Source organism: Streptomyces blastmyceticus (genome assembly GCF_039521185.1).
Lineage (GTDB): Bacteria > Actinomycetota > Actinomycetes > Streptomycetales > Streptomycetaceae > Streptomyces > Streptomyces blastmyceticus.
In genome coordinates, this window is sequence record NZ_BAAABW010000026.1 from 331,025 (window position 1) to 386,886 (window position 55,862).

The window sequence follows — 55,862 nt, forward strand, 5'->3', positions numbered from 1 at the left end:
GTCCAGGTGCACTGGCCGAAGGAGATGGCCCGCAAGCTCACGACCTACGCCGTTGTCGGCTCACCGGACGACGACAACCCCGGCCGGGGCGACGACCGTTCCGGCCTGCCGTCCCTGCTGTCGGCCGACGCGCTGCTCACCTACAGCTGGCGTTTCGCCGTGGGTGACCAGGAATTGACGCAGGCCGAACTGGACCGGCTCGCCGAAGCCAGCCGCCCGGCCGTGCGGCTGCGCGACCAATGGGTGCTCATCGACCCGGAATCCGTACGCCGCGCCCGGGACCGCCAGGACCGCAAGCTCTCTCCCGTGGAAGCGCTCGGAGCGGCCCTCACGGGGCATGCGCAGGCGGAGGGCCCCGGGGACGACGAGGAGACCGTCGACGTACGGGCGACCGGCCGGCTGGCGGCGCTGCGCGACCGTATCGCCGATCCGGAGCACACCGAGGAACCCCTCACAGAGCCTGCGGCGCTCGCCGCCACCCTGCACGACTACCAACTGCGGGGACTCGACTGGCTGCACCGCATGACCTCGCTCGGTCTCGGCGGCTGCCTCGCCGACGACATGGGTCTCGGCAAGACCATCACCCTCATCGCCCTGCATCTGCACCGCCGGACGCTGCGGGACACTGCAGGACCGACGCTGGTCGTCTGCCCGACCTCCCTCATGGGCAACTGGCAGTGCGAGATCGAGAAGTTCGCCCCCGGCACGCCCGTACGCCGGTTCCACGGCACCACGCGGAGTCTGGACGGCCTGGCGGACGGCGAGTTCGTCCTCACCACGTACGGAACGATGCGGCTGGACGCCCGGCGACTGGCCGGGACCGACTGGGGCCTGGTCGTCGCCGACGAGGCCCAGCACGTCAAGAACCCCTACTCCGACACCGCGAAGCAGCTGCGCTCCATCGGTGGCAAGGCCCGTGTCGCGCTGACCGGCACTCCGGTGGAGAACAACCTGTCCGAGCTGTGGGCGATCCTCGACTGGACGACACCGGGCCTCCTGGGTTCCCTGGGCGCCTTCCGCCGGCGTTACGCACAGGCGGTCGAGGGCGGCGCGGATCCGGGCGCGGCCGAACGCCTCGCCGCCCTCGTCCGCCCGTTCCTGCTGCGCAGGCGCAAGTCCGATCCGGGAATCGCCCCCGAGTTGCCGCCGAAGACGGAGACCGACCGCACGGTCGCGCTCACCAAGGAACAGACGGCTCTCTACGAGGCCGTGGTGCGGGAGGCCCTGGCCGAGGTGGAGGCCGCGGACGGCTTCGAGCGGCGCGGCCTGATCGTCAAGCTGCTCACCGGGCTGAAGCAGATCTGCAACCACCCGGCGCAGTTCCTGAAGGAGGACGGCCTCCAGGAGGGCGCCGCGAGGTTCCAGGGCCGGTCGGGCAAGGTCGAGCTGCTCGATGAACTGCTGGAGACGATCCTCGCCGAGGGCGCGAGCGTCCTGGTGTTCACACAGTACGTCCGGATGGCGCGGCTGCTGGAGCGGCACCTGGCGTCCCGGGGTGTCGCGGCGCAGCTGCTGCACGGCGGTACGCCGGTGCCACGGCGCGAGGAGATGGTCCGGCGCTTCCAGGACGGTGAAGTGCCGGTCTTCCTGCTGTCGTTGAAGGCTGCCGGTACGGGCCTCAATCTGACTCGGGCGGGCCATGTGGTGCACTTCGACCGCTGGTGGAACCCGGCCGTCGAGGCGCAGGCGACCGACCGCGCCTACCGCATCGGCCAGACCCAGCCCGTGCAGGTGCACCGGCTGATCGCCGAGGGGACGATCGAGGACCGGATCGCGGAGATGCTCACGCGCAAGCAGGCCCTCGCGGACTCCGTCCTCGGCTCCACGGAGACCGCCCTGACCGAACTGACGGATGCCGAACTCGCTGAACTCGTCGCACTGAGGGGGACCGGACGATGACCGGACACGACGCCACCGGTGGCACCGAGCGCATCTTCGCCGCCCTGCCGCCCGAGCGCGGACAGGCCGCCGCCCGGAGCTGGTGGGGCCGGGCCTGGCTCAAGGCGCTGGAGGACACCGCGCTGGACAGCCAACAGGTCAAGGCCGGACGCAGGCACGCGCGCGCGGGCGCGGTGGGCGCGGTGTCGGTCCGGCCGGGCCGGATCACGGCACTGGTCCGCGACCACGACGGCACGCCGTACCGCTCCGATGTGATGGTCCAGCAGCTCTCGGCGGCCGACTGGGACCGGCTGCTGGACCTGGTGGCCGACCGCGCCGGACACATCGCGGCACTGCTCGACCACGACATACCGTCGCACCTCGCGGAGGACGCGCTGGCCGCCGGTGTGGAGCTGCTGCCCGGCATCGGCGATCTGGAGCCCGAGTGCGGCTGCGGCGCCTGGGACCACTGCCCGCATACGGCGGCACTGTGCCATCAGATGGCGCGACTGCTCGACGAGGATCCGTTCGTCCTTCTGCTGATGCGCGGGCGCGGTGAACGGGAGCTGCTGGACGAGCTCCAGACCCGCAACGCCGCGCACAGCAAGGCTCATGTGCCGGAGCCGAGCGCCGGTACTTCTTCGGGCATACCTGCGCGCGAGGTGTTCGCGGCAGGCTTCCTCATACCTCCGCTGCCCGATCCGCCTCCCCCGGTGGAAGCCGCCGCCCGGCCGCTCGTGCTGTCGGGTGACACGGCCCCGGCGCCGGGGCTGGATGTCGAGGCACTGGAGTTCCTCGCGGCGGACGCGGCCGCGCGGGCACGGCGGCTGCTGGCCGAGGCGCTCGCTCCCGGCCATGAACGGTCGCCCATGGGGGATGAACTGAGCCTGTGGCAGGACACGGTGCGCCTCGCGGCCTCCGTGCCGCCGACTGGGGTCGCCGCACGGCTGACCGCGGGCTGCGGCGGTGACCGCGCCCGGCTCGCCCGAGCCGTACGGGCGTGGGGGTACGGCGGTCCCGCGGCGTTGTCGGTCCTGGAGGACGAATGGACGCCCGGGGCCGAGGCTCTCGCACGCGCCGGTGCACAACTTGCCGCCGCGTGGGAGGGCGACACGGCACCGGTCCTGCGGGCCTCGCGCAATCGCTGGACGGCGGATGGCTCGGACGCGCAGCTGCGTTACGGGCGCGACGGCCGCTGGTGGCCGTACCGCAAGGAGGGCGGCCGGTGGCAGCCCGCCGGGCCCTGCGAGCACGACCCCGCGGCTGCCCTCGCGGCGCTCCTGACGGAAGGTTCACAGGAGAGCTGAAAGGAGGTCACGGCGCGGGAAGCTCCCTCCACCTCGGCGATAAATCGAAGGCAAGCACGGGCGGCAATTCACATTTTCTTAGGCAGTAAGCAAAATTTTGCCTTTCAGTAGAGGAATGTGGTGATCTACAGGTTCATCACCTTCTGATCACGGAAAGGCCCTTCAGGATGGTTTTCGCCCTGCTGCGCCGTCGTAAGCGTTCCCTCCGTCAGGAGGTCGCTCCGATTCCGTACGGCGCGGGGGCTCTCGACTGTGTCGTCCTGGATCCGGTCCAGTTGCCGATGCACAGAGCGGAAGTATCCGTACGGGACCTCAACGGGCAGGAAGTGGTTCACGGGCAGACCGATCCGCACGGCAGGTTCGCGACGACCGTGGCACCCGGCGCGTACAGCGTCGCGGTGACGGCCGAAGGCTTCCAGCCCGTGCGGCGTGCCTTCACGTCCACGGAGGGCGTACGGACCTCTCTCGAACCGGTGGGCATGGAACCGGCGCCCGTCCCGTCCATGCCGGCACCCGGCGCGTGGCGCATCGACCCGGACCACACGGCCGTGCGCTTCATCTCCCGGCACATCGGGCTCGCCGAGGTGCACGGCCGGTTCAACCGGTTCGAGGGCACTCTGTGGATCGCCGAGAACATGGAGCACTCCCGCATCGATGTGGTGATCGAGACGGCGAGCATCGACACGGGGGTCAAGCAGCGCGACGAGCACCTGTGCTCCCGGGAGTTCCTGAACGTCGCCACGTTCCCGTACATGCAGTTCACCAGCGAGCGCTTCGTGCACCGCGGCGGGTCCCGGTGGACCGTCCAGGGGGTGCTCAATCTGCACGGCGTCAGCCGCAACGTCTCCCTCGGCACCCGTTACCTGGGCATCGGCACCGGCATCATGGGCGAGACCCGCACCGCCTGCTCGGCCTCGACCGAGTTGCACCGCGAGGACTTCACCCTGGACTGGCGCTCGATGCTCCAGCGCGGCATCGCCATGATCGGTGCGACCATCAGGATCGAGCTGGATATCCAGGCCGTACCGGCCCAGTGACCGCGACGGCCCGCTCGGCGGCCGGGTCCCGCAGGCCGTCGACGGGCACCGGCAGCAGCCCCGTGGGGAATCCGCTGGGCAGGCTCGTGGGCAGACCGGACGGCAGGCCCGTCGGGAGGCCACTGGGCCAGCCGGACGGCAGACTCGTCGGCAGCCGGCTGGGAAAGTGCGTCGGGAGCTCCGAAGGCAGCCCGCTGGGGACGGTGAACGAGGGCGAGGAGTCGCTGGGCGAGGTTCCCTTGCCGGGCTCGTCCCCCTTCTTGCCCTTGTCCGCGATGATGAGCACCGCCCCGAGCGCGACTGCCGCGACGGCCATCAGCACGGTCACGGCGATCGCCGTCCGCCGCCCGGAGCCGCCGCCCGACGGCGGCTCGGGGTTCCACGGCGGCTGCCCCGGGCCGAAGCCGCCCGGGGGTGGAGCGGAGGGCGGCGGCGGGCTCGCGGGCGGGCCGTACGGCGGTCCGGGTGGAGTGGCCATACGCTCCAGCGTTCCCGGTCACGGACCGTCGACACCGCGCGGTGACGGTACCGGCACACGCTCCGCTCAGGACCGCGACATTCCACCGTGAGAAAACCCGCTGCCGGTCCCGCGTGGCGATCTCGCCAAAAAGACCCATAATCGTACGATTTGCCGGTGCTTGCCGAACCGTACCCGGAGCGCTCAGCGGTGCGCGCGCAGGAACGCCTCGAGGCCCGCGAGGTCATCCGTGTTGAGGTAGTCCACGCCCGCGGCGAGGAGTTCGCGCCAGAGGGCGTCACGCGCCGGGCCGGGCTGGTCGGGTGTGGCCCAGAACCGCACCTGCCGGTGTTCGGCGTGCGCGGTGGAGACGATCCGCCGCAGCTCCGCGCGTTCCCGCTCGGGCATCGGACCCGCGCCCTGCCATGTGAAGTTGAGGGACCAGTTGTCGCTGACGAGCGGGGCGAAGGACGCGGGGGCGCCGCCGCCGAGGTCCGTGAGACGGCCGTCGTAGAAGGCGCGCCGCACACGCTCCCCCTCCATGGGCCCGCGGGCTCCCCGGTCGCCGGATATGACGGCGGTGATCGCGCCGCGCCGGACCCGGCCGTTGTCGCAGACGCTCAGCATCGAGCGGTAGCGGTGCAGGTGGCGGGAGAGCTCCCGGTAGGTGGAATCGCCCGCCGTCTTGATGTCGATGAGCAGTTGCAGCGAGAAGTCGTACCCCGGATAGACCCGGCCGTGCCCGGATCTGACCCGGCGCAGCAACGGGTCGAGGTAGAGCGACTCCAGCGTGCGCGTGGGGTCGAGCCCGGAGGCGTCGTGCGCGACCAGGAGCTTGTCGCCGACGAGCCAGATGTCGGCTTCGACGCTGCCGAACCCGTGGGAGAGCGCGTCGGTGAGCGGATGAGGGTGCTCGTAGTCGTTGTGCGCATGGGCGCGGCGCAGCGGAGGCTTGCCCGGCGCGGCGACGCCCGGACCCGCCTCCGCCCGCTCCGCGAAGGCGGGTCCCGCGACGGAGCCCGCGAGGGCGGCTCCCAGAGTGATGACGGCTGCGCGGCGCGTACGAGGGGTCATGGCGACTCTCCCGGATCGGGGTGCGTCCGCGGGCGGTGTCGGCGGCCCGCACGAGCTGTCTCCTGCGAGTATCCGGGCACACAGGGCCAAAGGGCAGGGATGTGGCAAGAGTTGCCCGTGTCGACTTCGGCGCGTTCCCTGTCGTTCTTTCGGGGCATGGTGAACTCTCTTGCATCGTGCCAGAGTTGACGGGACCTCTGGGGAGACTGTGATCGGATGCGGAAACCGCGTGCGCGCGGTGCTGACGGTTCTGGTGGCATGGACGTCGCTGGTAGGAGGAGGTACCGCTTGGGCCGACCCGGCGGACGCGAGCGCACGGCAGGCGCTGCAGTTGGGCGTGCTCGCCCCTGTGGCGCCCGGGGTGGAGTACCGGGACTTCGCCCTGACGGCTTCGCACGGGCCGGCGCACGGACATCTGCTGACCGTCGACCTGCGTGAACCGGGCGTCTCCCTCGACCTGCTGTATCCGGGGTCGGTCGCCGCGCGGGCCACGGTGTCCCGCATGGTCGACCGCAGCGGTGCGGTCGGCGGGATCAACGGCGACTTCTTCAACATCACCGAGTCCCAGCACCCGGGGGTCGAGGCCACCGGCGCCCCGGTGGGACCGTCCATCGCAAGGGGCGTCCGGCTGGGCGCGGCGGTGCCCAACGGCCAGCGCTTCGGGCCGTCGATGCCGCCGGGCGTGACGACCCGGGACGTCATCGGCGTCGGGACGGACGGCGCGGCCAGGCTGGATCGCCTCACCCTGACGGGAACGGTGAGGGCCAAAGGCAGAAAGCTGGCGTTGCGCGGCCTGAACCAGTACGCCCTGCCGGCGGGCGGCATCGGGGCGTTCACCCACGAGTGGGGGACGGCCTCGCGACGTCGGGCGACGTGCGGGACGGACACCAACCGGGCCGCTCCGTGCAGCGCCGACACCTATGAACTGACCGTGCGGCGCGAGCGGGTGACGGAGGTGGCCAAGACCCCTGGGCGCGGTGCGATCCCGTCCGGTTCGACGGTCCTGGTGGGGCGTGACGCGGGCGCGAAGGAACTGCGCAAGCTGCGGGTCGGTGACACGGTGAAGGTCGAGGAGCGGCTGAATCCTGCGGAGCGCGGAGCGCTCCGCTTCGCCATCGGTGGCTTCCCGGTGCTGCGTGACGGCAGACCGCTGGCGGGGCTGAACCGTTCGACGTCGGCGGTGCGGACCTCCGCGGGCATGGGCGAGGACGGGCAGCGCTTCTTCCTCCTGGCCCTGGACGGCGGCAGCGAGTACCGATCGGGCATGACCGTCGCCGAACTGGCCGATCTCATGCGGGACCTCGGAGCGGACGACGCGGTGAACCTGGACGGCGGGGGGTCGAGCACCCTGGTCACCCGCGACCCGGACGCGAAGCGCACGACGGTGCGCAATCACCCTTCGGGCGGGGGTGAGCGGGCCGTCGCCAACGGCATCGGAATTTTTATCCGAACTTAACATCGTCGATCAATCCACCCATGTGAGTGACTGCGTCGCCCGATTCCCACTGCTAACTTCGAAGGTGCACGAGCGAAAAAGCAGCGGAAAAGCAATCGTCGGGTCCGCAATGGGCATTTCGCAATGGATGGGTGGGCATTCGCATTATGACGACATCAGTGGAGACCGATACCGCAGGCAATAACGGTAGCGGCCCCCTGAGCCTGGGCACCGCGGCCGCGCGCAATCTGGCGACCACGACGAAGACCGTGCCGCAGATGCAGGGCATCACCTCGCGGTGGCTGCTGCGCCTGCTGCCGTGGGTCCATGTCCCCGGCGGTTCCTACCGGGTCAACCGCCGACTGACACACACGCTGGGCGACGGCCGGGTGGAGTTCGTCTCCACCGGCGCGGAGGTCCGGGTCATCCCCGCCGAGCTGGGCGAGCTGCCGCTGTTGCGGGGCTTCACGGACCCGGCGACCCTCGAAGCCCTGGCGGGCCGCTTCACCCAGCGTGAGTTCCAGCCCGGCGAGGTGCTGGTGGAGGCTGGGCAGCCGGCCGACCAGGTGGTCCTGATCGCCCACGGCAAGATCGACAAGGTGCGCGAGGGAGAGTACGGCGACCCGGCCATGCTGGGAGTGCTGGCCGACGGCGGATATTTCGGCGACCAGGCGGTCGCCGCTGACGAGGAACAGACCTGGGACTTCACCGCCAGGGCCGTCACCGCCTGCACGGTACTGACCCTGCCCCGCCAGGCGTTCCAGGAGCTGCTCGGCACCTCCGACGAACTGCGCACCCACGTCGCAGCCTTCCACGCCGCCGCCGACCTCCCGCACAACGAGCACGGTGAATCGGCCATCGACGTCGCCTCGGGACACACCGGCGAGCCGTCGCTGCCGGGCGTCTTCGCCGACTACGAGCTCACACCACGCGAGTACGAGCTGAGTGTCGCCCAGACGGTCCTGCGGGTGCACACCCGCGTCGCGGACCTCTACAACGAGCCGATGAACCAGGTCGAGCAGCAGCTGCGCCTGACCATCGAAGCCCTGCGCGAGCGCCAGGAACACGAACTGGTGAACAACCGCGCCTTCGGGCTGCTCCACAACGCCGACCTCAAGCAGCGCATCCACACCCGCACCGGCCCGCCCACCCCCGACGACCTCGACGAGCTCCTGGCCACCGTGTGGAAGGACCCCGCGTTCCTCCTGGCGCACCCGCGCACGATCGCTGCGATCGCCCGCGAGTTCAACAGCAGGGGCATCTATCCAGACAGCGTGGATGTGAACGGGCACTCGCTGCCCGCCTGGCGCGGCGTCCCGATTTTCCCGTGCAACAAGATCCCGGTCACCGACTCGGGCACCAGCTCCATTCTGGTGATGCGCACCGGAGAGCAATCCCAGGGAGTCGTCGGTCTCCACCGGACGGGAATTCCCGACGAGTATCGCCCGAGCCTCTCGGTGCGGTTCATGGGAATCAGCGAGCAGGCCATCATCTCCTATCTCGTGAGCGCCTACTACTCCGCCGCCGTCCTCGTTCCCGACGCCCTGGGAATTCTCGAGAACGTCGAAATCGGGCACTGAATCCGGACCGGGGCCGGATTCGGATGCCCCGGCACCGCAGCACACGCTTCGCGCCGGACAGCGCAACCACGCCAGATATCGCAACAGATGGGTGATGACCAACCATGACCACGTCAGTGGAGCCCGTACCTGGTGAGCAGCCGGGCCAGTCACAGCTGAGCCTCGGCACTCCCGCGGCACGGCAGCTCGCCACCACGACGAAGTCCGTACCGCAGATGCAGGGGATCTCCTCCCGCTGGCTTCTGCGCGTGCTGCCATGGGTCCAGGTGTCCGCGGGCACCTACCGAGTGAACAGGCGGCTGAGCTACACCGTCGGAGACGGCAGGGTCGAGTTCATCTCGACCGGCGCGGAAGTCCGGGTCATCCCACCGGAGCTGGGCGAACTTCCCCTGCTCCGGGGCTTCGAGGACAGCGCCGTGCTGGAGGCGCTGGCGGACGGGTTCGTCCAGCGGCAGTACGCGGCGGGCGACACCCTCGTTCAGGCGGGCAGCCCGGCCGATCAGGTCTTCCTGATCGCGCACGGCAAGCTCAACAAGACGGGCCCCGGCAAATACGGGGACGAGACGGTGCTCGGGGTGCTGGCCGACGGAGACTACTTCGGCGAGCGCGTTCCGCTGGAGCCGGACGGCACCTGGCCGTTCACCGTCACGGCCGTCACGCGCTGCACGGTCCTGGCACTCCCCCTCCAGGCCTTCCAGGAGCTGGCCGACCGCTCGGAGTCACTGCGCGACCACGTCGCGGGCTTCGCCTCCCGCCCCCAGCCGGCGCAGAACAAGCGCGGTGAGGCCGATATCTCCGTCGCCTCGGGCCACATCGGGGAGCCGCTCATCCCGGGCACCTTCGTCGACTATGAACTCTCGCCTCGTGAGTACGAACTGAGCGTGGCCCAGACGGTCCTGCGAGTGCACACCCGCGTCGCGGACCTCTACAACGACCCGATGAACCAGGTCGAGCAGCAGCTGCGCCTGACCATCGAAGCCCTGCGCGAGCGCCAGGAACACGAGATCGTCAACAACAGCGAGTTCGGGCTGCTCCACAACGCCGACCTCGGCCAGCGTCTGCACACCCGCAGTGGACCGCCCACCCCCGACGACCTCGACGAGCTGCTGTCGCGGCGCCGGAAGACGCAGTATCTGCTGGCGCACCCGCGCACCATCGCGGCCTTCGGCAGGGAGTGCAGCAGCCGTGGCCTCTACCCGAAGAACATCGAGGTCCTGGGATCGGCGGTGCGCTCCTGGCGTGGCGTGCCGCTGCTGCCGTGCAACAAGATCCCGGTGAGCGAATCGGGGACCAGCTCGATCCTCGCGATGCGCACCGGCGAGGACAACGAAGGCGTGGTGGGCCTCCACCAGACCGGCATCCCGGACGAGTATCAGCCCAGCCTCAATGTGCGGTTCATGGGCATCAGCGAACAGGCGGTCTCGTCCTATCTGGTGAGCGCCTATTTCTCGGCGGCCATCCTGGTGCCGGACGCGCTCGGTGTGCTGGAGGACGTCGAGATCGGGCGCGTGTAGCAACGCCCGGCCGCAAGAACGGAATCACGGAGAACGGCATCACCGGCCCCATGACGTACGGCTACGGAAGAGACCAGTGAGGAGGTGCGGCCCCGATGCCCCGAGCCATGGCCGGTCGGACCGGCGCGAGTGTCGGCCAGGGCGTCAGGGCCGTACGCCGCTGACGAACGTCGTGGTGGCCGACAGCCCGTGGGCAAGAGTGGGCGCGATGCTCGTGCTGGAGAGGAGGAATCCGAGCAGAACACAGACCATCGCGTGGGAGACCCGCAGCGCGCCGCTGCGGAGAAACACCACCGCCATGATCAGAAGCAGTACGACCACGGAGATCGAAATAGCCATGGTGAGCCTCCTCGGCGGAGTGGATTGTCCGCCAGTCTGGCTCATCGCCCGTTGTCGACCTGCGAAAAGCGTGTACTCCAATCGGGTATGAGTCAGCCTGGCCGGGGGCGCGGGTGCCATCGCGGGGACAGGCTCGGCGCAAGCGAAAGTGACCACCGGCAGACCGTCGTCCGGGTGCCGGGGAGGGCGGCCGGAGATGAACGGGGCGGGCTGGGGTCCCTTCACCCGGAGGCCCGGTGGGCAGGCGCTCGGCGGGCAGGTGGGCCGTGCCTTGCCTAGGCTGACGGAATGAGCCGTACAGCCCCGGACAGCGAGCACGCGGTGGCGCCGCCCGCCACTGCGGGGGCCGGAGGCCGGGACAGCAGCGAGGGGCGGGGCTCCGCCCGGCAGCGGCTGCTGCACCGGGTGCCCAATGGGTTCGCGGTGTTCTTCGGTCTGCTCGGGGTCTTCTGCGCGGTCACGTCGCTGGTCGTTCCGCTGCGGCGTGCGGCGCGCCCGCTGACGGACGCCCTGGACACGCTGACCGTGCCCACCGCACCGAACCTGGCCTACGCCGTCTTCCTGCTGCTGCTCGCCACGGCGATGGCGGCCCGCAAGCGCGTCACTCTCTGGTTCGTCCTCGGCTATCTCTCGCTGCTGCTGATCGCGGACGCGCTGTTGCTGGCGGTGGGCTACTGGGACACGATCCCGTCCCTGGTGCTGTGTGTCGCGGCGATGGCCTTGCTGATCCTGGCCAGGCGGGAGTTCTACGCGGCGTCGCGGCGCGGGGCGTTCCTGCGGGCCTTGCTGGTGCTGGTGGCGGGGCTGGCCACGGCCATTGTGGTGGGCTGGGGCCTGGTGTCGGCGTTCCCTGGCTCGCTGGAGCGCGGCGGCGGCAACCGGCTGCTGTTCGTGGCCAACAAGGTGTGCGGTGGTCTGGTCAGCGGCCGGCACTTCACCGGGCATCCACCGCACTGGCTGTATTTCCTGCTCGGTCTGCTCGGCGCGCTGGCGCTGCTCAACGCGGCCATGACGCTCTTCCGTTCGCAGCGGCTGGAGGCCGCGCTGCACAGCGACGAGGAGCCGCGCATCCGGGCGCTCCTCGGCCGTTACGGCGGACTGGACTCCCTGGGGTATTTCGCGACCCGCCGCGACAAGGCCGTCGTCTTCTCGCCCAGCGGCAAGTCCGCGGTGACCTACCGGGTGGAGGCGGGCGTCTGTCTGGCCTCGGCCGACCCACTCGGGGACCCCGAGGCATGGGCCCCGGCGATCGATGCCTGGCTGGAGCTCGCGGGGCGGTACGGCTGGCAGCCGGCCGTGATGGGGGCCAGTGAGGCGGGGGCCAAGGCGTATGCCCGGTCGGGGCTCGGGGCGCTCCAGCTGGGTGACGAGGCGATCCTTCAGGTGGCCGGGTTCGATCTCGACGGCCGGGAGATGCGGGTGACCCGGCAGGCCGTCAACCGGGTGGAGCGCACGGGCGCGACCACGCGGATCCGGCGGCACTCGGCGCTCTCCGACGAGGAGATGGGCGAGGTCATCGGGCGTGCGGACGCGTGGCGGGACACCGAGACCGAGCGGGGCTTCTCGATGGCGCTGGGGCGCCTGGGCGATCCGGCCGACGGTGACTGCCTGTTGGTCGAGGCGTTCGACAGCGAGGGGAAGATGATCGCGCTGCTGTCGTTCGTGCCCTGGGGCCGGGACGGTGTCTCGCTGGATGTGATGCGCCGCGACCGGGCGGCACCCAACGGGGTCATGGAGTTCATGGTCGCCCAGTTGTGCGCGCAGGCGGGGCGGTTCGGCGTCAAGCGCATCTCGTTGAACTTCGCGGTCTTCCGTTCCGCCTTCGAGGAAGGTGCGCGGATCGGTGCGGGACCGGTGCTGCGGTTGTGGCGCAAGTTGTTGCTGTTTTTCTCCAAGTGGTGGCAGTTGGAGGCGCTCTACCGGTCGAACGTCAAGTACAACCCCGAGTGGCATCCGCGGTTCCTGTGTTACGCGGACGCCGGGGCCCTCGCCCGGATCGGACTGGCCTCCGGCATCGCCGAGGGCTTCGTGGCCGTGCCCAGTCTGGGCAAGCTGTGGGGCCGGGGACGGGCCCGGGGCATCGCCAGTCCCGCGTCCACCGCGGGGCTGCCCTCGCTCTCGGAGCTCGGCTTCGACGGCGGCGTAGGCGGTGAAGGCGGCGGCACGGAGCAGCGGGACGAGCTCGCGGGCCTTCCCGAGCAGGTGCGGGTCCGGCGGCAGAAGCTGAAGCGGCTGCGGGAGGCGGGCGTCGACCCGTATCCGGTCGACGCCCGGCGCACCCACACCCTCGCCGCCCTGCGAGCGGCGCACGCGGGGCTCGCGCCCTCGTCCCGTACGGGCGAGCGGGTGATCGTGGCGGGGCGGGTGCTGCTCGTCCGCAATCACGGTGGCATCGCGTTCGCCGTCCTCCGCGACTGGTCCGGCGATCTTCAACTGGCCTTCACGCGCGACGACTCGGGGGCCGAGTGCCTGCGGCGCTTCGTCACCCATGTCGACCTCGGCGACCACATCGAGGCGGAGGGCGAGGTGGGCACGACCACCCGAGGTGAGCCGACCGTGTTCGTGACCCGGAGCCGGATGATCGCCAAGTGTCTGCGCCCGCTGCCCGACAAGCGTCACGGCCTGAGCGACCCGGAGGCGAGGGTGCGGATGCGCTATGTGGACCTGGCGGTCTCGCCGGAGGCCCGGCAGACCGTACGGGCCCGCAGCGCCACGGTGCAGGCGCTCCGCCAGGGGCTGCTCGACCGCGGCTATCTTGAGGTCGAGACGCCGATGCTCCAGCAGGTCCACGGCGGCGCCAACGCCCGGCCCTTCACCACCCACATCAACGCCTACGACCTCGATCTCTATCTGCGGATCGCGCCCGAGCTCTATCTGAAGCGGCTGTGCGTGGGCGGCATGGAGAAGGTCTTCGAAATGGGCCGTACTTTCCGCAACGAGGGCGTCTCGTACAAGCACAATCCCGAATTCACGATGCTGGAGGCGTATCAGGCGTTCGCCGACTACGACGTGATGCTGGACCTGACGCGCGAGCTGATCCAGGGCGCCGCCGTCGCCGCCCACGGCAGGGCGGTCATTCTGCGCGCGGACGGCGAGGGGAAGCTCGTCGAGCACGACATCTCGGGCCTGTGGCCGGTGAAGACCGTCCACGGCGCGGTGGCGGAGGCCCTCGGCGAGGAGATCGACGCCGATACGCCCGTGGCGGTGCTGCGACGGCACTGCGACGCCGCGGGGGTGCCGCACAAGCCGGACGACCGGCGGGGGGACATCCTGCTGGAGATGTACGAGCGGCTGGTCGAGGAGCGGACCGGGCTGCCCGTGTTCTACAAGGACTTCCCCACCGACGTCTCGCCCCTGACCCGCCCGCACCGCACCGATCCGCGGCTGGCCGAGCGCTGGGACCTGGTGGCGTTCGGCACCGAGCTGGGGACGGCGTATTCGGAGCTGATCGACCCCATCGAGCAGCGCCGCAGGCTGACGGCGCAGTCGCTGCTGGCCGCAGGCGGCGACCCTGAGGCGATGGAGCTGGACGAGGACTTCCTGCGGGCCCTGGAGTACGCGATGCCGCCGACGGGCGGGCTGGGGATCGGTGTGGACCGGCTGGTGATGTTCCTGACCGGGCTCTCCATTCGCGAGACCCTGCCGTTCCCGCTGGTCCGGAGGCGCTGAATCCCCACCCATCAAAGGATATCTTTGAGATTCGGATAGAATTCGTTATTTGCCTTATAGATCCGCCGTTGTTAATTTGACAGCTCAGTCCCTTTCAGTCCCTGACCGAGCTGGTGGTGTTTTCCATGACGGCGGCACAGCGTGCGGCGACCCCGTGGCTTCCGATGGCGGCCACGGCGGTGCTGTGGGGATCTGCGTTCACCGCGATCCGTATCGCGCTGCCGGATTATTCGCCCACCTCGATCGCGCTCATGCGCATCGCCATCACCGTGGTGCTGCTCCTGCCATGCCTGGCGCTCAAGCGCATCGGCCCGCTCAAGCGCGGGGACGCCCTGCGCATGGCGGCCTTCGGGCTCACCGGCATGACCGCGTACCAAGTGCTGCTGTGCGCAGGCGAGGAGAGCGTGGAAGCGGGCACCGCGGCCATGCTGATAGCCGCTTCCCCGGTCTTCACGACCATCCTGGGCATGGCGTTCCTCGGCGACCGTCCCGGTCGGCGGGGGCTGGCCGGTCTGGGCCTGGCCCTGTGCGGTGCGCTGCTGGTCGCGGTCACGTCGGGCAGCGGGAGCGGCTCCCTCAAGGGGGCACTGATGGTCCTCCTCGCGGCCGCCACCCAGGCGACGTCGTTCGCGCTTCAGAAGCCGCTGCTCAAGAAGTACTCGGGCGCGGAATGCGTCTTCTACGGCAGCCTCTTCGGCCTCGTTCCGCTGCTGGCGACGGCCCCCGACGCCGTCGGCCAGATCGCCGCCGCCGACACCCATCGCACGCTGGCGGTCCTGTGGCTGGGGCTGGGCTGTACGGCCATGGCCTTCTGGACCTGGTCGCGCACGCTGCGTGCGACGACCGCGTCCACCGCTTCCCTCGTGCTGTACGCCGTGCCCGTCGCCGCTCTCGCTCTGGACGCCGCGTTCCTCGGCAACGTCCCCGCGCTCAGCGCGGTGCTCGGCGGTCTGCTGGTCCTGGCCGGGGTCGCCGTCGCCTCGGTGCGCCGCGCGAAGCCCGCTCCGCGCCCCGCAGCCGAGGCCTCCGAGCGGGACCTGACCGGCGCGGGCAGCCGCAAGTAGCCGACGCGATCAGTCGGCCGCGGGCGTCGCCGCCGCGCCCGCCAGGTCCTCCCACCGCACCGTACGGTCGCACCACCGGTTGAGAAGCGTGCGGTCGTGGCCCACGGTCAGCAGGCCCGCGCCGGTCTCCTCGCGGTACTCCTCGACCACGGCCACCAGAGCGGCGGTCGTGGACGCGTCCAGCATCGCGGTCATCTCGTCGCAGATCAGCCAGCGCGGGCGCAGCACAAGGGCCCTGGCCAGACAGGCGCGTTGCAGCTGCCCGTCGCTGACCTCGTGCGGCCGCCGTCGCAGCAGTTCGGCGGAGAGGCCGACGCGCCGGGCCAGTTCGTCCACCCTGCCGCCGGCCTCCTCGCGGCGCCCGGTGGCCCGCAGCGGCTCGGCGATCAGGTCGGCGAGCCTCATGCGCGGGTCGGCGGAGAGGCGCGGCTGCTGGAAGACGACGCCGAAGGCGGTGCGCTGTTCGCGCGGGGCCCGGTGGCGCCAGCCGTGGGCGGGGCTGCCGTCGATGACGACCGTGCCGGAGTAGGGCCGGTGCAGCAGCGCGGCGACCCTGGCGAGAGTGGACTTGCCGCAGCCGCTGGGGCCGAGCAGTCCTACGGCCTCCCCCGCGGCGACGGTCAGCGAGACGTCGCGCACGACGGGGGCCCGTCGCTCGTAACCGGCGGTGATCCGGCTCAGTTCGAGCACGTGGGGTCCTCCTCCGGGTGGTGGCAGGCCACGCCGTCGACCGGGGACGGTACCGCCCCGCAGGCGCCCGTCGCCTTCGGGCAGCGTGCGGCGAAGGCGCAGCCGGGCGGCAGGTCGCCGAGTTCGGGTGGCATGCCGGGAATCGGGGTGAAGGCGCGCTCGGGCAGGGCGTCGAGCAGGCCGCGGGCGTAGGGGTGGCGGGGGCCTCGGGTGCCGAAGAACGTGGTGGCGTCGGCGATTTCGACGATGCGGCCCGCGTACATCACGGCGACGCGGTCGGCGATGCGTTCCGCCGCCGCGAGGTCGTGCGTGATCATCAGCAGGGCGTGCCCGGAGTCGGCGTGCCGGCGCAGCTCGTCGGCCGTGCGGTCCACGAGGTCGCGGTCGAGGCCGGTGGTGGGCTCGTCGGCGAGCAGCAGCGGAGCGTCACCGACCAGGGCGAGCGCGGTGGCCGCGCGCTGGGCGAGCCCGCCGGAGAGCTCGTGCGGATGGCGGTCGAGGTGATCGGCGGGGAACGCGGCGCGCGCGGCGGCGGCTTCGCCCGCCTCCCGGAGCCTGGTCTTCCTGAGCCCGGGCTTCCTGAATCCAGGCTCCCTCAACCCGGCCATTCCGGTCCCGACCTTTCCGGTCCCGACCTTTCCGGTCCCGACCTTTCCGGTTCCGGCCTTCCGGACGCCGGTCAGCTCCCGCAGGGTCTCGTGGAGTTGCGAGCGCACGGTGCGTACGGGAGTGAGGTGCGCGGCCGGGCTCTGCGGTACGAGTCCGATGCGGCGGCCGCGTACGGTGCGGGCCAGCGTGCGCTCGGCGGCGGCGAGCAGGTCGAGGCCGTCGCCGAGGCCGCCCTCGGGCCCGGCGAGGAGCGCCTGCCCCACGGTCCGGGCGTTGGCGGGCAGGAGTCCCAGCAGTGCGGACGCGAGAACGGACTTGCCGCATCCGCTTTCGCCGATGAGCGCGAGGCACTCCCCCGGCCGTACGTCGAAGGTGACGTCGGTGACCGCGGCGATGTCTCCGCCGGTGCGCATCCGGAAGCGGACGGACAGTCCGCGTACGGACAGGACGGGCTCGTCCGCGGCCCGGGCGCCGGGCGTTCCGGGCGCTTCGGGGGAACGCGTGGTCACAGCGTCAGCTCCGATCGGCGGCGGGGGTCGAGCCGGTCGCGCCAGGTGGCCGTGAGGCCCGCGATGGCGAGGGTGGGGACGATGATGAACAGGCCGGGGAAGAGGGTCGGCCACCAGTCACCGGCGAGCAGCGAACCGCGCGCGGCCTGGACCATGTTGCCGAGGCTCGCCTGGTGGGTGGGGAGCCCGAGGCCCAGGAAGGACAGCGCGGACTCGTGCCAGATCGCGTGCGGGACCATCAGCACCGCCGCGAGCCCGGCCTGGGGCAGCACGCCCGGCAGCAGGTGCCGCACGGTCACGCGCCACCGGGACGAGCCGCCCGCGACGGCCGCGTCGATGTACGGGCGTGAGCGCAGCGAGAGCATCTCGGCCCGGACGATGCGGGCGGTCGACAGCCAGTGGGTGAAGGCGACCGAGACGATCACCGGCCAGACGCCCGGCCGGAACATCGCCACGATGAAGATGCCGAGCAGCAGGTGCGGCACCGAGGAGCACAGGTCCACGACCCGCATCACGACGCGGTCCGCCCAGCCGCCGAGCGCACCGGCCAGTGCGCCGACCGCCGTGCCGACGACCGTCGCCGCGAAGGCCGCGACGACGCCGACGAGCAGGGAGACCCGCAGCCCGTAGACGCAGCGCAGCAGCAGGTCGCGGCCGACCTCGTCGGTGCCGAAGGGGTGGGACCAGGACGGCGGCCGCAGCTTGGCACCGAGGTCGACGGCCTGCTCGTCCAGGGGAACCAGCGCGGGCACGAGCAGCGCGACGAGGACGACGGCCGCGACGAGCGCGCCGCAGACGCTCGGGCGCGGCACGCGCGGGGCGCGCCGGGCCGTACCGCTGAGGGTCTCAGCCATCGAATCCCACTCTCGGGTCGGCCAGTCCGTACAGCAGGTCGGACAGCAGATTGCCCACCAGGACCGCGGCCGTGGCGAGCACGGTCAGGGCCGCGAGCAGGGGGAAGTCGACCTTGGTGGCCGCCTCCACGGTCGCGGACGCGATGCCGGGCCAGCTGAAGACGGTCTCCACCAGGAGCGCGCCGGTGATGAGTTCGGGGACGCGCGAGCCGATGAGCGTGAGGACCGGAAGCAGCCCGGAGCGCAGGGCGTGGTGGAGGAGGACGGTCCGTTCGCGCAGGCCACGCGCGCGTGCTCCGCGTACGGGGTCCTCCGCCAGGGCGTCGCCGACGCCCTGGCGCACGTACAGCACGAACCACGGCAGCTGGGAGACGGCGAGCACCACGGCGGGCAGGACGACATGGGAGGCGATCTGGCCGGGTGTGGCCGCGTCGCTGCCCGTGTCGGTCAGGCCTCCGGCGGGCAGGGCGTCGAGCTTGAGGGCGAAGAACCAGATGGCGAGCAGCCCGAGCCAGAAGGGCGGCGCCGCTTCGAGCGCGTACGCCACGGAGGTCACGGCCCGGTCGAACAGGCCGCCGCGGCGCCGCGCCGTGAGGACGCCCAGCGCCGTGCCCACCGCGAGCGCCAGCGCGAAGGCGACGGCGCACAGGAGCACGGACCAGCCGATGCGTTCGCCGATGACCTGGGCGACGGGCTGGCGCAGCGAGCTGGAGTCGCCGAGGTCGCCGGTGAGGGCGGCGGTGATCCAGTCCCACCAGCGGACGGCGAACGGCCGGTCGGCGCCGAGGTTCTCGCGCAGCTGGTCGAGGACGTCCTGGCCCGCGCTCAGTCCGGCGGAGCCGGCGTACGCCTGGGCCGGGTCGAACGGCGAGGCCGCGGCGATGGCGAAGACGCCGAAGGTGACGGCGGCGAGCACGGGGACGGCGGCCAGCAGCCGCCGTCCGGCCATGCGCGCCATCGGCCCCCAGGGGAGCCGGGTGGAGCCGCGGGTCACTTCTTCGGCTGCCAGGACTCGACGTTCCACCACGGTCCGGCGCCCAGGCCGTGGTCGTGCGGCTCGACCTGGGTGGTGATGTCCTGCCACTCGTCGTTCATGACGTAGAGGTGGTCGACGTGGGTGAGGAAGGTGTAGCCGGGGTTGTCGGCGAGCCCGCGCTGGACCTTCTCGTACGCGGCCTTGCGGGCCGCCTTGTCACCGCTGCGGCGGCCTTCCTCCAGGGCCTTGTCGACCTCGGGGTCCGCGTAGGCGGCCATGTTGTTGAAGCCGTCGAGGGCGAGCGAGGAGTGGAGCAGGTTGTAGAGGTCGAAGTCCGGGTCGGCGGGGTTGCCGCCGCCGGCCAGGACCGCGTCGTTCTTCATCCGCGGTTCGATGACCTCCCAGGTGCCGCTCTGCACCTCGACCTTGAGGCCGGCCTTCTTGGCGTCGGAGGCGAAGGCGAGGGCGTGCTCCCGGCGGAGCTTGTCACCGGCGGGGAACCAGAGGGTGAACTCCGCGCGCTGTCCGTCCTTCTCCCGGATGCCGCCGTCGCCGCTCTTCCAGCCCGCGTCGTCGAGCAGCTTCTTCGCCTTGTCGAGGTCGTACGGGCGCTCGGTGCCCTTGGCGAACCACTCGCTGTCGGTGGGCACCGGGCCGTAGCCCGCCTTGCCCGCGCCTTCGAGGAGCTTGTCGACCATGGCCTTGCGGTCGACGGCGAGGTCGAGGGCGCGGCGGACGGCGATGTCTCCGGTCACCTTGTTCGCCGTCGGCAGGGTGACGCCGCGGAAGTCGGTGGTCCGGGCGGTGACCGACAGCTTGGACTTGTCGCCCTTGAACCCCTTGGCGAGGTTGGGCGGCAGGATCGCGCCGTCGAGGTCGCCGGTGCGCAGCCGGGTGGCGCGGACGTCGTCGTCCTTGATGATCGCCATGGTGAGCTTCTTGATCTTCGGCTCGCCGCCCCAGTAGCCGGGGTTGGCCTTGAAGCTCAGCTTCTCGCCCTTGCTCCAGCCGGTCAGGACGTACGGGCCCGTGCCGATCGGCGCGGTGTTGAACGACCCGGTGTTGACGTCCTGCCCCTTCGCCGCGTGCTCGGGGGCGATCGGCAGCACGGTGCGCTCGGCGAACGGCGCGTACGGGTACTTGAGCTTGAAGACCACCGTGTCGTCGCCCTCGGCGGTCACCGCGTCGATGGCGTCGAGCTCGCCCTTGGCGGCGTTGTTGGTCTTCTCGTCGAGGATGGTCCGGTAGGTGAAGACCACGTCCTTGGCGGAGAAAGGCTTCCCGTCGCTGAACTTCACCCCGTGCCGGAGCTTGTAGGTGTACGTCTTCCCGTCGTCGGCCACGGCGGGCAGCGCGGCGGCGAGCGCGGGCCGGAGCTTCATGTCCGCGTCGCGGCGGAGCAGCCCGTCGAAGATCTTGGAGTTGCCGTCCTTGCCGTAGCCGAGCAGCGGACTGAGCGTCTCGGGCTCATTGGCGAGCCCGACGACCAGCGACTCCTTGTCCTTGCCCCCGCCCCCGGGCGTCGAACACGCCGCGGCACCTGCCGCCAGAACCCCTGCCATGGCCGCGGCGGCCACTCCCCGTACGGACCGGGCCGTCATGCCCCACACCTCTTACTCACGCTTTGCTGCTATTGCGAACCAGTCGCAATTAAACAGTACGTAAAGGAGTGGTCATGATCCGGGGGCGAGGTCGGGGCGGGCCCAGGGGAGCCACCAGCACCTCCCGGCGGCGGGCACGACGCGGGAGAGCAGTAATCCCCTGTCTATGAAGTGTCAATCGCCCCCGACAACAGTGCACGCAGACAACCGGCCCGGGAGAGGGCCGACTTCTCGACCAAGGAGCATTCCATGCGTGCACGGAGAATCGCCGGTCTGGCCCTCGCCGCGGCGGCGCTGACCACGACGATGGCGCTGACGGGTGCGGGCACCGCAGCCGCCTCCACCGGCGGCGGCTGCGCCGGCCCCACCTACAAGAACGTGTGTGTCGCCGACCACAACAACGGCCGCATCGGCGCGGACGCCTACCTCAACTTCGGGAACGTGGACTCCAAGTGCTACGTGACCTTCGGGGTCTTCGACAAGACGACGTGGGGGTTCGCCACCTACCAGACGGCCCCCTGCAAGAACGGCTACCAGCACCTCGGCATCGAGCTGACCAACCCGTCCCAGGGGCACGACTACGTCGGGTTCACACAGGTGCACTGGCTCGGTAACGGCGACTACGAAACCCAGGACAGCCCCATCCTGACCTACTGATCCGGCCCGCCCGGCTGCGGCGCGCGGCCTGGGCGCGACGGGGTGGCCACAGCCCACGACTGTGACCACCCCGCCGCAGGGCTGGAGGGCGCCAGTACCTTCCGGGGGCGGCGGGAGCCGGGTGCGGGGCTCCGGGAGTCGAACTGTTCTTTGTACTGTTTGTCGGGTGACTACCACCTTCAAGCCCCTCAGTACGGCCGATGTCCGGGATCTCGTGGCCTTGCGCGGCGAGGTCGAGCGCGCCGACAGGACGGGCCGGCACGAGGACGAGGCGGACGTCCTTCACGAGCTCGCCGACCCCAAGCTGGACTTGGCGCACAACACCGCGGGGCTGTGGCAGGGGTCGCGGCTGGTGGCGTACGCCATGGTGTACGAGCCGGAGCAGGTAGGAGACGTCGCCCGCTTCGGGACCGCCGCCGCCGTCCATCCGGACTGGCGCCGGCAGGGAATCGGTACGCGGCTGGTCGACTGGATGCGCAACCGGGCGGATGTGGTCCGGGCGGAGCGCCATCCCGGCGTACCGGGAGAGCTGCTGGTCGACAGGTCGGCCGCCAACGCGGGGCTGACGGCCCTGGCCCTGAAGGCCGGATTCGAGCCCTGCCGGTACTGGTTCAGCATGGCGCACGATCTGCGCACGGACCGGCTGCCCGACGTGAAGGTGCCTGACGGCCTGCGTCTGACGGCCTTCGAGACGGCCCTCGACGAAGCGACCCGCTGCGCGCACAACGACGCGTTTCGTGACCACTGGAATCACACCGAGACGGACAGGGCCGACTGGGACACCTGGTTCACCGGGGACCGTTCGTTCCGCGCGGCTCTCTCCGCCCTGCTGCTCGACGCCGACGGCCGCGTCGCGGCGTACCTCCTCGCCGACGAGTACGTTGCCGACGGCACGGCCACGGGTCACCGCTCGTGCACGATCGGCCACCTGGGCACCCGGCCGGCCCACCGGGGCCGGGGCGCGGCGCGCGCCTTGCTGGCGCACACGCTGGCCGAGGCCGGGCGCCAGGGGTACGACAAGGCGGAGCTGATCGTCGACGCCGCCAACCCGACCGGGGCACTGGGGCTCTACGAACGGATGGGTTTCGTGACGGAGCGGGAGTTCGTGACGTACGCCCGGCCACTGGACTGAGCGGGAAGAGCGGACCCGGCGGCGGGGTCGTGTGCTACCGCTTCGCCGCCGGGACCGAGAACAGCCAGCGGAAGTAGGCAGGGTCCGCCGCCTCCTCGACCATGCGGCCCTCGGCCTCCAGCCAGGCGTGGGCACCGAACGGCGGACGCGCGCGCACCCCGACGACCCACTCCGGCCAGCTGCCGCGAGCCCGGCACAGCAGCACCGTGGCCAGGGAACGGGGCAGACAGCCCTCGTCGGAGGCGCAGCGCAGGCTCACCGCGACCACGGCCTGCCGCGCGGCGCGCGCCTCGGCATAGGCAGCCGGACGGGCGCCCTTGCGCAGCCAGGTCAGGACGGTCCGGATGCGGGCCGGCGAGCTGCGGGCCAGCCGCCCGGCGACGGCCACCGCGAGCAGGGTGAGCAGCCGCCGTCCGGGAGAGAGCCGCGGGCGTACCCGGTGCGGCACCACCGCGCTCATCGAAGCGCCAGCTTCGCGTCGAGCAGCCTCGCTCGCAGGCGTTCCACGTCCTCGCGGGCGCGTGCCTCGTCGACGTCGTACGTGGCCGTCAGCCGCTGGGCCGCCTGCTCCGCGGTCCCGCCCTCCAGCAGGACGCGCAAGGCGACCGACGCCGAGCCGTTGAGCTGCCAGTAGCGGCCGCCCACTCCGTCCAGCAGCACCGTGCCGTAGTCGGTGTCGGCCGTCGAGACGTCGGGGCGCAGTCTCAGTGTCATCGTTCTTGCTCTCATGTCTTTCGGTCGGATCTGCCGCCCGGGCGGCGGCTGTTCAGGTGCGGGCGGCGGCCGGGGCGCGCCGGGCTGCCCGGGTCCACAGTTCGCAGCCGATGGTCGTGGGCATGGCTCTCTCGTGGAGCCGGGGGGAGTACGGGCGGCGGAAGAGCGCGCGCAGCGGTTCGGGGTCGATCAGTCCCAGTTCGGCCAGGGCGGAGGAGTCCCAGAGCCCGGCGATGTCCCGCCGGTGCCGCTCGAAGCCCTCGGCGGCGATCAGGGCCCCGTCGCCCTTGGTCCGCCGGGTCAGCAGCTCGCGCGGCAGGACGTCCGCCAGGGCCGCCTTGAGCAGCGGTTTGAGTTCCCAGGGGGTGACGCGTTCGTCGGGCCGCACGGCCAGGCAGGCGTGGACGACCTGGTCGTCCAGGAAGGGGGAGGCCGGGGTGAAGTCCGCTGTCGCCACCGCCTGGTGAAGCTGGCGGATCATCCGGCCGGTGTTCTGGATCTCCAGCAGGTCGCCGTGGCGGCCCCGGGCGGCGGCCAGCGGCAGCGCCGTCCCGGCGGCGTGCCGCAGCTCCTGGGTGATCAGGTGTCCGGCCTCGGGGGTGATCCACCGGGGCAGCCGCAGGGTGCCGCCCCAGGCGAAGGCCGAGTTCTGCGGGCGGGGCGGCCGCTGCCGGGCCAGCGCGGCGGTCTCGGTGGCCAGCCAGTGGCGGTAGGAGCGGCCGTCCAGCAGGTCGCGCAGCGCGGGGCGCCGCTGGAAGCCGGTGAGTTCATGGAGGGTGTGCAGCCGCTTCAGGGCGAGCAGCGGGCGGCTGCGCAGCAGGTCGTGCTCGTAGCCGGGGTGACCGGTCAGCAGCTGGTCGCCGCCGAACCCGTCGAGGTGCAGACGTGAGCCGTGGGCGGTGGCCATCTCCTTCGCGGCGCGCATCCGGGGGGCGCTGACCACCGCGCTGGAGGGCTCGTCGGGGAGGACGTCCACGGGAAGCGGCACACCGTCCGCGTCGACGAGTCCTCCCAGGAAGCCAGGGAGTTGATCGGCCGGGTAGACGATGTGGTTCAGCTGCGGCAGGTGGGCGGCGGCCGTCCTGGCCCAGCGCAGGTCCTCGTCGGCCTCGTCCGGGTTCTCCATGGTGAACGCGGTCAGTGAGGCCCGCTCCCGGGCGGCCAGCATGGTGAGGCCGGTGGAGTCCAGACCGCCGGAGAGGTCGGCGGTGATGGTCCGGGCGCCGTCGCTGCGCACCCGCACGGCCGTCTCGAGCGCCTGGCGCAGCGCCGCCGCTCCGTCCTCCAGGGAGAGCACCGGCTCCGGGGCCCGCCACCAGGAGGTCACGGCCTGCTGCCGCCCGTCGGAGGAGAGCGTCAGGCGCGAGCCCGGGGGGACTGCCGTGACGTTCTGCCATGGCGTCCGGTCCGTCAGCGGGTGGGGTACGGAGACGAGCAGGCGCAGGGCCAGTGCGGACCGGTCGAACGAGGCGTCGAGCAGGTCGGCCAGTGCGTCGGCCCGGTCGGCGGCGAGGGTCAGGGCGCCGAGGCGGCCGTGGAAGACCCGGCGCAGCCCGGAAGCACTGCCCTGGATGTGCACGCGGCCGTCGATCAGAGCGATCAGGTGAAAGCTGCCGGCCCAGTCCGTGCCCAGGCGGTCCAGGTGGTGCGGCTCGTGGACTTTGGCTGCCGTCGCGGTGAGTTCGGCGGCACTCACCGAACAGTGGCCGATGACCGCGAGGCGGGTGTCGCCGTGTTCGGCCAGGAGAACCTGGCCCGGGGCCAGCCGGCCGGCCACCCAGGGCCGGCCGGACCGATGCGTCATGATCTGCGCGGCACCTGGCGGAAGCCGGTCGGCCGCTGCGGTCGCGGTTTCATGGTCCGGCAGAACCACGAAATATGGCGTCCCGGCACCGACCACTTCGATCTCCTTTATCGGGCCTTGCATTTCAGAGCGCCCTTACCAGCCCCAGTGGGTGTGGAGAGCGGGCACGAAGGGCTCCTGACCCGCGGTGCCGAGCATTCCGGTCTCCTCCTGGAAAGAACCGCACTCAAACATCTCCGGGGCCTCGTAGGCCTGGAGCTCACGGCTCTCCATACGCTCGTTGTTCACCATTCAATTCACCTCCCTCTCGCTGACGTTGCAGCTCAGGGGCGGTGACTTCATGTGACTCCACGCATGGGAAATACCGGGCGGATGCGAACGCACCGCCCAACCGCCGGATATGCCGACAGGATTCAGATCCCGTGACGCCGCCCCCTGGCGCTCGATCGCGACTGTATCCATGTTCAATCCAAGTGATCAAGGACGCCGTTCCCGAATTGGGCACGGATTCCGGAATGTCCCGTACCACTTGTTCGACGCGCAAGTGGAGCCTCTGTGAGGGGAGTTGAAAATCCACATCAAGCCTGCAAGGCAGTGCTCCCAGGCCGTTCTCCGCGCACCGCGACCATGACCTGCCGCACGGCACCGACCTCGGCACAACGAGCCGGACGGGCACCCGTGCCAGGAGGGCCGACAACCCACCCTCAGGCTCATAACTGACCAGACCGGTGCATATTCACCAACCATCACCATGCAGCATGCGCATACACCGCCCCGGCCAGCACATACCGCGCGGCGGTTCCTAAACTGCCCCTCATGCCTGATCGGATAAAGATGCGCCCGGCAAGATTGGTCACCGCCGTGTCGACCGTAGCCTTACTACTCGGCACAGTGGCCGCCTGCGGTACCAGTTCGACTTCCCGGACGGACGCGAGGCCGACATCCGCGTCGTCGACCACCTCTCCGGCCACAACGACAGCGACAGCGACAGCAGAGGCAATCGCGGAAGAAGAGACCGCGATCACCGAACGCACCGATGAAGCGCAGACTGAGCACCGGCCGTCCGGAGCGGAAAGCACCGACTCTCCCGGCCGGCACGACGGCAGCAACTACGACAACCTCTCACCCGAGGGCAAAGAAGCGCACGACACCGAGAACTGCGCCAAGATCCCCGGCAAGAGGAAGGGAAGTTGCAACGAACCCCACCGCAAGTGCAAGGAGAGCGGCGCCACGGCGGTCTCCTCCGGCGGCGTGGAACTGACCTGTCGGATCTGGGCCAAGGACGGCCGACTTCACTGGCTGGCCGAAGGAGAGTGACCCCGGAACTCCCTTCGGGTTCGCCGACCCCGTGGGCCCCGCTTCGCGGCCCGGTGCCACAACGTGGGCATGAGCAACGAGACGATGCCGGTCACCGACCGTCGCTCAGGGGAGGACCGATCCATCGGAATTGACGCTTCAGTCGCGTGAGTTGCCGAAGAAGATGCGGTATCCGATCAGCAGCACCAGCGAGCCGGCGATCGCCGAGCCCCAGGTGGCGGCGTCGAAGAAGTGGTTGCTGATCGGCTTGTGGAGGAACTTGGCGGACAGCCAGCCGCCGATGAACGCTCCTGCGATGCCGATGAGGGTGGTGCCGATCAGGCCGCCGGGGTCCCGGCCCGGCAGCAGGATCTTCGCGATCGCTCCGGCCAGCAGCCCCAGGATGATCCAGCCGATGATGCCCATGGTGTCGTTCTGCCCTTCAAGCGGTTGATCCGTGATGACTGATCCGCACGGCAGTACGGACACTGCTGTCGACGCTCGGACGCGGTGCGGCGGTTTCACGAGTGACGTCAGGCCGGGTGGACACGCCGTCGCCGGGCACCGGCATCACCCGCCGAAGTTCAGGAGAGCGAACGCCACCGACTCCTCGGCGTTGCCCACTTGCGCAACATCTAAAGTATCCGTCATGACACACGATGGCGTGACGGAGTGGGAGACAGCCCTGCTGGAAGGCGGGCCGGCGGACGGGGCGGTGATCCGGCTGGCCAACCGTCCGGGAGTGGTGCAGGTCACCCACCCTTGTACGGTGGAGGGCTCCGCGAGCGAGATGCGCATTGCGGCGCTGTACGTATACCGGCGCGACCTGCGCGTCAAAGAAGAGCCGCTGCGGTACGGCTTCGACCCGGTGAGCCCCTGACCCGAACGGCGCCCCACACCCCGCCGCGCGCCCGATCCAGCGCCCGCCGGAGGACCCTGGCGTCCCCTGCGAACGGACCCGACACCACCCCGAAAAGGTTGCTAGATTGCGCACATGAGCAAGTGTCGCGGGCCGGATGGGCGCCCTTGGGGCTTGGCACAGCCGCCGATGGCCCGGGCGCCGGAGACCGCATCACAGGATCCGTTACGAGAGGGGCCCAGTTGCCGCAGGGCAGAACGTCATCGGCAGGCAGCAGCAACCTGCGCATCGGGGCGGCCGTGGCCGAGATCGAGGGCTTGTACGCCGCACTGCACGCCACTGCGAACGGACAGCGCAGGGAGCGGCTCCTGACCGAACTCGCCCAGGCCGGGCGGCGCCTCACCGATCTCGCGCTCGTACCGCAAGGGGAGCGAGTGGGCGTTCAGCCCCGTTCGCGCTGGCAGCGCCGGCGCTTTCTGGCGGCCCGCGGAGCCGCCAGGATCATGGCGTTCACCGCCGACCGCGGCCGAGCGAGCGGGCCGGGCCCCCTTGAGGACAGCCGCTAGGCACGCGCCCCCGGGTTCCCGGGAAAATAGGTCGACCCGGGGTGGGGCGGTCGCGTTGGGTTGGGGCATGACCGAACTGCGTACCGCCCGCCTCGCGCTCCGGCCCTGGCGGGAGACCGACCTCGCGCCCTGGGCGGCCATGAACGCCGATCCCGAGGTCCGGGAGCATCTGGGGCCGGTGCTCAGCCGTGAGCAGAGTGATGCGTCGGTGGTGAGGTTCCGGGCCGAGTTCGAGGAGCGCGGGTTCGGGTGGTGGGCCGTCGAGGTGCTCGCCACCGGGGAGTTCATCGGCTTTGCCGGGCTCGACGAGGTGGATGACGGGATGCCGTTCACGGGGGTGGAGATCGGCTGGCGGCTCGCCCGTCCGTCCTGGGGGCACGGCTATGCCACCGAAGCCGCCCGGGCCGCCCTGGACTTCGGCTTCGGGACCCTCGGGCTTCCCGAGATCCTCGCGGTGACGACCGTCACCAACCTGCGTTCCCGGGCGGTGATGTCCCGGATCGGCATGACCCGGGACCCCGCGGACGACTTCGACGACCCGAGCGCACCCGAGGGGCCGCTGCGCCCCAATGTGGTGTACCGGATCCGCGCCTGATCCGGGTCAGGCGACAGGTCCTGGCACATCGGCCAGGAGGGCGAGGTACTGGCGGTGGCGGTCCGGTGTGCCCAGGGCGGTCGCGTCGGCCTTGGCGCGTTTGAGGTAGAGGTGTGCGGGGTGTTCCCAGGTCATGCCGATGCCGCCGTGGAGTTGGACGCACTCCTCCGCCGCGCGGACCGCGACCTCGGAGCAGCAGGACTGGGCCACTGCGACCGCGATCACCGCGTCGGGGGCGTCGGTCGCGAGCGCGTCGGCGGCATTGCGGGCGGTGGCGCGGGCCGAGGCGATGTCCAGCCAGAGGGCCGCGAGCCGGTGTTTGAGGGCTTGGAAGGAACCGATGGGGCGGCCGAACTGCTGCCGCTCACCGGCATAGCGCACGGTCTCGGCCAGGCACCACTCGGCGACACCGAGCTGTTCGGAGGCGAGGAGTCCGGCGCCGGTGAGCAGGGCGGCTTCCAGGGCGCTGCGGGCCCGGTCGGGGCCGGCGAGCAGCGCGGCCGGGGCCGCGGAGAAGGTGATCCGGGCAATCGGCCGGGTGAGGTCGAGCGGGGTGAGCGGGGTGAGAGTGACGCCTTCGGCGGTGGCGTCCACGCTGTGGAGGCCGGTGTCCGTGGGGACGAGGAGGACGTCGGCTCCTGCGGCTCCTGCGACGGCGTTCACCGTCCCGGTGAGCAACGCCCGGTCCGGGCCGGCGGGTTCGGCGCCGACGGAAGGCCGCACACCCGCGCCCGGGGCGGTCGGCAGGGGCACGGCAAGCGCGCCGACCTGGCGGCCCTCGGCGAGCGCGGTGAGCAGGGCGGCGACCTCGGTGCGGCCGGTGTCGCAGCCGAGCAGGGTGCGTACGGCCAGGACCGCGCTGGTCAGGTAGGGGACGTCGGCGACGGTGCGGCCGAGTTCCTCCAGGACGACGGCGGCCTCGCGGGCGGTCGCGCCCTGGCCGCCGGACTTCTCGGGTACGAGCAGCCCGGCCGTGCCCATGCCCGTGGCCAGGGGCTGCCAGAGGCCGGTGTCGTACGGGCGGCCGCTCTCGGCGCCGGCGAGCACGGACGCGGGGGCTCCGTGGGCGGTGAGCAGGGAGCGCACGGCGGCGCGCAGGTCCTCCTCGGCCTCGGAGTAGAGCAGGTCCGGCGTCATCGGGGCAGGTCCTTCCACGGGAGGTCCTTGTCGTTGCGGGGCTCGGGCGGCAGGCCGAGGACGCGCTCGGCGACGATGTTGAGCAGCACCTCCGAGGTGCCGCCCTCGATGGAGTTGCCCTTGGCGCGCAGGTAGCGGTATCCGGCGTCGCGGCCGGTGAAGTCGACGAGTTCGGGCCGGACCATGGTCCAGTCGCCGTAGGTGAGTCCGTCCTCGGCGAGCAGCTCGACCTCCAGGGCGCTGAGCTCCTGGTTGAGCCGGGCGAAGGCGAGTTTCATGCCGGAGCCCTCGGGTCCGGGGCGGCCCCGCTTGAGCTGCTGGCGGAGCCGTTCGCCGGTGAGCCGGGCGGCCTCGGCGTCCACCCAGAGGCGCAGCAGCCGCTGGTGGAGGTCGTGGGTGCGCAGCTCGGGGCGTTCGCGCCAGGTCCGGGCCACGACGCCGACCATGCCGCCCTCGCGGGGCACGCGGGTGCCGCCGATGGCCATGCGTTCGTTCATGAGGGTGGTCTGCGCGACCCGCCAGCCGTCGCCGACACCGCCCAGACGGTGCGTGTCGGGGATCCGTACGCCCGTCAGGAAGACCTCGTTGAACTCGGCCTCGCCGGTGATCTGGCGCAGTGGCCGCACCTCGACGCCGGGGTCGGTCATGTCGCAGACGAAGTAGGTGATGCCCTGGTGCTTGGGCACGTCGGGGTCGGTGCGGGCGATGAGGATCGCCCAGCGGGCGAGGTGGGCGCTGGAGGTCCACACCTTCTGGCCGTCGACGGTCCAGCCGTCGCCGTCGCGTACGGCCCGGGTGGCGAGCCCGGCGAGGTCGGAGCCGGCGCCGGGCTCGCTGAACAGCTGGCACCACACCTCCTCGCCGGTCCACAGGGGCCGCAGGAAGCGCTGCTTCTGCTCGTCCGTGCCGTACTGGAGGATGGTGGGGGCGGCCATGCCGAGGCCGATGCCGATGCGGCGGGGGTCGTTGCCGGGGGCACCGGCGGCGTCGAGCGCGGCGTCGACGACCGGTTGGAGGGAGCGGGGTGCGCCGAGTCCGCCGAGCCCTTCGGGGAAGTGGATCCAGGCGAGCCCGGCGTCGAAGCGGGCCCGCAGGAAGTCGAGGCGGTCGGTGGTGGCCGGGTCGTGCGCGGCGAGGAGGGCGGCGACGCGGTCGAGCAGTTCCCCGGCGCCGGGGGTGGCCGCGGCAGGTGCGTTCATCGCGGGCCTTCCTGGGCGGGGAGGACGACGAGCCGGCCGGTGGTCGTGCCGTCGGCCACGCGCTGGACGGCGTCGGCGGCCGCGGTGAGCGGCAGGCGCTCGCTGACGAGGGGGCGGATCGCGCCCTGCGCGGCGAGCTTGGTCAGCTCGTCGTGGCAGGCGCGGACGGCGGCCGGGTCCTTGGTGTTGTAGAGGCCCCAGTGCAGGCCGAGGATGGTGTAGTTCTTCACCAGGGCGTGGTTGAGGGCGGCGCTGGGGATCCTGCCGCTCGCGAAGCCGACGACCACGATGCGGCCCTCGAAGGCGACGCACTTGGTGGACTGGGTGTACGCGTCGCCGCCGACGGGGTCGTAGACGACGTCGGCGCCGTGTCCGCCGGTGGCGTCCTTGACGGCGGCGATCACGTCCTCGGCGCGGCGGTCGATCACCACGTCGCAGCCGTTCTCGTGGGCTTCGCGCGCCTTGTCGACGCCGCCGACGACACCGATGACCGTGGCCCCGGCGGCCTTTCCGAGCTGTACGGCCGCGCTGCCGACGCCGCCTGCCGCGGCGTGGACGAGCAGGGTCTCGCCGGACTGGATGCGGGCCCGGCGGTGCAGGCCGAACCAGCCGGTCTGGTAGCCGACGTGCAGGGCGGCGGCCTCGGCGTCGTCCAGGGACTCGGGAGCGGGCAGCAGGGTCCTGGCGTCCACGACCGCGCGCTCGGCGAAACCGCCCGCCGGGAGGGCGGGTTGCGCGAGGACGCGCGCCCCCACGGTGCCTTCCGCGCCCTCCCCGAGGGCGAGGATCTCCGCGCACGTCTCCACGCCGGGGGTGAAGGGCATGGGCGGACGGACCTGGTACTGGCCGCGGCAGAGCAGGGCGTCGGGGAAGTTGACGTTCGCGGCGAGTACCCGGATGAGGGCCTCGCCGGGGGCGGGGCCGGGGTCCGGTACGTCCTCCAGGCGCATGACGTCTCGGGGTTCGCCGTTGGTGTGCACTCGCCATGCCTTCACGGGGGCCTCCGGGGTGGTGGGGTGGCGTGCGGTTCGCATACTAAGCGGTTGGTAAGGGCGGGGGGTAGGGGTGTTGTCGGGCGGGGTGCGGGTGCATGCGGGCGAGGTTTTCCCCCGGCAGCGTGCCGTCTACGCCCGGCTCGTCGATTCCCGGGTCGTCAGACGCGGGGTCGGCGCCTGTACCCGGGTCGGCGGCTCTCCTGCCAGGAGCGCGGTCAGGAGGTGGGCCGCCTGGCGGCCGAAAGCGGGGGTGTCGCGGGTCAGCGCCGTCAGTGCCGGGTGGGTGCTGCGGCAGAGGACGGAGTCGTCCCAGGCCACGATGGAGAGTTCGCCGGGGACGGACACTCCGTGCTCCGCCGCGACGGCGAGACCGGCGACGGCCATGACGTCGTTGTCGTAGACGATCGCGGTGGGCGGCTGCGGACCGGACAGCAGCCGGCGCGTGGCCTCGGCTCCTTGCGCGTCGGAGTAGTCCGTGGTCACCGAGGTGACGTCGGGGAGTCCGCGGCGCTCGGCCTCGGTGCGCAGGCAGGCCATCCGGCGCCGGGTGTGGGCGAGTTCGGGCAGGCCCGCGACATGGGTGACGCGGCGGTGCCCGAGGGCGTGGAGGTGTCCGACGATGGAGGCCATCGCACCGGTGTCGTCGGCCCAGAGGGTGGAGATCGCGCCATGGGTGCCGCCGTCGCCGTCGGGCGCGCCGATGACGACTGCGGGCAGGCCGAGTTCGTCCAGCAGGGCCGGGCGCGGGTCGTCGGCGCGGGGGTCGACGACAAGCAGTCCGTCGACGCGGCGCTCGGCCCACCAGCGCCGGTATACCGCGCACTCGGCGTCGATGTCCTCGGCCATCTGGAAGAGCAGGCCGAGGCGGCGGTCGGCGAGCACTTCCTGGACGCCGGAGACCAGTTGGAGGAAGAAGGACTCGACGCCCAGGGTGCGGGCGGGCCTGGCCAGGACGAGTCCGACCGTGGCCGCCCCCTCGCCGGACAGGGCGCGGGCTGCGGTGCTGGGCTGCCAGCCGAGCTGTTCGGCGACCTGGCGCACGCGTTCGCGGGTGGCGTCGGAGACCCCGGGGCGGCCGTTGAGCGCGAAGGAGACCGCGCTCTCCGAGACGCCCGCGCGACGTGCGATGTCTTTCATCGTCGGGCGGCGGGCCGGGGTGCGGCGCATGGCTCTCCTTCCGCTGCCCGCGCCGGCACGCGGGCCCGTACTAAAGCGCTCGATCGAGCGTAACTCCCCGCAGGCTAAAGCGCATTAGTCGGCAGCGGAAGTATTGACTTCACCGTGCCGCGGGTGCAGCTTTTGTTGCGCACCTCCCGGTCCGACCGAAGGAGTTCGCCGCGCCATGCCCCGTTTCCGTAGAGCCGCTGCCGCCGCCGTCCCGCTTCTCGCGTCCGCCTTGTCGCTCACCGCCTGTGGCTCCGGCGGTGGTTCGGACGGCGGTGCCGCGGACGGCAAGGCGGAGGGAAACATCACCTTCCAGACCTGGAATCTGCGCAGCAACTTCAAGGACTACTTCGAGGGTCTGGTCGGGGAATTCGAGAAGCAGAATCCGGGCGTCAAGGTCAAATGGCTTGACCAGCCCGCCGACAACTACGCGGAGAAACTCAGCGCCGACGCCGGCGGCGGCACCCTGCCCGACGTCGTCAATGTGTCGCCGGACCTGTCCTATCCGCTGGCCAAGGCCGGGATCCTGCTGAACCTAGACCGGGAGAAGGCCGCGGCGAAGTTCAAGGACGAGTACACGCCGGAGGCCTGGCAGGGGAACACGCTGCCGGGCCTGGACGGTTCGTACGCCTTCCCCTGGTATCTCAACACCGGTCCGCTGTTCTACAACAAGGCGCTCTTCCGGCAGGCCGGGCTGGACCCGGAGAAGCCGCCCAAGAGCTACGACGAGCTGTTCGCCACGGCCGACGCACTGGCGAAACGGTCCGGCGGGAGGACGGCGACCCTCGCGGGCACCCCGTCCATCGAGGACTTCGGCCGCTACGGCGTGCGGCTGATGAACGCCGACGCCACGAAGTTCACCTACAACGAGCCCAAGGGCGTCGAACTGCTCACCAAATACAAGGAACTCTACGCACACGGCGGGCTCGACTCGCAGGCGCTCACCAACACCGCGGACCAGTCGGGGCAGAAGTTCCTGGAGCAGAAGGTCGCCATCAATCCGGGCAGCGCCCACGACCTGGACACGTTCAAGAAGAACGCGCCCGGTCTGTACAAGGAACTCGGCATCACCGACGCCCCGAACAACACGGGCAAGCCGAACATGTACGTGATGGGCCTGGCCGTCAACAAGCAGAGCAAGCACAAGGCCGCGGCCGTCGCCTTCGCGCACTTCGTCACGGACCGCAAGAACCAGGAGGACTTCGCGCACAAGGTCGCCGTCTTCCCCAGCACCAAGGGCTCGCTGGACGATCCCTACTGGACCAAGGACGACGGGACGGACGAGGGCCGGGTCCGGGTGGCCTCCGCGAAAATGCTCAAGGGCGCGGTCAATTACACGCCGGTGGTGCTGAGCGAGGAGATGAAGGTCGTCCTGAAGAACGAGGTCGCCAAGGCCCTCCAGGGCAAGAAATCCCCTCAGCAGGCACTGGACGACGCCGTGGCACAGAGCGACAAGCTCCTCAAGCAGAGCTGACGGCCGTGAAACAGCCCTCCGTGCGCGTACGCACCCACCGGGCGGCCAGCCCCTGGCTCTTCCTGCTGCCCGGCCTCGGGGTGATCGCCGCCTTCAACCTCTACCCCTTCCTCACCACCGTCCGTAAGGCGTTCACCGACGCGCGGACGCTGACGCCCGGCGGCTGGGTGGGGCTGCGGAACTTCCAGGACATGCTGGACGACGACCAGTTCTGGGTGGCGCTGCGCAACAGCGGGCTGTACGTCCTGCTGGTCGTGCCCTTCACCGTGCTGCTGCCGCTGCTGCTGGCGCTGCTGGTTCACAAACGCCTCCCCGGAGTCACGTTCTTCCGGTCGGCGTTCTACACCCCCGTCGTGGCCTCCGTCGTCGTGGTGTCGCTGATCTGGGTCTGGATGCTGGACGACCGCGGGCTGATCAACGGCATCCTGCGGTTCTTCGGGGCCGGCCCGGTGGCGTTCCTCGGTGACGAGTGGCTGCTGCTGTTCAGCGCGATGGCGCTGACGGTGTGGAAGGGCCTCGGCTACTACATGATCATTTATCTGGCGGCGCTCGCCAACATCCCCCGGGAGCTGCACGAGGCGGCCGCGGTCGACGGGGCCGGTGCCCTGCGCCGCTTCGTCAGCGTCACCGTCCCGGCCCTGCGCTCCACGATGGTGCTGGTCGGCGCCCTGTCGTCGGTGGCCGCCTTCAAGGTCTTCTCCGAGGTCTATCTGCTGGCGGGGCCCACCGGCGGTCCGGCCGGGCAGGACACCACGCTGGTCATGCTCGTCCAGCGGACGGGCACCGGGCTCAACGGCCGTGTCGGCTACGCCTCGGCCCTGTCCCTGGTCGTCTTCGTGATCGCCCTGCTGCTGATGCTGCTGGTGCTCCGCGCCGACCGGAAGGAGAGCGCGTCGTGACCCGGACCTCCGGCTGGGAGAAGGCGCTGCGCTATCTGCTGATGCTCGCCGTGCTGGGCATCACCGTCGGACCGTTCCTGTGGCAGCTGTCGACCTCGTTCAAGGGGGCCACCGAGGACATCTACACCTACCCGCCGGGGTTCCTGCCCGAGCATCCGACTCTCGGAAATTATTCAGGTGTCGCCGACATCATTCCGGTCTGGGACTACGCGCTGAACTCCCTGAAGGTCGCCCTCACCAATGTGGTCACCAACCTTGTCGGCGCTTCCCTGGCCGGATACGCACTGGCCCGGCTGCGCTTCCGCGGCCGGCGGCTCGCCGGGCTCGCCTTCGTGGCGGCCCTGCTCGTCCCCCTGGAGTCCGTGGTCATCGCGCAGTTCACCATGATGCGCGACCTCCATCTCAACAACACCCTCACCGCCGTGGTGCTGCCCGGTGCGGTCGGCGCGCTCAATGTGCTGCTGATGCGCAACGCGTTCGCGAACCTCCCGTACGAGATCGAGGAAGCCGCCGTCATCGACGGGGCGAACGTCTGGCAGCGGTTCCTCCGGATCGCCCTGCCCTCCGTACGCGGCACCCTGGCCGTCGTGGCGATCTTCTCCTTCATGGGGGCCTGGGACGACTTCCTCTGGCCGCTGATCGTCCTCTCCGACTCGGACCACTTCACCCTGACCGTCGGCCTGAACTACCTGCACGGAACGTTCCAGCAGAACCCCCGGCTGGTCGCCGCGGGCACCATCGTCGCCGTCGCCCCGCTCATCGTGCTGTTCGCCTGCCTCCAGCGGTACTTCTTCCGCGGCGTCGGCGAAGGCGCCGTCAAGGGCTGACCCCCGCTCCCCGCCCGAAGGGACACCCCCATGCGCTTCGGTGTGAACTACACCCCCAGCCGCGGCTGGTTCCACCACTGGCTGGACTTCGACCTGGACGACGTCCGCGCCGACCTCGACTCCATCGCCGCCCTCGGCCTGGACCACATCCGCGTCTTCCCCCTGTGGCCCGTCTTCCAGCCCAACCGCACCCTGATCCGGCCGCGTGCGGTGGCGCAGTTGGTGAGCCTCGTCGACGCGGCGGGCGAGCGCGGGCTCGACGTCGCCGTCGACGGCCTCCAGGGTCACCTCTCCAGCTTCGACTTCGTCCCCTCCTGGACCACGACATGGCACCGCCGCAACATGTTCACCGACCCCGAGGTCGTCGCCGCGCAGGAGGAGTATGTGACGGTCCTCGCCGGCGCCCTCGCCGACCGGCCCCACTTCCTGGGCATGACGGTCGGCAACGAGACCAACCAGTTCTCCGGCGACCCGCACCCCGACCCGGACCGGATCGCGCCCGAGGAGGCGGAGCGCTGGCTGCAACGGATGCTGGACGCCTGCGAGAAGGCCGCCCCCGGCCGGTCCCATCTGCACGCCTCCTACGACGCCGCCTGGTACGACGGCACGCACCCCTTCACCCCCGCCCACTCGGCCCGTCTGGGCGCCATGACCGCCGTGCACTCCTGGGTCTTCAACGGCACCGCGCAGCGGCACGGCCCGCGCGGCACGGCCACCGAGCACCACGCCGCGTACCTCGTCGAGCTGTCCAAGGCGTGGGCGGAGGACCCGGCCCGGCCGGTGTGGCTCCAGGAGGTCGGGGCACCCGCGCCGCACATCGCGCCCGAGCGGGCGGCCGCCTTCACCGAGGCGACCGTCACCAACGCGCTGGACTGCCCCGGCCTGTGGGGCATCACCTGGTGGTGCTCCCACGACGTCGACCGCTCCCTCGCGGACTTCCCCGAGCTGGAGTACGGACTGGGTCTGCTCACGAACGACCGGCGGCCGAAACCGGCGGGCGAGACGTTCGCCCGTCTCGCCCGTGAGCACCGTGCCGCGGGGGCCGCCGCGTCGCCTCGGTCGACCGCGCTGGTCGTGGAGGCGGGGGAGGTCGCGGGGGCGCCGCTGCGGGCGGTGTGCGCGCCGGGTGGGGAGTTTTTCGAGGCCTGGATGCGGGTCGCTGCGCGTGGGCGGGGGCCGGCGTGTGTGCTCTCTCAATTGGCGGGTGATGCGAGGCATTTGGCGGCGCGGGGGATCACGGAGGTCTTGACCGTGGCCCAGGTCCAGTAGTTCTTCTTCCCCAGCCCCGCCCCTTCCCGAAACCGGGGAGACCCCGGACCCCCTGAAGCGGCTGCGCCGCTTGTCCTCAAACGCCGGACGGGCTGGGCAACCCCAAGGAGAAGCCATGCGTCAAAGTCCCACCCGTCGCCACGTATTGGCCATCGGCGCCGGAGCCGTCACCGCACTCGCCTTACCAAGCACGGCCTCGGCCAACGGCACGCTCCAGCCCTACGCCTCGTACTGGTTCCCCGACAGCCTGCCGTCCGGCTCCCCCGCGCGCGGGGTCGTCTGGCGCAGCCTCGCCGCGTGGCGACCGGAGGACGATGCCGATCTGCCCTTCAACCAGGCGACCGTGCCGCTCGCAGCGCGCTTCGCTCCCCCGCCGGTCAACGCCACCGCACGGGCAGGGCAGGCGCGGGTGTGCGCGCTCGCCGCGTTCGCGCACACGTCGGGGAATCCGTCCCAGGGGTCGCAGACCGCCGACCACTACGCGCTGACGCACTGGGCGTACCTCGACGAGTTGGTCTTCTGGGGCGGCTCGTCGGGCGAGGGGCTGATCCTGGCGCCGAACGCGCCGGTCGTGGACGCCGCGCACCGCAACGGTGTGCCTGTCCTGGGGACGGTGTTCCTGCCTCCGGTCGCGTACGGCGGGCAGTTGCGGTGGACGCGGGATCTGGTGCGGCGAGGGGCGGACGGTGGCTTCCCGCTGGCCGACAAGCTGATCCAGGTGGCACGGGCGTACGGCTTCGACGGCTGGTTCCTCAACGCCGAGACCGGCGGCGGCGACGCCCGGCTGGGTGCGGACATGCGGGACTTCGTGACGTACCTGCGGGCGAACGGCCGAGGGCTGCGCGTCACGTGGTACGACGCGATGGCCGTCTCCGGCGACATCTCCTGGCAGAACGAGCTCAACGACCACAACTCCCCGTTCTTCCGCGCCGCCGACTCGATGTTCCTCAACTTCGGCTGGAGCCGTGCCGGGCTCGCCGCGTCGGCGGAGCGCGCGGGGCGGCTGGGGCGGAGCCCGTACGCGCTGTGGGCCGGCGTCGATGTAGAGGCGCGCGGCTGGGACACGCCCGTCGACTGGGACGCGGTCGTCCCGGCGGGCGGCCCGCACACCGTGTCGTACGGCTTCTACCGGCCCGAGTGGACCTGGACGAGCCTGCCCGCGGGCGGGCGCTCCCCCGCCGCCTTCCACGCGCGGGACGACCGCTTCTGGTCCGGCGAGGGCCTCGATCCGGCCGCGCCGCCGAGCGGGCCCTGGCGGGCGCCCGCCGCTTCCGTCGCGGACCGCTCCACGCTCACCGCGCTGCCGTTCGCGACGAGCTTCAACACCGGCCACGGGACGGCCTGGTACGACAAGGGCAAGCGAGCCTCGGACACCGCCTGGAACCACCTGGGGCTCCAGGACCGGCTGCCCGGCCGCCGCTGGGTGGTCCGCACCGCGGGCGCCCGGCCCACCGTCGGCTTCGACTTCACCGACGCCTGGCGCGGCGGCAACAGCCTCCTCGTGGAGGGCGCGCTCGCCGCGCCGACGACGGTCGAACTGTACGCGGCACGGCTGCCGCTGTCCGGCGCGACGGTCGTGGAACTGGCCCACCGCACCGACGCCGGGTCGGCGGCGGTGCGGGTGGAGCTGGCCGTGGCGCTGGAACCGGGCTCCTTCCAGTACGTGCCCGCGGGCACGCTGCCCGCGGGGGGACGCGGCTGGGCGACCGTACGGCTCCGCGTGGGCGCGCTCCTGCGGTGCAGGGCGGGCGCCACCGGCCACGCGCTGGGGGTGCGTCTGACCGCGCCGGACGGCGGCACGGTCCGCTGGCGGCTCGGCGCCCTCGCGGTCCACGACGCGGCACCGCCCGCACCGGCGCGGCCGGGCCCCGTCCGGGTGACCGCGTCCCACCGCGCCGGCGACGGCACGGCGGCGCTGCGGCTGGCGTGGGGAGCGACCAGGACACCCGTACGGCATTACGAACTCCACCAGGTGCTCCCCGGCGGCGGCCGTCGCTTCCTGGGCGGCACCTGTGGGCATGCCTACTACGTCGCGGCGCTGCGCCGCACCGCCACGGAGGCGGCCACGCGCGTCGAAATGCGCGCGGTGGACGAGCTGTACGCCTCCTCGGCACCCGCGTCCGTCGATTTCCCCTGGTAGACCTACTGCGTGAGGACACCGACTCCATGCACAACGACCGCACCATCACCAAAGCCCGACTGAAGCGGGTGCTGGACGAGCGCATCCGGCCCGCCGTGTATCCCGAGTCGGTGCCGCTGGCCGTCTCGGTGTGGAACGCGCCGGGCGAGCCCGTACCCGTGGCGGAGGGGCTGGCCGCCGAGGGGGTGCCGATCCGGACCGGCGCGCAATGGGGTCCTCCGTGGGGGACGAGCTGGTTCACCGTCACGGGGACGGTGCCGCGGGAGTGGGCGGGGCGGACCGTCGAGGCGCTGCTCGACCTGGGCTTCGACGAGAACATGCCGGGGTTCCAGTGCGAGGGGCTCGTCTACCGCCCGGACGGCTCGCCGGTGAAGGGGCTCAACCCCCGCAACCAGTGGGTGCGCATCGGCGAGAAGGTCGTGGGCGGCGAGGAGGTGGTGCTGCACGTCGAGGCGTCGTCGAACCCGGTGATCCTGGACTACCACCCCTTCCTGCCGACCGAACTGGGCGACAGGGAAACGGCGGACAGCGCGCCGCGCTACCGGCTGGGCCGGATGGACCTCGCCGTTCTCGACCGGACGGTGTGGGAGCTGGTCCAGGACCTGGAGGTGCTGGGCGAGCTGATGGCCGAGCTGTCCGTGGAGGCGCCGCGCCGCTGGGAGATCCTGCGGGCCGTGGAGCGGGCGCTGGACGCGGTCGACCTCCAGGACGTCGGCGGCACGGCCGCACGCGCCCGTGAGCTGCTCACCAGTGTGCTGGCCGCTCCCGCGCACGCCTCGGCGCACCGGATCAGCGCGGTCGGGCACGCGCACATCGACTCGGCGTGGCTGTGGCCGCTGCGGGAGACGGTGCGCAAGGTCGCGCGGACGACGTCGAACATGACGGCCCTGCTGGAGGACGAGCCGGATTTCGTCTACGCCATGTCGCAGGCGCAGCAGTTCGCCTGGATCAAGGAGCACCGGCCGGAGGTGTACGCGCGGGTGAAGAAGGCGGTCGCGGAGGGCCGTTTCGTGCCCGTGGGCGGCATGTGGGTGGAGTCCGACACGAACATGCCGGGGTCGGAGGCGCTGGCACGGCAGTTCGTGCACGGGAAGCGGTTCTTCCTGGAGGAGTTCGGGATCGAGACGGAAGAGGTGTGGCTGCCGGACACGTTCGGCTACTCGGCGGCGCTGCCCCAGCTGGTGAAGCTGTCCGGCGCGAAGTGGTTCCTGACGCAGAAGATCTCGTGGAGCCGGTCCAACAAGTTCCCGCACCACACCTTCTGGTGGGAGGGGCTGGACGGGACGCGTGTCTTCACGCACTTCCCGCCGATCGACACCTACAACTCTCAGCTGTCGGGGAAGGAGGTCGCGCACGCCGTCCGCAACTTCCAGGAGAAGGGCGGCGCGACCCGCTCCCTCGCACCGACCGGCTGGGGCGACGGCGGGGGCGGGACGACGCGCGAGATGCTCGCGCGCGCGAAGCGGCTCGCGGACCTGGAGGGGTCGGCGAGGGTCGTCTTCGAGAAGCCGTCGGTGTTCTTCGAGAAGGCGCACGCGGAGTACGAGCACGCCCCCGTATGGGTGGGCGAGCTGTATCTGGAGCTGCACCGGGCGACGCTCACCAGCCAGGCGCGGACCAAACAGGGCAACCGGCGCTCGGAACACCTTTTGCGGGAAGCGGAGTTGTGGGCGGCGACGGCGGCCGTGCGGGCGGGGTTCCCCTATCCGTACGAGGCGCTGGACCGGCTGTGGAAGACGGTGCTGCTGCACCAGTTCCACGACATCCTGCCCGGTACGTCGATCGCGTGGGTGCACCGGGAGGCGGCGGCGACCTATGCGGCGGTGGCGGCGGAGCTGGAGTCGATCATCGGGGAGGCGCTGGCCGCGCTGGCCGGGGACCCGCTGGCGGTGCTGGCCGAGGACGCGCTGGCGACGCTGCGCGGAGACGGACCGGCGAGCGGGACCGTGATCTTCAACGCGGCACCGCACGGGCGCGGCGGTGTGCCCGCGCTCGGCGCGGCCGCCGTCGGACAGAGGGACCGTGCGGCGGTGCGGGCGGAGCCGCGTGAGGGCGGCGGGTTCGTGCTCGACAACGGGCTGCTGCGGGTGGAGATCGACGGGCGGGGGCTGGTGGTCTCCGTGTACGACCTGGCGGCGGAGCGTGAGACGGTCGCGCCGGGCGCGGCGGCGAACCTCCTCCAGTTGCACCCGGACTTCCCGAACATGTGGGACGCGTGGGACGTGGACCACTTCTACCGCAACACCGTCACGGACCTCACGGACGTCGAGGCGCTGGAGCTCACGGACGACGGGGCGGTGCGGGTGGTGCGGGCCTTCGGGGCGTCGCGGGTGGAGCAGTTCCTCGGCCTGCCGGACGGTGAGCGGCGGCTGGACATCGCGACGGAGGTCGACTGGCACGAGACGGAGAAGTTCCTGAAGGCGGCGTTCCCGCTCGACCTGCACACCGACCGCGTTGCGGCGGAGACCCAGTTCGGCCACCTCTACCGCCCCACGCACACCAACACCAGCTGGGACGCCGCCAAGTTCGAGGCGTGCGCGCACCGCTTCGTGCACCTGGAGGAGCCGGGCTGGGGGGTGGCGGTCGTCAACGACTCGACATACGGCTACGACGTGACGCGTGCCGTACGCGACGGCGGCACGGGCACGACGACCACGCTGCGGCTCTCCCTGCTGCGGGCCCCCCGCTTCCCGGACCCGCGCACGGACCAGGGCGTGCACCGCTTCCGGTACGCGCTGGTGCCGAACGCGTCCCTGGGGGACGCGGTGCGGGAGGGGCACCGGATCAACCTGCCGGAGCGGCGGGTGGTTGGGGCAGGAGCCGGCGGGGTGGAACCGCTGGTGTCGGTCTCCGGCGACTCCGTCGTCGTGTCGGCGGTCAAGCTCGCGGACGACGGCAGCGGGGATGTGGTGGTGCGGCTGTACGAGGCGCTGGGCGGGCGCGCGCGGGTCCGCGTGGCGGCGGGCTTCGCTGTGGGGGCGGGGGCTGTGTGCGATCTGTTGGAGCGGCCTGTCGGGGCGGTCGATGCGGATGACATCGCCTTGTCGTTCCGCCCGTTCGAGATCGTGACCCTGCGGCTCACACGCGCCTGATTTTGTCCCCAGCCCCGCCCCTTCCCGCAGCGTCTGATGCTCGGCTCCGCCGAGGCCGGGGCTCCGCCCCGGACCCGTGCCCGGGTGCGGCCCGGCGGGGCTTTGTTCCCCTACCCCGCCCCTTCCCGGCTGTGTCGATTTGCGGCTCCGCCGCGTGGGGGCTCCGCCCCGGACCCCGGAGCACGCTTCGCGCGCTGTCCTCAAACTCCCCCAGCTACCGCTGGGAGGTGCCCCCACGGGCTGAATTTGCGCACTCCCGGGGGTCTGGGGGCGGAGCCCCCAGTTTCGGGAAGGGGCGGGGCTGGGGAACAAGCCCGCCGCAGGCGCGACGCACCGCTCCTACGACACCACGTCCTTGCCCCGGAAATGGCGGAACGCGAAAGCGAAGAGCACCAGCGCGTACGCGACCGACACCGCCGTTCCCTTCACCATCCCCGCCCATTCCAAGTGCGGCTGAAGCGCGTCCGCCCATGCGAACTGCCAGTGCGCGGGCAGGAAGTCGCGCCAGTGCCCGAGCGCCGTCACCGCGTCCAGGACGTTGCCCACGATGGTCAGACCAACCGCGCCGCCGACAGCGCCCAGCGGCGCGTCCGTGACGGTCGAGAGCCAGAACGCGAGGCCGGCCGTCACCAGTTGGCCGACGAAGATGTAGGCGACGACGATCGCGAGCCGCTCGACCGCCGTGCCGGCGGGCAGTGCGCCGCCGGTGGGGATCTGGAGTGCGCCCCAGCCGTAGGCCGCCGTGCCCGCGGCCAGTGCCACCACCGGCAGCAGCACCATCGCGGCCGCGCTGAAGCCCAGTGCCACGGCCAGCTTGCTCAGCAGCAGCCGGGCCCGGGGCACCGGCGCCGCCAGCAGATAGCGCAGCGAGGACCAGCTCGCCTCGGACGCCACCGCGTCACCGCAGAACAGCGCCACCGGCACCACCAGCAGGAAGCCCGCCGAGACGAACAGGCACGTCGCGGCGAAATTGACGCCGGAGGAGGTGGCGGTGTCGATCAGCGTCACCCGGCCGTCCCGGCCGCTCGGCTGCCCGCCGATGGCGAAGGCCGCGATCAGGACGAACGGCAGCACGGCCAGGACGGCCCCGACCACCAGCGTGCGCCGCCGCCGCAACTGCCGCATCGCCTCCACCCGCAGCGGCAGCGTGTGCCGCGCGCGATAGCCAGGAGCTGTCTCCGGGGCGATGCCCGCGGCGTCCGTCGCGTCCGTCGCCGTGCTCATGCGGAGCCTCCGATCAGGGTCAGGAACGCGTCCTCCAGACGGCGGTGCGGACCCACACGCTCCACCGGGACCTCCAGCCGGACCAGCTCCACCAGCAACGTGGCCGCGCTCATCCCGTCGAGCCCCACCAGCAGCCCCTCGTCGGTCCGCGCGGCGGACGCCACGCCCGGCAGCGCCGCCACCTTCTCCGCGACGGCCTCCGTCAACTCGCCCGCGACGCCGACCAGCAGCGTGTCGCCCGAGCCGACGATGTCCGCGACGGGGCCGGCCGTGACGAGCCGCCCGCGGTCCATCACCACCAGGTGCGTACAGCTCTGCTCGACCTCGGCGAGGAGGTGGCTGGAGACGATGACCGTGCGCCCGGCCGCCGCGTACCGGATCATCACCTCGCGCATCTCCCGGATCTGCGGCGGGTCGAGACCGTTGGTCGGCTCGTCCAGGATCAGCAGGTCCGGCAGGCCGAGCATGGCCTGCGCGATGGCGAGCCGCTGCCGCATGCCCTGGGAGTACGTCCGTACGGCGCGCTCCAGCGCGGAACCCAGCCCGGCGATCTCCAGGGCCTCCTCCACGTGGGCGTCCTCGGCCGGGCGGCCCGTGGCCTGCCAGTACAGGTCGAGGTTGGCCCGGCCGGACAGGTGCGGCAGGAAGCCCGCGCCCTCGACGAACGCCCCGACCCGGGAGAGCACCGGCGCGCCCGGCCGGATCGCGTGGCCGAAGACCCGCACCTCGCCGTCGTCGGGGCGGATGAGGCCCATGAGCATCCGCAGTGTGGTGGTCTTGCCCGCACCGTTGGGACCGAGCAGGCCGAGCACCTGACCGCGCTCGACCCGGAAGGACAGCTCCTTGACGGCATAGCGGTCGGCGGACTTGGCGTAGCGCTTGCCGAGTCCCGTGATCTGCAACGGCACGTCGGCGAGCGCCGGATCGGGCGCGGGCACGGCCGTGCGCCGCCGCCCCGTCAGCAGCACGGCCGCCGCGACAAGCGCACCGGCCAGCGGCAGACCCCAGGTCCACCACGGCAGCGCGGCGGAAGCGGTCCGCACCTCGGGCGCCGTCGGTACGCTCAGGCCGCCGCCCTCCAGGGCGACGGTGTACGCGGCGGGCCGGGCCGGCGAGGCGTAGGCCAGGTCCGTGGCGGCGAGGACGAGCCGCATCCGGTGCCCCGACTCGAAGGTGTGGTCGATGGCGGGGAGCCGCAGCTCGACGCTTCTGCCGTCCTTGGCGTCGGTCACCCGGACGGGGGCGACGAGCTGTGCGGGCAGCACCTGCTGTCCGTTGGGCCCCACGTCGTAGACCTTCGCGAAGAGGACGGCCTCCCCGGAGTCCGAGGTGACCTTGGCCTTCACCGTCGGCGACCCGGTCACCCGGATGCCCTCGGTCAACCGCGCGGAGTCGAAACGGGCGTACTGACCGGGAAAGTCGAGCGAGAGCCCCACCCCCAGCCCCGACAGCTGCGAGACCGCGCCGATCCCCGGCACCGTGGAGATCGCCGGAGGCGTGGCCCCCGCGGGGTTGCCGAAGGTTTGCGGACGGCCGGTCAGCGGGACCGTACGCGTGTCGTTGCGCAGCCCCGGATAGCGGTCGGAGCTCGCGCCGCGCACCTGCGCCTTGCCGTCGGTGGTGTCGATGCCACCGGTCCGACTCACACGGAACGCGGGTCCGGTGTCGACGCTCTTGTCGTCCTTGAGATAGCGGTCGAACCACGCGCGCGTGCGCTGCTCGATGCGGCCGCTCTCGCCCACGCCGCTGTCGTGGCCGCCCGCGATCCAGTCGACCGCCACGGGCGCGCCGTTGTGGGCGATGGCCTTGGCCGCGGCGTCGGACTGATCGAGCGGGAACAGTGAATCGTTCTGCCCCTGGACGAGCAGCGTGGGCACCTTGATGCGGTCGGCGACGGCGGACGGGCTGCGGCGCTCCAGCAGTTCGCGCGCCTGCGCGTCCGGCTGCCCGGCGACGGCCACCCGTTCGTACATCTCGCACAGCGACTTCTCGAAGCTGCCGCAGCCGCCCTGCGGGGCGGAGGACGGGGGCGGGGCATCCGCTCCTGGCCTGCCGGTGAGCGAGCCGCCGGTGGATCCGGTGGTGAAGAAGATGCCGGCCCAGAGCTTCTTGAAGACGTCGTTCGGGAACAGCGAGTCCGCGAGGTTCCAGTAGGTGATCTGCGGGGCGATCGCGTCGACCCGCTTGTCGTACCCGGCCGCGAGGAGGGAGATCGCGCCGCCGTAGGAACCACCGGCGATCCCGACCCTCGGGTCGCCCGCCTTGTCCAGCTTCACCTCGGGGCGCTCGGCGAGCCAGTCGATGAGCCGGCTCACGTCGGCGACCTCGTGATCCGGGTCGTTCAGCCCGATCCGGCCGGTGGAGCGGCCGAATCCCCGTGCCGACCAGGTCACCACCGCGTAGCCGTCGCGCGCCAGGTCCTCGGCCTGTCCGCGCAGATCCTCCTTGCTGCCGCCGAAGCCGTGGGCGAGCAGCACGGCCGGTCTGCGTCCCCGGTCCCCCGAGGTGAAGTACGACATGTCGATCCGGACCTTGTCACCGCCCCCCGGTGACTCGGGCACGCTCAGGAACCGGTCCTCGCGGTGCACGGCGGATTTGCCGCCACTGGCCGAGGCCACCGTCCAGGTGCCCGCCCCGGCCAGTACGGCACCGGCGGCCACGGCGGCGACCAGCCGACGTCGTGGCCGGGGGAATCGCAGTTTCATGCCCTTGATGCTAAGCGGGCCCTGGTGCGGGTCCGTCGCCGCCTACGGCGGGGGCGGCGGCGGCCGCGTCCTCAATCGCCGGACGGGCTGAATTCAGCCCGTCCGGCGATTGAGGACAGCGCGCGGAGCGTGCTCCGGGGTCTGGGGCGGAGCCCCCCCACGCGGCGGAGCCGCAAATCGACACAGCCGGGAAGGGGCGGGGTAGGGGAAAAATCAGCCCGCCCCGTACACCGGCCCCGGCGGGCTCGCGTTCGCCAGCAACGCTCGCACCATCTCCCCCGCCTCCCCCGGGGACCACAGCGCGCCCTTGTCGGCCGTGGGCCCCACGCGCCAGCCCTCCATCACCGTGATGCGGCCGCCTTCCGCCTCGAAGACCCGTCCCGTGACCCCGGCGGAGGCCGGGGACGCCAGCCATACGACCAAGGGGGAGACATTGGCGGGGGCCATTGCGTCGAAGCCGGTCGGCGGCGCGGCCATCGACTCCGCGAACACGCCCTCGGTCATCCGCGTGCGCGCCGCGGGCGCCACCGCATTGGCCTGGACGCCGTACCGCGCGAGTTCGGCCGCCGCGACGAGGGTCAGGGCGACGATCCCGGCCTTCGCGGCCGCGTAGTTGGCCTGGCCCACGCTGCCGAGCAGCCCGGCCCCGGAGGTGGTGTTGACGACCCGCGCCTGCGGCCGGCGGCCGGACTTCGTCTCGGCGCGCCAGTGCGCGGCGGCGTGCCGGAGCGGCAGGAAGTGGCCCTTGAGGTGGACGCGTACCACCGCGTCCCACTCGTCCTCGCCGAGGTTGACGAGCATGCGGTCGCGCAGGAATCCGGCGTTGTTGACGAGTGCGTCGAGCCGTCCGTAGGTGTCCAGGGCGGTCGCGACGAGGGACGCGGCACCTTCGTCGGTGGCGATGTCGCCGTGGTGCGCGACCGCTTCGCCGCCGAGTGCGGTGATCTCGTCGGCGACGTGCCGGGCCGGGTCCGCCGAGCCGCCCTCGCCGCCCCGGCCCACGCCCAGGTCGTTGACGACGACCCTCGCGCCTTCCGCGGCGAGGGCGAGGGCGTGCGCGCGCCCGAGGCCGCGGCCCGCGCCGGTGACGACGGCGACACGACCCGCGCAGATTCCGGTGGGGTTCAGGGGCATCTCGTGGCTCCGTCGAGGAAGGCGGGGCGTTCGCCGCCGCCGTGGACGAGCAGGCTCGCTCCGGTGATGTAGGAGGCGTCGGCGGAGGCGAGGAACACGGCCGCGGCGCCGATCTCGTCGGGCTCGGCGAGGCGTCCGGCGGGCACGGTCCTGGCGACGGCGGCGACGCCGGACTCGTCGCCGTAGTGGGCGTGGGCGGCCGCGGTGCGGACCATGCCGAGGACGAGGGTGTTGACCCTGATCGCGGGCGCCCATTCGACGGCCATGGTGCGGGCGAGGTTCTCCAGCCCCGCCTTGGCCGCGCCGTAGGCGGCGGTGCCGGGTGAGGGGCGGGTGCCGCTGACGCTGCCGGTCATCAGGACGCAGCCGCCCTCCGCCTGGCGGCGCATGATGCGGTACGCGGCGAGCGAAGCGGTCAGCGGTGCGGTGAGGTTGAGGCCGAGGATGCGGGCGTGGCGTTCGTCGGCTCCTTCGCCGAGGCGCTGGAAGGGTGTTCCCCCGGCGTTGTTGACCAGCACGTCCAGCCGGCCGTACGCCTCCTCGACCTGGGTGAAGAAGATCCGTACCCCCTCCGCGTCCCGGAGGTCCACCGGCAGGAAGCAGGCGCTCCCCCGGTCGGTGGCGACCGGCCGGTCCGGGGGTCTGCGGGCGCAGACGACCACGCGCGCGCCGGTGTCCAGGAAGGCCCGCGCGATGCCCGCCCCGATGCCGCGCGTCCCGCCGGTGACGACGACGACCCGGTCGCCCGCCCCGTCGGTGCCGCTCATTTCGCACCTCCCGCTGTGGCTTGCCCGCTGCTACCTTCACACCTAACAAACGTTTGGTGGAAAGGTAGCTGATCCTCTGATGGGTGTCTCCACCTCCCGCCCCGAAACCGCCGTCGCCGTCGTCACCGTGGACTTCCCTCCGGTCAACGCCCTTCCCGTGCGCGGCTGGTACGACCTGGCCGCCGCCGTCCGCGCGGCGGGCAGCGATCCCGGGGTCCACTGCGTGCTGCTGGCCGCCGCCGGGCGCGGCTTCAACGCCGGTGTCGACCTCAAGGAGATCCAGCGCTCCCCCGGCCACCGGGCCCTGCTCGGCGCCAACCACGGCTGCGCGGCCGCCTTTTCGGCCGTCTACGACTGCGAGGTGCCGGTCGTGGCCGCCGTGCAGGGCTTCTGTCTCGGCGGCGGCGTCGGCCTCGTCGGCAACGCCGACGCGATCGTCGCGTCCGACGACGCGGCCTTCGGCCTGCCCGAGCTGGACCGGGGCGCGCTCGGCGCGGCGACCCACCTGTCCCGGCTGGTGCCGCAGCACCTGATGCGCACGCTGTACTACACCTCGCGCACGGTCACCGCGTGGGAGCTGCACCGGCACGGCGCCGTGTGGCGGGTCGTGCCGCGCGGTGAACTGCCCGGCGCGGCCATGGAACTGGCCCGGGAGATCGCCGCCAAGGACGGCACGCTGCTGCGCATGGCCAAGGCGGCCATCAACGGCATCGACCCCGTCGACGTCCGCCGCAGCTACCGCTACGAACAGAGCTTCACCTTCGAGGCCGGTCTCAGCGGTGTGGCGGACCGGCACCGGGACGCCTTCGTCCAAGGCGGGGCGGGGAAGGAGCGGCAGCCGTGACCTCCGACAAGAGGATGACCGCGGACGAGGCCGTCTCCCGGCTGGCGAGCGGAATGACGCTGGGCATCGGCGGCTGGGGCTCGCGGCGCAAGCCGATGGCCCTCGTGCGGGCCCTGCTGCGGTCGGACGTCCGCGACCTCACCGTCGTGTCCTGCGGCGGCCCGGACGTGGGCCTGCTGGCGGCGGCAGGGCGGATCCGCAGGCTCGTCGCGCCCTTCGCCACGCTGGACTCCATCCCCCTCGAACCGCACTTCCGGGCCGCCCGGCAGGAAGGGGCGTTCGAGCTGACGGAGCTGGACGAGGCGATGTTCATGTGGGGGCTGACCGCGGCCGCGCACCGGCTGCCGTTCCTGCCCGTACGGGCGGGTCTGGGCTCGGACGTGATGACGGTCAACCCGGGCCTGCGAACGGTGACTTCGCCGTACGAGGACGGTGAGGAGTTCGTCGCGGTGCCCGCGCTGACGCTGGACGCCGCGCTGGTGCACCTCAACCGGGCCGACGCGCGGGGCAACGCCCAGTACCTGGGCCCCGACCCGTATTTCGACGACCTCTTCTGCGAGGCGGCTCGGGAGGCGTACGTCTCCTGCGAACGCGTCGTCGACAGCGCGGAGTTCGCCGCCGCAGGCGGCCCGCAGACCCTGCTGGTGCAGCGGACGTGCGTCAACGGCGTCGTCGAGGCGCCGGGCGGCGCGCACTTCACGTCCTGCGCGCCCGACTACGACCGGGACGAGGTCTTCCAGGCCGCGTACGCCGAGGCGGCCGCCGACCCGGTGGCGTGGCGGGAGTTCACGGGCCGCTTCCTGTCCGGGGACGAGGACGCCTACCGCGCGGCCGTCGCCGCCTTCAAGGGGGCGGCGGCATGACGGCGACCAGGGCCGAGGTGTGCGTCGTGGCGTGCGCGGAGGCGTGGCGCGGCGACGGTGAGATCCTGGCGAGCCCGATGGGGGTGGTGCCGACGATCGGCGCGCGGCTGGCGCGGCTGACGTTCTCGCCGGATCTGCTGCTGACGGACGGCGAGGCGATGCTGATCGCCGACGTGCCGGCGCTGGGCGAGCCCGCCACGGCCGTCGAGGGGTGGCTGCCCTTCCGCCGCCACCTCGCGCTGGTCACAGGCGGCAGACGGCATGTGATGATGGGCGCGAGCCAGCTCGACCGGCACGGCAACCAGAACATCTCGTGCGTCGGCGACTGGCGGCGGCCCGCCCGGCAGCTCCTCGGTGTGCGCGGGGCGCCCGCCAACACCCTGAACCATCCGACCAGTTACTGGATCCCGCGGCACTCCCCCCGGGTGCTGGTCGAGAAGGTCGACATGGTCTGCGGCATCGGCTACGACCGGGCGGCCGCCGCCGGCCCGTCCGCCACGCGCTTCCACCGCATCCCCCGCGTCGTCACCGACCTGGCCGTACTCGACTTCGAGACACCGGACCACACGATGCGGGTGCGCTCCCTGCACCCCGGCGTCACCGCCGAGGAACTGCGGGCGGCGACGGGCTTCCGGCTGGACGTGCCGGACCACGCGCCCCGCACCCGCGCGCCCACGGCCGAGGAGCTGCGCCTGATCCGAGACGTCCTCGACCCGCGTGCCCTGCGGGGGAAGGAGGTACGGACGTGAGGACGGCGCTCACCGAGCTGACAGGCGTGCGCCATCCGCTCGTCCAGACCGGGATGGGCTGGGTGGCGGGCCCCCGGCTGGTGTCGGCGTCCGCGAACGCGGGGGCGCTGGGCATCCTCGCCTCCGCCACCATGACACTCGATCAGCTCAGGGGCGCGGTCCGGGAGGTGCGCTCGCGCACGGACCGCCCCTTCGGGGTCAATCTCCGCGCGGACGCCGGGGACGCGGCCGAGCGGGTGTCCGTGATCATCGAGGAGGGGGTGCGGGTAGCCTCCTTCGCCCTCGCGCCCTCGCGGGAGCTGATCGCCCGCCTCAAGGACGCCGGTGTCGTCGTCATCCCGTCGGTGGGCGCGCGGCGGCACGCCGAGAAGGTCGCGGCGTGGGGCGCGGACGCCGTCGTCGTGCAGGGCGGCGAGGGCGGCGGCCACACCGGCCAGGTGGCGACGACGGTGCTGCTGCCCCAGGTCGTGGACGCGGTCGGCATCCCGGTGGTGGCGGCCGGCGGCTTCCACGACGGGCGGGGGCTGGCGGCGGCGCTGGCCTTCGGGGCGGCCGGGGTCGCCATGGGCACGCGCTTCCTGCTCACCTCCGACAGCACGGTCCCGGCGGCGGTGAAGGCCGCGTACCTCGCGGCCTCCGTCGCGGACGTCACGGTGACCACGAAGGTCGACGGACTCCCCCACCGGATGCTGCGCACGCCTTTCGTCACGGCACTCGAACGCTCGGGACGCACCGCCGCACTCGTCCGCGCCCTGCGCCACGCGTCCGCCTTCCGGGAGGTGTCGGGCCTGAGCCCGCTGCGGATGCTGCGCGAGGGGCTGGCCATGCGGCACGGCAGGGATCTGACGTGGAGTCAGGTCTTGTTGGCGGCGAACACGCCGATGCTGCTGAAGGCGGCGATGGTGGACGGGCGTACGGATCTGGGGGTGATGGCTTCGGGGCAGGTCGCCGGGGTCATCGACGACCTGCCGTCGTGCGCGGAGCTGGTGGAACGGGTGATGCGGGAGGCGTCGGAGACGCTTTCGGGGTTGGCGGCTCTGCTGTGACCACCGGGGCTCCGCCCCGGACCCGTGCTCGGGTGCGGCTCGGCGGTGCTCTTTTCCCCAGCCCCGCCCCTTCCCGTAACTGGGGCTCCGCCCCAGACCCCGAAGCACGCTTCGCGAGCTGTCCTCAAACTCCCCCAGCTACCGCTGGGAGGTGCCCCCACGGGCTGAATGCGCACCCCGGGGGTCAAAGCCGCTCGATGATTGTCACATTCGCCTGCCCGCCCCCCTCGCACATCGTCTGCAAGCCGTACCTCCCACCGCTCCGCTCCAGTTCGTGCAGCAACGTCGTCAGCAGCTTCGCGCCGGTCGCCCCCAGCGGATGGCCCAGGGCGATCGCGCCCCCGTTGACATTGACCCGGTCCGGGTCCGCGCCCGTCTCGTGGAGCCAGGCCAGGACCACGGAGGCGAACGCCTCGTTGATCTCCACGAGGTCGATGGCGTCGATCGTCAGCCCGGTCCGCTTCAGCGCACGGGCGGTGGCCGGGATGGGTGCGGACAGCATCCGGATGGGGTCCTCGGCCCGTACGGAGAGGTGGTGGACGCGGGCCCGCGGGGTCAGGCCGTGGTCGCGCAGGGCGCGCTCGCTCGCGATCAGGACGGCGGACGCCCCGTCCGAGATCTGCGAGGAGAGCGCGGCGGTGAGCGTCCCGCCGGTCAGCACGGGCGGCAGCGCGGCCATCTTCGCCAGGGAGGTGTCGCGGCGGGGGCCCTCGTCCGCGGTGACCTCTCGCCAGGGGACGAGTTCGCGGTCGAAGCGCCCCTCGTCGGCGGCCCGTACGGCCCGCCGGTGCGAGCGCAGCGCGAATTCCTCCATGGCGGCACGGGTGATGCCCCATTGTTCGGCGATCATTTCGGCGCCGTGGAACTGGCTGACGGGCCGGTCGCCGTAGCGGGCCCGCCAGCCGTCGGATCCGGCGTACGGGCCGACGTCGAGTCCCAGCGGTTCGGCGGCGCGCCGGGCGGCGTAGGCGATGGGGATCTGCGACATGTTCTGCACACCGCCCGCGACGACGAGGTCCTGGGTGCCGGAGAGCACGGCCTGGGCGGCGAAGTGGACGGCCTGCTGCCCTGAGCCGCACTGCCGGTCGACGGTGACGCCCGGCACCTCCTCGGGGAGGCCCGCGGCCAGCCAGCTCGTGCGGGCGATGTCACCGGCCTGCGGTCCGACCGCGTCGAGGCAGCCGAGGACGACGTCGTCGACGGCGGCCGGGTCCACGCCCGTACGGTCCATCAGGGCCCGCAGCACATGGGCGCCGAGGTCGGCGGGGTGGGCGGTGGAGAGCCCGCCGCCCCGCCGGCCGACGGGGGTGCGTACCGCTTCGACGACATAGGCCTCGGCCATGGCTGCTGCTCCTCGGAAGGTCCGTCAGTCCCGGACGGCGATTCCGTCCAGGACCATCGACAGGTACTGGCGGGCGATCTCCTCGGGCGTGTGTGCTCCGCCCGGCCGGTACCAGGACGCGGCGACCCATACGGTGTCGCGCACGAAGCGGTAGGTGAGCCGGGTGTCGAGGTCGGCGCGGAACACCCGTTCGGCGACGCCGCGTTGCAGGGTGCCGAGCCACGCCTTCTCGAATCTGCGCTGCGAGTCGGCGAGATAGGCGAAGCGGGGGCGGGCGGCGAGGTGGCGGGATTCCTTCTGGTAGATGGCGACGGCGGGGCGGTGCCGGTCGATCTCGCGGAAGGACTCGGTGACGAGGGCCTCCAGCGTCTCGCGGGGGCCGAGGCCGGAGGCGAGCACGGTGTCGTAGCCCGCCCACAGTTCGTCCAGGAAGGTGGAGAGGATCTCGTCCAGCATCGACTCCTTGGAGTCGAAGTGGTAGTAGAGGCTGCCCGCGAGCAGCCCCGCCTCGTCGGCGATCCTGCGGACGGTGGTGGCGTTGTAGCCGTGGGCGGCGAACACCTCGGCGGCGGTGGCGAGGAGTTCGCGGCGCCGGCCGGGGGCGGCGGTGTTCTCGGTGGTCTGCTTGCTGTTCGGCACGGGGTCATTCTCGGTCACGCACGCTGGCTGCTGACCGAAACCGTCTCCCCTGTCATGTACGAGGAGTAGCCGCTGGCGAGGAAGACAATGACGTTGGCGACCTCCCAGGGCTCGGCGGGGCGCCCGAAGGGCTCGCGCGCGGTCAGTTCGGCGAGCAGCTCGGGGGTGGTGACCTTGGCGAGGTGGGGGTGCATGGCGAGGCTCGGCGCGACCGCGTTGACGCGGATGCCGTGGGCCGCGGCCTCGACGGCGGCGCAGCGGGTGAGGGCCATGACGCCCGCCTTGGCGGCGGCGTAGTGGGCCTGGCCGCGCTGGGCGCGCCAGCCGACGACGGAGGCGTTGTTGACGACGACGCCTCCGGTGCCCGCGGCGCGCATGCGGCGGAGGGCGGCGCGGGTGCAGCGGAAGGTGCCGTTCAGTGAGGTGTCGATGACCCGGTCCCACTGTTCGTCGGTCATCTCCACCAGATCGGCGGTGCCGCCGAGGCCGGCGTTGTTGACGACGATGTCGAGCGCGCCGTGCCGCTCCTCCGCGAGGTCGAAGAGGGCGGCGACCTGGGTCTCGTCGGTGACGTCGCAGGGCAGTCCGGCGACCTGCCGGGCGCCGAAGCCGTCGCAGAGCGCCGCGACGGTCGCCCGGAGCCGGCGGGCGTGGGCGTCGCCGATGACGACGCGGGCGCCCTCTTCGAGGAACCGCCGCGCGGTGGCCCCGCCGATGCCGGTGCCGGCGGCGGCGGTGATGACGGCGGTGCGGCCCGCCAGCAGTTCGTGGCCGGGGAGATAGGGCGGCGGTACGGGCCGGGAGGCGGTACGGGACTCCGTGCGGGACTCCTCGACGCTGCTCATGGCCGTACGTTAACCTACCAAACACTTGTTAGGGAAGGATGGGCATGTCCACTGACCCGACAGTGCGTTACGAGCGGAACGGCCCGGTCGCGACGGTCACGATGAACCGTCCGAGGTACCGCAACGCGCAGAATTCCGCGATGACTTACGCCCTCGACGACGCCTTCCAGCGGGCGGCCGGGGACGACGGGGTCGGGGTCGTCGTCCTCGCCGGGGCGGGCGAGCACTTCTCCGCGGGCCATGACATCGGCACCCCCGGGCGCGACACCCATCTGCCATATCCGCGCCGGGCGGGCCTGTGGTGGGACCACTGCGGCAAGTCGGGCGCGGACAGCCGCTTCGCGCGCGAGTCCGAGGTCTATCTCGGCATGTGCCGTCGGTGGCGCGAGCTGCCCAAGCCCGTGATCGCGTCCGTCCAGGGCGCCTGTGTGGCGGGCGGGTTGATGCTGGCGTGGGTCTGCGACCTGATCGTGGCGAGCGACGACGCCTTCTTCGCCGACCCGGTCGTGCGGATGGGCGTCCCCGGCGTCGAATATTTCGCCCATCCGTGGGTGATGCCGCCGCGCGTCGCCAAGGAGTTCCTCTACACGGGCGACCGGATGAGCGCCCGCCGGGCGTACGAGATCGGCATGGTCAACCGCGTGGTACCGCGCGCCGAACTCGCCCCCGGCACACACGAACTGGCCCTTCGCATCGCCGCGATGCCGCGCATGGGCCTCGCCCTCGCCAAGCGCGCCGTCAACCAGGCCGAGGACCTCCAGGGGCTGCACAGCGGCCTCGACGCGGCCTTCGCCCTCCATCACCTCGCGCACGCCCACAACGCCGAGACCGGCGACGGTCCGCTCGGCGGCATGGACATCGAGGCGATGAAGGCGAAGGAGCGCGGCGCCTGATGGACCTGGACCTGACGGCACAGGAGGAGGAGTTCCGCGCGGAGGCCCGGGCGTGGCTGGCCGCGCATGTGCCGCCCGCTCCCCTGCGCTCGCTGGAGACGCGGGAGGGGTTCGCCGAACACCGCGCGTGGGAGCGGACCCTGGCCGCGGACCGCTGGTCGGTGGTCTCCTGGCCCGCGGCGTACGGCGGCCGGGACCGCTCGCTGCTGGAGTGGCTGCTCTTCGAGGAGGAGTACCACGCGGCGGGCGCGCCCGGCCGGGTCTCCCAGAACGGTATCGCGCTGCTCGCCCCCACGCTCTTCGCCCACGGCACACAGGAGCAGCGCGCCCGGGTGCTGCCGCCGATGGCGAGCGGCGAGACGGTGTGGGCGCAGGCGTGGTCCGAGCCGGAAGCGGGCT

The 55,862-nt window shown here is 71.8% G+C and carries 50 protein-coding genes (2 of these 50 running past the window's edge); 26 read left to right on the forward strand and 24 right to left on the reverse strand.

Translation table 11 applies throughout. The features are described from left to right. The 3 genes from ABD269_RS23915 to ABD269_RS23925 all read left to right on the forward strand — a co-directional run. On the forward strand, positions 1 to 1,899 hold the 3' portion of the coding sequence (locus tag ABD269_RS23915; RefSeq protein ID WP_425572965.1) for an SNF2-related protein. 1,014 nt of this gene lie to the left of the window's left edge; the window shows 1,899 of its 2,913 coding nt (coding positions 1,015-2,913); its start codon lies beyond the left edge, outside the window; the stop codon is at positions 1,897 to 1,899. Beyond that, complete coding sequence (locus tag ABD269_RS23920) at positions 1,896 to 3,185, forward strand: SWIM zinc finger family protein (protein WP_344120882.1); 1,290 nt, start codon at positions 1,896 to 1,898, stop codon at positions 3,183 to 3,185. Before ABD269_RS23915 ends, ABD269_RS23920 begins: the two co-directional genes overlap by 4 nt. Before the next feature lie 167 nt (positions 3,186 to 3,352). Further along, positions 3,353 to 4,222 (forward strand): YceI family protein, encoded by an 870-nt coding sequence (locus tag ABD269_RS23925; RefSeq protein ID WP_344120884.1) that lies wholly within the window; start codon positions 3,353 to 3,355, stop codon positions 4,220 to 4,222. Here ABD269_RS23925 and ABD269_RS23930 read toward each other — a convergent pair. Both ABD269_RS23930 and ABD269_RS23935 read right to left on the reverse strand, forming a co-directional pair. After that, on the reverse strand, positions 4,182 to 4,700 hold the full coding sequence (locus ABD269_RS23930) for a hypothetical protein (protein WP_344120886.1): 519 nt from the start codon (positions 4,698 to 4,700) through the stop codon (positions 4,182 to 4,184). The two genes, ABD269_RS23925 and ABD269_RS23930, sit on opposite strands and share 41 nt — an antisense overlap. Before the next feature lie 183 nt (positions 4,701 to 4,883). Beyond that, complete coding sequence (locus ABD269_RS23935) at positions 4,884 to 5,753, reverse strand: phosphatidylinositol-specific phospholipase C/glycerophosphodiester phosphodiesterase family protein (protein ID WP_344120888.1); 870 nt, start codon at positions 5,751 to 5,753, stop codon at positions 4,884 to 4,886. 229 nt (positions 5,754 to 5,982) lie between these two features. Between ABD269_RS23935 and ABD269_RS23940 the strand changes: the two genes are divergently transcribed. The 3 genes from ABD269_RS23940 (at position 5,983) to ABD269_RS23950 (ending at position 10,282) form a co-directional block, all read left to right on the forward strand. Beyond that, positions 5,983 to 7,209 (forward strand): phosphodiester glycosidase family protein, encoded by a 1,227-nt coding sequence (locus tag ABD269_RS23940; RefSeq protein ID WP_344120889.1) that lies wholly within the window; start codon positions 5,983 to 5,985, stop codon positions 7,207 to 7,209. Between the two features lie 146 nt (positions 7,210 to 7,355). Continuing rightward, positions 7,356 to 8,768 (forward strand): family 2B encapsulin nanocompartment shell protein, encoded by a 1,413-nt coding sequence (locus tag ABD269_RS23945; protein WP_344120891.1) that lies wholly within the window; start codon positions 7,356 to 7,358, stop codon positions 8,766 to 8,768. Positions 8,769 to 8,872: 104 nt separating this feature from the next. After that, on the forward strand, positions 8,873 to 10,282 hold the full coding sequence (locus tag ABD269_RS23950) for a family 2B encapsulin nanocompartment shell protein (protein WP_344120893.1): 1,410 nt from the start codon (positions 8,873 to 8,875) through the stop codon (positions 10,280 to 10,282). Positions 10,283 to 10,426: 144 nt separating this feature from the next. On the opposite strand, the gene ABD269_RS23955 is transcribed toward ABD269_RS23950, so the two are convergent. Beyond that, a complete protein-coding gene (locus ABD269_RS23955) occupies positions 10,427 to 10,621 on the reverse strand; it encodes a hypothetical protein (RefSeq protein ID WP_116214982.1) in 195 nt (64 codons plus the stop codon). Positions 10,622 to 10,909: 288 nt separating this feature from the next. Here ABD269_RS23955 and lysX point away from each other — a divergent pair, with 288 nt between their 5' ends. Together lysX and ABD269_RS23965 are read left to right on the forward strand one after the other, a co-directional pair. Further along, a complete protein-coding gene (lysX, locus tag ABD269_RS23960) occupies positions 10,910 to 14,290 on the forward strand; it encodes a bifunctional lysylphosphatidylglycerol synthetase/lysine--tRNA ligase LysX (RefSeq protein ID WP_344120896.1) in 3,381 nt (1,126 codons plus the stop codon). A gap of 125 nt (positions 14,291 to 14,415) precedes the next feature. After that, positions 14,416 to 15,354, forward strand: a complete 939-nt coding sequence (locus tag ABD269_RS23965) for a DMT family transporter (protein ID WP_344120898.1) — start codon at positions 14,416 to 14,418, stop codon at positions 15,352 to 15,354. Positions 15,355 to 15,363: 9 nt separating this feature from the next. Here the strand turns inward: ABD269_RS23965 and ABD269_RS23970 are convergent, their stop codons facing one another. The 5 genes from ABD269_RS23970 to ABD269_RS23990 all read right to left on the reverse strand — a co-directional run bounded on the left by ABD269_RS23970 (position 15,364) and on the right by ABD269_RS23990 (position 20,593). Beyond that, positions 15,364 to 16,044, reverse strand: coding sequence for an ABC transporter ATP-binding protein (locus ABD269_RS23970; protein WP_344120900.1), 681 nt, complete (start codon positions 16,042 to 16,044; stop codon positions 15,364 to 15,366). After that, positions 16,032 to 17,066, reverse strand: coding sequence for an ABC transporter ATP-binding protein (locus ABD269_RS23975; protein WP_344122037.1), 1,035 nt, complete (start codon positions 17,064 to 17,066; stop codon positions 16,032 to 16,034). Before ABD269_RS23975 ends, ABD269_RS23970 begins: the two co-directional genes overlap by 13 nt. A 92-nt stretch (positions 17,067 to 17,158) precedes the next feature. Next, positions 17,159 to 18,016, reverse strand: coding sequence for an ABC transporter permease (locus tag ABD269_RS23980; RefSeq protein ID WP_344120902.1), 858 nt, complete (start codon positions 18,014 to 18,016; stop codon positions 17,159 to 17,161). Next, positions 18,009 to 18,965, reverse strand: coding sequence for an ABC transporter permease (locus tag ABD269_RS23985; RefSeq protein WP_344122039.1), 957 nt, complete (start codon positions 18,963 to 18,965; stop codon positions 18,009 to 18,011). The genes ABD269_RS23980 and ABD269_RS23985 overlap by 8 nt, the downstream gene beginning before the upstream one ends. 41 nt (positions 18,966 to 19,006) lie before the next feature. After that, positions 19,007 to 20,593 carry an ABC transporter substrate-binding protein gene (locus ABD269_RS23990; protein ID WP_344120904.1) on the reverse strand — a complete coding sequence of 529 codons (1,587 nt, stop codon included), beginning with the start codon at positions 20,591 to 20,593 and terminating at the stop codon, positions 19,007 to 19,009. A 249-nt stretch (positions 20,594 to 20,842) separates the two neighbouring features. On the opposite strand from ABD269_RS23990, the gene ABD269_RS23995 reads away from it, so the two are divergent. Continuing rightward, positions 20,843 to 21,250: a hypothetical protein gene (locus ABD269_RS23995; RefSeq protein ID WP_344120906.1), complete on the forward strand. Its 408-nt coding sequence runs from the start codon at positions 20,843 to 20,845 to the stop codon at positions 21,248 to 21,250. A 166-nt stretch (positions 21,251 to 21,416) separates the two neighbouring features. Next, positions 21,417 to 22,382 carry a GNAT family N-acetyltransferase gene (locus ABD269_RS24000; RefSeq protein WP_344120908.1) on the forward strand — a complete coding sequence of 322 codons (966 nt, stop codon included), beginning with the start codon at positions 21,417 to 21,419 and terminating at the stop codon, positions 22,380 to 22,382. 34 nt (positions 22,383 to 22,416) lie between these two features. Here ABD269_RS24000 and ABD269_RS24005 read toward each other — a convergent pair whose 3' ends face one another. The 4 genes from ABD269_RS24005 to ABD269_RS24020 form a co-directional block, all read right to left on the reverse strand. Further along, positions 22,417 to 22,842: a lasso peptide biosynthesis B2 protein gene (locus ABD269_RS24005; RefSeq protein ID WP_344120910.1), complete on the reverse strand. Its 426-nt coding sequence runs from the start codon at positions 22,840 to 22,842 to the stop codon at positions 22,417 to 22,419. Further along, positions 22,839 to 23,096 (reverse strand): lasso peptide biosynthesis PqqD family chaperone, encoded by a 258-nt coding sequence (locus tag ABD269_RS24010; RefSeq protein ID WP_344120912.1) that lies wholly within the window; start codon positions 23,094 to 23,096, stop codon positions 22,839 to 22,841. Before ABD269_RS24010 ends, ABD269_RS24005 begins: the two co-directional genes overlap by 4 nt. A 52-nt stretch (positions 23,097 to 23,148) precedes the next feature. Next, positions 23,149 to 24,900 (reverse strand): asparagine synthase-related protein, encoded by a 1,752-nt coding sequence (locus ABD269_RS24015; RefSeq protein ID WP_344120914.1) that lies wholly within the window; start codon positions 24,898 to 24,900, stop codon positions 23,149 to 23,151. 135 nt (positions 24,901 to 25,035) lie between these two features. Beyond that, positions 25,036 to 25,191, reverse strand: a complete 156-nt coding sequence (locus ABD269_RS24020) for a keywimysin-related RiPP (protein ID WP_162890451.1) — start codon at positions 25,189 to 25,191, stop codon at positions 25,036 to 25,038. 525 nt (positions 25,192 to 25,716) lie between these two features. Here ABD269_RS24020 and ABD269_RS24025 point away from each other — a divergent pair. Then, the gene (locus tag ABD269_RS24025) at positions 25,717 to 26,217 is read left to right on the forward strand and encodes a hypothetical protein (protein ID WP_344120917.1); all 501 of its coding nucleotides are present in this window, start codon (positions 25,717 to 25,719) and stop codon (positions 26,215 to 26,217) included. A gap of 138 nt (positions 26,218 to 26,355) precedes the next feature. Here the strand turns inward: ABD269_RS24025 and ABD269_RS24030 are convergent, their stop codons facing one another. Next, positions 26,356 to 26,622 (reverse strand): GlsB/YeaQ/YmgE family stress response membrane protein, encoded by a 267-nt coding sequence (locus ABD269_RS24030; RefSeq protein ID WP_116214969.1) that lies wholly within the window; start codon positions 26,620 to 26,622, stop codon positions 26,356 to 26,358. A 223-nt stretch (positions 26,623 to 26,845) separates the two neighbouring features. On the opposite strand from ABD269_RS24030, the gene ABD269_RS24035 reads away from it, so the two are divergent. The 3 genes from ABD269_RS24035 (at position 26,846) to ABD269_RS24045 (ending at position 28,216) form a co-directional block, all read left to right on the forward strand. Beyond that, positions 26,846 to 27,076, forward strand: coding sequence for a hypothetical protein (locus ABD269_RS24035; protein ID WP_344120919.1), 231 nt, complete (start codon positions 26,846 to 26,848; stop codon positions 27,074 to 27,076). A 221-nt stretch (positions 27,077 to 27,297) separates the two neighbouring features. Next, positions 27,298 to 27,621, forward strand: a complete 324-nt coding sequence (locus ABD269_RS24040) for a hypothetical protein (RefSeq protein ID WP_301891057.1) — start codon at positions 27,298 to 27,300, stop codon at positions 27,619 to 27,621. 67 nt (positions 27,622 to 27,688) lie between these two features. Next, complete coding sequence (locus ABD269_RS24045; RefSeq protein ID WP_344120922.1) at positions 27,689 to 28,216, forward strand: GNAT family N-acetyltransferase; 528 nt, start codon at positions 27,689 to 27,691, stop codon at positions 28,214 to 28,216. A gap of 6 nt (positions 28,217 to 28,222) precedes the next feature. Here the strand turns inward: ABD269_RS24045 and ABD269_RS24050 are convergent, their stop codons facing one another. From ABD269_RS24050 to ABD269_RS24065, 4 genes are all read right to left on the reverse strand, one after another. Then, positions 28,223 to 29,353 (reverse strand): acyl-CoA dehydrogenase family protein, encoded by a 1,131-nt coding sequence (locus ABD269_RS24050; protein WP_344122040.1) that lies wholly within the window; start codon positions 29,351 to 29,353, stop codon positions 28,223 to 28,225. Next, positions 29,350 to 30,552, reverse strand: coding sequence for an acyl-CoA dehydrogenase family protein (locus tag ABD269_RS24055; protein ID WP_344120924.1), 1,203 nt, complete (start codon positions 30,550 to 30,552; stop codon positions 29,350 to 29,352). Before ABD269_RS24055 ends, ABD269_RS24050 begins: the two co-directional genes overlap by 4 nt. After that, positions 30,549 to 31,547, reverse strand: a complete 999-nt coding sequence (locus ABD269_RS24060) for an NADPH:quinone oxidoreductase family protein (RefSeq protein WP_344122041.1) — start codon at positions 31,545 to 31,547, stop codon at positions 30,549 to 30,551. The genes ABD269_RS24055 and ABD269_RS24060 overlap by 4 nt, the downstream gene beginning before the upstream one ends. Positions 31,548 to 31,676: 129 nt before the next feature. Next, positions 31,677 to 32,714, reverse strand: coding sequence for a LacI family DNA-binding transcriptional regulator (locus tag ABD269_RS24065; RefSeq protein ID WP_344120926.1), 1,038 nt, complete (start codon positions 32,712 to 32,714; stop codon positions 31,677 to 31,679). A 175-nt stretch (positions 32,715 to 32,889) separates the two neighbouring features. Between ABD269_RS24065 and ABD269_RS24070 the strand changes: the two genes are divergently transcribed. From ABD269_RS24070 to ABD269_RS24095, 6 genes are all read left to right on the forward strand, one after another. Then, complete coding sequence (locus ABD269_RS24070) at positions 32,890 to 34,185, forward strand: ABC transporter substrate-binding protein (protein WP_344120928.1); 1,296 nt, start codon at positions 32,890 to 32,892, stop codon at positions 34,183 to 34,185. Next, a complete protein-coding gene (locus tag ABD269_RS24075) occupies positions 34,182 to 35,084 on the forward strand; it encodes a carbohydrate ABC transporter permease (protein ID WP_425572984.1) in 903 nt (300 codons plus the stop codon). Before ABD269_RS24070 ends, ABD269_RS24075 begins: the two co-directional genes overlap by 4 nt. Before the next feature lie 41 nt (positions 35,085 to 35,125). Further along, entirely contained in the window at positions 35,126 to 35,911 is a 786-nt protein-coding gene (locus tag ABD269_RS24080) for a carbohydrate ABC transporter permease (protein WP_301894245.1), read from the forward strand. Between the two features lie 30 nt (positions 35,912 to 35,941). Then, positions 35,942 to 37,180, forward strand: coding sequence for a glycoside hydrolase 5 family protein (locus tag ABD269_RS24085; RefSeq protein WP_344120932.1), 1,239 nt, complete (start codon positions 35,942 to 35,944; stop codon positions 37,178 to 37,180). Positions 37,181 to 37,295: 115 nt separating this feature from the next. Further along, complete coding sequence (locus tag ABD269_RS24090; protein WP_344120934.1) at positions 37,296 to 39,320, forward strand: endo-beta-N-acetylglucosaminidase; 2,025 nt, start codon at positions 37,296 to 37,298, stop codon at positions 39,318 to 39,320. Between the two features lie 26 nt (positions 39,321 to 39,346). Beyond that, the gene (locus ABD269_RS24095) at positions 39,347 to 42,412 is read left to right on the forward strand and encodes an alpha-mannosidase (protein ID WP_344120936.1); all 3,066 of its coding nucleotides are present in this window, start codon (positions 39,347 to 39,349) and stop codon (positions 42,410 to 42,412) included. A gap of 339 nt (positions 42,413 to 42,751) precedes the next feature. On the opposite strand, the gene ABD269_RS24100 is transcribed toward ABD269_RS24095, so the two are convergent. From ABD269_RS24100 to ABD269_RS24115, 4 genes are all read right to left on the reverse strand, one after another. Next, positions 42,752 to 43,636 carry an ABC transporter permease gene (locus tag ABD269_RS24100; protein ID WP_344120938.1) on the reverse strand — a complete coding sequence of 295 codons (885 nt, stop codon included), beginning with the start codon at positions 43,634 to 43,636 and terminating at the stop codon, positions 42,752 to 42,754. After that, entirely contained in the window at positions 43,633 to 46,341 is a 2,709-nt protein-coding gene (locus ABD269_RS24105) for an alpha/beta fold hydrolase (protein WP_344120940.1), read from the reverse strand. The genes ABD269_RS24100 and ABD269_RS24105 overlap by 4 nt, the downstream gene beginning before the upstream one ends. 213 nt (positions 46,342 to 46,554) lie before the next feature. Beyond that, a complete protein-coding gene (locus ABD269_RS24110) occupies positions 46,555 to 47,475 on the reverse strand; it encodes an SDR family oxidoreductase (protein WP_344120942.1) in 921 nt (306 codons plus the stop codon). Next, positions 47,466 to 48,242: an SDR family oxidoreductase gene (locus ABD269_RS24115; protein WP_344120944.1), complete on the reverse strand. Its 777-nt coding sequence runs from the start codon at positions 48,240 to 48,242 to the stop codon at positions 47,466 to 47,468. Before ABD269_RS24115 ends, ABD269_RS24110 begins: the two co-directional genes overlap by 10 nt. Positions 48,243 to 48,321: 79 nt before the next feature. Here ABD269_RS24115 and ABD269_RS24120 point away from each other — a divergent pair, with 79 nt between their 5' ends. The 4 genes from ABD269_RS24120 to ABD269_RS24135 are packed head-to-tail and all read left to right on the forward strand — an operon-like array spanning position 48,322 to position 51,744. Next, a complete protein-coding gene (locus ABD269_RS24120; protein WP_344120946.1) occupies positions 48,322 to 49,086 on the forward strand; it encodes an enoyl-CoA hydratase family protein in 765 nt (254 codons plus the stop codon). A 14-nt stretch (positions 49,087 to 49,100) separates the two neighbouring features. After that, positions 49,101 to 49,949, forward strand: a complete 849-nt coding sequence (locus ABD269_RS24125) for a CoA transferase subunit A (RefSeq protein ID WP_344122043.1) — start codon at positions 49,101 to 49,103, stop codon at positions 49,947 to 49,949. Then, positions 49,946 to 50,698 carry a CoA-transferase subunit beta gene (locus ABD269_RS24130; protein ID WP_344120948.1) on the forward strand — a complete coding sequence of 251 codons (753 nt, stop codon included), beginning with the start codon at positions 49,946 to 49,948 and terminating at the stop codon, positions 50,696 to 50,698. Before ABD269_RS24125 ends, ABD269_RS24130 begins: the two co-directional genes overlap by 4 nt. Next, complete coding sequence (locus tag ABD269_RS24135; protein ID WP_344120950.1) at positions 50,695 to 51,744, forward strand: NAD(P)H-dependent flavin oxidoreductase; 1,050 nt, start codon at positions 50,695 to 50,697, stop codon at positions 51,742 to 51,744. Before ABD269_RS24130 ends, ABD269_RS24135 begins: the two co-directional genes overlap by 4 nt. 184 nt (positions 51,745 to 51,928) lie before the next feature. Here ABD269_RS24135 and ABD269_RS24140 read toward each other — a convergent pair whose 3' ends face one another. The 3 genes from ABD269_RS24140 to ABD269_RS24150 are packed head-to-tail and all read right to left on the reverse strand — an operon-like array spanning position 51,929 to position 54,570. Next, positions 51,929 to 53,086, reverse strand: a complete 1,158-nt coding sequence (locus ABD269_RS24140) for an acetyl-CoA C-acetyltransferase (protein WP_344120952.1) — start codon at positions 53,084 to 53,086, stop codon at positions 51,929 to 51,931. A 24-nt stretch (positions 53,087 to 53,110) separates the two neighbouring features. Continuing rightward, positions 53,111 to 53,743, reverse strand: a complete 633-nt coding sequence (locus ABD269_RS24145; protein WP_425572966.1) for a TetR/AcrR family transcriptional regulator — start codon at positions 53,741 to 53,743, stop codon at positions 53,111 to 53,113. Continuing rightward, on the reverse strand, positions 53,740 to 54,570 hold the full coding sequence (locus ABD269_RS24150) for an SDR family oxidoreductase (protein ID WP_344120954.1): 831 nt from the start codon (positions 54,568 to 54,570) through the stop codon (positions 53,740 to 53,742). The genes ABD269_RS24145 and ABD269_RS24150 overlap by 4 nt, the downstream gene beginning before the upstream one ends. A gap of 44 nt (positions 54,571 to 54,614) precedes the next feature. Between ABD269_RS24150 and ABD269_RS24155 the strand changes: the two genes are divergently transcribed. Continuing rightward, positions 54,615 to 55,463 (forward strand): enoyl-CoA hydratase, encoded by an 849-nt coding sequence (locus ABD269_RS24155; protein ID WP_425572967.1) that lies wholly within the window; start codon positions 54,615 to 54,617, stop codon positions 55,461 to 55,463. Further along, a protein-coding gene (locus ABD269_RS24160) for an acyl-CoA dehydrogenase family protein (protein ID WP_344120958.1) crosses the window boundary here: on the forward strand, positions 55,463 to 55,862 show its start. The gene runs 755 nt beyond the window's last position; 400 of the gene's 1,155 nt are visible here — the first part of the coding sequence; its start codon is at positions 55,463 to 55,465; its stop codon lies beyond the right edge, outside the window. The genes ABD269_RS24155 and ABD269_RS24160 overlap by 1 nt, the downstream gene beginning before the upstream one ends.

Excerpts from the sequence above, each read along its gene's own strand:
- ABD269_RS23920 (WP_344120882.1), top strand. The coding sequence starts at position 1,896 with ATGACCGGACACGACGCCACCGGTGGCACCGAGCGCATCTTCGCCGCC.
- ABD269_RS24085 (WP_344120932.1), top strand. The coding sequence starts at position 35,942 with ATGCGCTTCGGTGTGAACTACACCCCCAGCCGCGGCTGGTTCCACCAC.
- ABD269_RS23975 (WP_344122037.1), bottom strand. The coding sequence starts at position 17,066 with ATGCGCACCGGCGGAGACATCGCCGCGGTCACCGACGTCACCTTCGAC.
- ABD269_RS24020 (WP_162890451.1), bottom strand. The coding sequence starts at position 25,191 with ATGGTGAACAACGAGCGTATGGAGAGCCGTGAGCTCCAGGCCTACGAG.
- ABD269_RS24115 (WP_344120944.1), bottom strand. The coding sequence starts at position 48,242 with ATGAGCGGCACCGACGGGGCGGGCGACCGGGTCGTCGTCGTCACCGGC.
- ABD269_RS23995 (WP_344120906.1), top strand. The coding sequence starts at position 20,843 with ATGCGTGCACGGAGAATCGCCGGTCTGGCCCTCGCCGCGGCGGCGCTG.
- ABD269_RS24150 (WP_344120954.1), bottom strand. The coding sequence starts at position 54,570 with ATGAGCAGCGTCGAGGAGTCCCGCACGGAGTCCCGTACCGCCTCCCGG.
- ABD269_RS23990 (WP_344120904.1), bottom strand. The coding sequence starts at position 20,593 with ATGACGGCCCGGTCCGTACGGGGAGTGGCCGCCGCGGCCATGGCAGGG.
- lysX (WP_344120896.1), top strand. The coding sequence starts at position 10,910 with ATGAGCCGTACAGCCCCGGACAGCGAGCACGCGGTGGCGCCGCCCGCC.
- ABD269_RS23945 (WP_344120891.1), top strand. The coding sequence starts at position 7,356 with ATGACGACATCAGTGGAGACCGATACCGCAGGCAATAACGGTAGCGGC.
- ABD269_RS24095 (WP_344120936.1), top strand. The coding sequence starts at position 39,347 with ATGCACAACGACCGCACCATCACCAAAGCCCGACTGAAGCGGGTGCTG.
- ABD269_RS24120 (WP_344120946.1), top strand. The coding sequence starts at position 48,322 with ATGGGTGTCTCCACCTCCCGCCCCGAAACCGCCGTCGCCGTCGTCACC.
- ABD269_RS24110 (WP_344120942.1), bottom strand. The coding sequence starts at position 47,475 with ATGCCCCTGAACCCCACCGGAATCTGCGCGGGTCGTGTCGCCGTCGTC.
- ABD269_RS24125 (WP_344122043.1), top strand. The coding sequence starts at position 49,101 with ATGACCGCGGACGAGGCCGTCTCCCGGCTGGCGAGCGGAATGACGCTG.
- ABD269_RS24010 (WP_344120912.1), bottom strand. The coding sequence starts at position 23,096 with ATGACACTGAGACTGCGCCCCGACGTCTCGACGGCCGACACCGACTAC.
- ABD269_RS23985 (WP_344122039.1), bottom strand. The coding sequence starts at position 18,965 with ATGGCCGGACGGCGGCTGCTGGCCGCCGTCCCCGTGCTCGCCGCCGTC.
- ABD269_RS23925 (WP_344120884.1), top strand. The coding sequence starts at position 3,353 with ATGGTTTTCGCCCTGCTGCGCCGTCGTAAGCGTTCCCTCCGTCAGGAG.
- ABD269_RS24045 (WP_344120922.1), top strand. The coding sequence starts at position 27,689 with ATGACCGAACTGCGTACCGCCCGCCTCGCGCTCCGGCCCTGGCGGGAG.
- ABD269_RS24080 (WP_301894245.1), top strand. The coding sequence starts at position 35,126 with ATGCTCGCCGTGCTGGGCATCACCGTCGGACCGTTCCTGTGGCAGCTG.
- ABD269_RS24055 (WP_344120924.1), bottom strand. The coding sequence starts at position 30,552 with ATGAACGCACCTGCCGCGGCCACCCCCGGCGCCGGGGAACTGCTCGAC.
- ABD269_RS24090 (WP_344120934.1), top strand. The coding sequence starts at position 37,296 with ATGCGTCAAAGTCCCACCCGTCGCCACGTATTGGCCATCGGCGCCGGA.
- ABD269_RS23930 (WP_344120886.1), bottom strand. The coding sequence starts at position 4,700 with ATGGCCACTCCACCCGGACCGCCGTACGGCCCGCCCGCGAGCCCGCCG.
- ABD269_RS24050 (WP_344122040.1), bottom strand. The coding sequence starts at position 29,353 with ATGACGCCGGACCTGCTCTACTCCGAGGCCGAGGAGGACCTGCGCGCC.
- ABD269_RS23980 (WP_344120902.1), bottom strand. The coding sequence starts at position 18,016 with ATGGCTGAGACCCTCAGCGGTACGGCCCGGCGCGCCCCGCGCGTGCCG.
- ABD269_RS23935 (WP_344120888.1), bottom strand. The coding sequence starts at position 5,753 with ATGACCCCTCGTACGCGCCGCGCAGCCGTCATCACTCTGGGAGCCGCC.
- ABD269_RS24025 (WP_344120917.1), top strand. The coding sequence starts at position 25,717 with ATGCCTGATCGGATAAAGATGCGCCCGGCAAGATTGGTCACCGCCGTG.
- ABD269_RS24035 (WP_344120919.1), top strand. The coding sequence starts at position 26,846 with ATGACACACGATGGCGTGACGGAGTGGGAGACAGCCCTGCTGGAAGGC.
- ABD269_RS24100 (WP_344120938.1), bottom strand. The coding sequence starts at position 43,636 with ATGAGCACGGCGACGGACGCGACGGACGCCGCGGGCATCGCCCCGGAG.
- ABD269_RS24140 (WP_344120952.1), bottom strand. The coding sequence starts at position 53,086 with ATGGCCGAGGCCTATGTCGTCGAAGCGGTACGCACCCCCGTCGGCCGG.
- ABD269_RS24005 (WP_344120910.1), bottom strand. The coding sequence starts at position 22,842 with ATGAGCGCGGTGGTGCCGCACCGGGTACGCCCGCGGCTCTCTCCCGGA.
- ABD269_RS24065 (WP_344120926.1), bottom strand. The coding sequence starts at position 32,714 with ATGCGCCGCACCCCGGCCCGCCGCCCGACGATGAAAGACATCGCACGT.
- ABD269_RS24070 (WP_344120928.1), top strand. The coding sequence starts at position 32,890 with ATGCCCCGTTTCCGTAGAGCCGCTGCCGCCGCCGTCCCGCTTCTCGCG.
- ABD269_RS24030 (WP_116214969.1), bottom strand. The coding sequence starts at position 26,622 with ATGGGCATCATCGGCTGGATCATCCTGGGGCTGCTGGCCGGAGCGATC.
- ABD269_RS23965 (WP_344120898.1), top strand. The coding sequence starts at position 14,416 with ATGACGGCGGCACAGCGTGCGGCGACCCCGTGGCTTCCGATGGCGGCC.
- ABD269_RS24105 (WP_344120940.1), bottom strand. The coding sequence starts at position 46,341 with ATGAAACTGCGATTCCCCCGGCCACGACGTCGGCTGGTCGCCGCCGTG.
- ABD269_RS23955 (WP_116214982.1), bottom strand. The coding sequence starts at position 10,621 with ATGGCTATTTCGATCTCCGTGGTCGTACTGCTTCTGATCATGGCGGTG.
- ABD269_RS24155 (WP_425572967.1), top strand. The coding sequence starts at position 54,615 with ATGTCCACTGACCCGACAGTGCGTTACGAGCGGAACGGCCCGGTCGCG.
- ABD269_RS24015 (WP_344120914.1), bottom strand. The coding sequence starts at position 24,900 with ATGACGCATCGGTCCGGCCGGCCCTGGGTGGCCGGCCGGCTGGCCCCG.
- ABD269_RS24130 (WP_344120948.1), top strand. The coding sequence starts at position 49,946 with ATGACGGCGACCAGGGCCGAGGTGTGCGTCGTGGCGTGCGCGGAGGCG.
- ABD269_RS23950 (WP_344120893.1), top strand. The coding sequence starts at position 8,873 with ATGACCACGTCAGTGGAGCCCGTACCTGGTGAGCAGCCGGGCCAGTCA.